Here is a 54,706-nt window from a genome sequence, read left to right on the forward strand (position 1 = left end):
ACTTCGCTTAGTTGTCGAATTATAGGAGAATTGCGTAGGCGTAGCCCGCCTTTGGCATTGCCCCTCCCAACTTTCAACAGAGGAGTAAGGTTGCTGGAAACAGGGAAATCTACATTACTTTCTGATTTAACCTGTGCCGATGCAGGCATAATCACTAAAGCATTTAAGTATCCTGATAGACTCAGTGCCAACCACAACTGAAAACCGCTATACAACCACCAACTTTTCATCATGACTCCTCAAACAGCAGCTTGCTAAACCTAACTTTATTGACACTATTTGCAATGAGGATCATTGAGTAGAGACTAATCATTGCCATCTCTTTCGAGGTGTTACCCCCCTTGCAAAGGCTAGTGTTGTTGTACACACAAGTCGAATTACCCCCCTTAATCCCCCCTTATAAAGGGGGGAGACCGGAAATCTAGTTCTCCTTGCAAAGGGGGGAGACCGGAAATCTGGTTCCCTCCCCTTTATAAGGGGAGGGTTAGGGAGGGGTAACGAGAGGACTGCAATGATCACTAATCATCCGAACTAGATACAAAACCTAGCTTATTGCAAATTATTCTTATTCTTTAATGAGAGTGAGTATAAAGAAAAGTTGGCTGTTGAGTCTATGGCAAAAACGGCATCGTCAGTCCAAAACGGACTTTTTACTGGATAAGCATTCACTCGGCATGATACTGAATCTACGTTTAAAAGCAGACGCAAAGCGCCCTTGCTCACAATAACCGACTTGGTGGGCAACCTCGGCAACGGTGATGTTTCCCTGACGTAATAACTGTTCTGCCCACTCCATGCGCTTATATGTCAGGTAGCGAAATACTGTTGTGCCAAAGAGTTCCTGAAATCCGCGTCGGAGAGTGCGATCGCTAATTCCTACCTGTTGAGCTAATTCCACTAATAAGGGTGGATTTTCTAAATGAGAGTGCAAAATTTCTCTCGCATGATGGATTCTGGCAATGGTTTGTGACTTTAATCTCGGTGATGGTTGCAATCCCTCTTGATGTGCCAAAATTGGGGTTAGTTGCAATGTCATCAATTCCAAAACTTTAGCTTGCAAATACATCCGCTTGGTTACACCGTGGTAAGGACAATTAATGATTTGCTGTACCACTCCTTGGATTGTTGGTGTAATTTCCGGGTAAACTAAAGTTTGCCAATCATCACCTTTTGCTAAAAGACGCAACTGGGGCAAAATTTCTCCATCTGCTGTAGGAAAAAAGGTTTTTAACACATTAGAGGACATCTGAATATCCACACCCACACGTCGTTTTTGAGGAATTTTAAGGGACATTTGATGTTGGATACCACTACCAGAGATACAAGTGTATCCTTCTCCTACCTTTCCTCCGTATTCATCTATTGTACTGCCTGAAAGCAAAACGCCAAATTGCAAGGGGTGTTCGCATTCGGTACATCCTATGCTCACATCATTATGATATTGATAGTCCATAATCGCCAGCGAAATTTCAGGATGTATTTCAATACTGCGAGAACCACCTTTGCCTAATTGCTTAGGCATTTCATAAGTAAATTCAACAGATTCTGAGGTAGCATCACATACAACACTTTGGGCAACCTCATCCCACAGTTTCTCTTCTTGCTGCGCTGTCATAGTAATGGTCATAGCTGGCAATTGATGGTAGAATTAATGCTATTAATTAGCAATAATCTTACAGGAACTAGGGCAAGATGCCATGAGAATTTGGATATTTACCGTTTCAGCAATTCAAGAGTTCGGAGAGCCGCCAGGAGCGATCGCGCACAAGGATAGATTTTTTATTAGTCAAAATGTTGACTTATTACATAAAATATGATATTTTGTGTTGCTATCAATATAAACATCACATATAAAATAAACGTGAATATCTCTCCATCTCTCAAAAAACCGCGTGTCTCATGGCAAGCGGTTTTCTCACTGCTGATATTTGTGTTCATGTACCTACCTATACTGGTACTTGGCTTTTATAGCTTCAATCAATCGCCCTATAGTGCAACTTGGCAAGGATTCACTCTCGATTGGTATGGCAAGTTGTTTAGTGACGATCGCATCTTATCAGCTTTCCAAAACAGCATGATCGTTGCTGGTTTTGCTGTCGGGATTTCAGCAGTGCTGGGAACCTTGATGGCGGTTGGGTTGGCGCGTTACGAATTTCCGCTTAAGAAATTGTATCGCGGTATTGCTTACCTACCGTTAATTATTCCCGATATTGCGATCGCAGTAGCTACCCTGGTATGTCTAGCGGCGTTTGCAATACCTTTAAGTTTGTGGACAATAGTTGCAGCCCATGTGGTGTTTTGTCTGGCCTACGTTGGACTTGTGGTTGCTTCCCGACTGACTAATTTAGATCCTCACTTAGAAGAAGCAGCACTAGATTTAGGCGCTACACCAACGCAAGCATTCATCAAAGTATTGCTACCTCAATTAATGCCTGGGATTGTCGCTGGTTGTCTCTTGGCTTTTGTTCTCAGCTTAGATGATTTTCTCATTGCCAGTTTTACGGCTGGTAGCGGTTCTAACACCCTGCCAATGGAAATTTTTAGCCGCATTAGAACAGGAGTCAAACCTGATATTAATGCTCTCAGTATGATGCTAATTTCAGTATCTGCGATCGTAGCTCTTGTAGCTGAATTAATTCGCGCTTCTGGAGAGAATAAAACTTTCAAATAATACTCATAATTTGCAATAAAAATTATGGGTGATTTGGTTCTTCCTGAACTTTTTTCGGTGAGTAACAACAGCTATCTTGAAGAAGTCATAATTCATAATTCACAAGTAAGGTGCGTTATCCCGTTATCCTAATGCACCATGTTACCCAACCGAATTATAACTCCCAACTCCCAACTCCTAACTCCTAACTCCTAACTCCTAACTCCTAACTCCTAACTCCTAGTTAACATATTTTTATAATTTTTAAGCACATATAAAAAATTCCGTGTTCGCTTCTCTACATGACTGTTTTCAATTAGATAACATTGGGGCTAACTTTGGAGAAGATGCTATTTCCCCCTCATTATGCAAATCTGCCAAAATCCCAATTGCTCAAATCCATTCAACTCTGATAGCAATAGATTTTGCGTGAGTTGCGGACAAAGCAACTTTGGCAAATTTCTCAGAAACCGTTACCGCGTATTAAGACTTTTAGGTGAAGGTGGATTTAGCAGAACCTATGCTACAGAAGATGTAGACAGACTAAACGCCCCTTGCGTCATCAAGCAATTTTTCCCACAATTTCAGGGAACAGGACAACGCACTAAAGCAGCCGAATTTTTCAAAGAAGAGGCTTTTCGGTTATATGAACTGGGAGAAAATCATACCCAAATTCCCAGATTACTAGCTTATTTTGAACAAGGTGCTAGCTTATATCTCGTACAAGAATTTATTCAAGGAAAAACTCTCTTACAAGAAGTTCAGCAACAAATCTATGGTGAAAAACAAATTTGGGAACTTTTAGCTGATTTATTGCCAGTTCTGGAATTCATTCATACTCATAATGTCATTCATCGGGATATCAAACCAGAAAATATTATCCGCCGTGCAAGTGATGAAAAACCCGTATTAATTGACTTTGGCGGTGCTAAACAAGTAACACAAACCAGTTTAGGAAGACAAGCCACAGTAATTTATACCCTTGGTTATGCCCCAACTGAACAAATGGCTGGATTTGCTTGTCACGGCAGTGATTTGTATGCTTTGGGTGTAACTTGCGTGCGTCTTTTAACTCAATGTTTGCCTTTGCAAGATGCTTCTGGACAGATTAATGACCCTATTTATGATGCCATGAATGCTAAGTGGTTGTGGCGCCAACGGTTACAGGAAAAAGGTATTAATATTAGCGACGACTTAGGGAAAATTTTAGATAAATTACTAAAACATCTACCGAGTGAAAGATATCAAACAGCAGTAGAAGTTATCAATGATTTGAAGTTTAGGATATCGAATATTGAACCTGTTGCCCTAAAAATTGTTTCGATGTCTCAACCCAGATTACCACCGCTACCACAAAAAGTAACAGTACCATTACCTCTCTTAGAAACCTATGAATTCGACGTAGTGACAGTAGACACAGGTGGTAGAGAAGTAAATCGCGTGAGTTGTAATGCAAACTTTTTTGCTGAAGAATTGGGTAAGTCTGTCACATTAGAAATGGTATCGATTCCTGGTGGTACTTATATAATGGGTTCACCAGAGTTTGAAGGGGATGCTGACGAACGTCCTCGACATAAAGTTACCGTTGAACCATTTTTTATGGGGAAATTTCCCGTAACTCAAGCACAGTGGAAAGTAGTAGCAGCTTTCCCGAAAGTCAAACAAGCTTTAAATCCCAATCCATCGAAATTCAAAGGTCTAGATAGACCAGTGGAAAATGTATCTTGGTATGAGGCTGTAGAATTTTGTCTGAGGCTATCAGAAAAAACTGGACGCGACTATCGTTTACCGAGTGAAGCTGAATGGGAATATGCTTGTCGGGCTGGAACTACAACCTCCTTCCACTTTGGCGAAACGATTACCTCTGAGTTAGTCAGTTGCACTATCGAACCAAAAAGCAAATTTCGTAAAGAAACAACAAACGTCGGTAGTTTTGAAGTCGCCAACGCCTTTGGATTGTACGATATGCACGGGCTAGTTTGGGAATGGTGCGCTGATTCGTGGCACAACAATTACAACTATGCACCCTTAGATGGAACAGCTTGGGAAGTTGGCGGTGATATTCATCGTCGGGTGCTGCGCGGTGGTTCTTGGAGTTTCAGTGCAGAACTTTGTCGCAGCGGCAGTCGTAGCTGGAATGAGTCAGACGGTGGACTGAGAATTTGTGGCTTTAGAGTAGTATTTTCCGTAGAGGAGATTATTTAGCAATTTAATTCAGAGGCTATATAAATTATGAACGACAGAATTGAAAAAGGTGACATAGTACTTATAAATAAAAGTGGAAAATACCATAAGCAAGTGGGTGAAGTAAGTGAGATTGATTACAATATTTTCTTCGTCAAAATAGTGTTAGTAAAGTTAGGTAATCAAGAAGAAAACTTTGAAGAAAAAGATTTAAAATTACAAACTAAAAAGCCGAGTCTGCAAGAAGTCATGGTATCAATAGACAAAATTATAGAACAAGTTGATCAGATTCCCCACTTGCCGACAACAGAGAAAATAGAGTTACCCAACCGTCTGAAATATCTAAAATTAGATATTCCCAAACTAGATAAACAGTTGATTGAAAAAAACTTTTACAGTATAGATAAAATACTCTCAGCAACAAGAGAAGCAGACTCCTCACCAAGCTTTTGGCAGGAAATAGATCCTAATTTGGAGAAAATAAGCTGGTGGATTAGAACAAGTTTGTGAACCAAGAAGTAAGTCGGCGAGAATAAATCAAATTATAGCAATCCGATTCTCTCGTTCCCAGCCAGAGTCTGGGAATGCCTATTATGGGGGCTGCTGCCTCCTGAATTGCGGCAGAGCCGCTTTTAATGCATTTCCAGCCAGAGGCTGTAAACAAGAATTTTATCTTGTTAGGACTTACGCAATAACTCTCTAAAACCTTATTCCTTTGTGTCCTTTGCGTCCTTTGCGGTTCGTTTTTTCATGATTTTGCATAAGTCCTGCTTGTGTTTTGACTTAAGTTGACACGCATAAGCATTGCTGTGCTCCTACCAACATATTTGTATCATTATATAAAGTGAAACTGTATAAGACAGTGCTTCACCTCTTAACCTAAACTGATCAATAATTAGAGGTCAAACTTATGCTTGAGTAGATCACAATTGTTCGGTTTAAGGCTAAAGAATTGGTATTGGACATAATTAAACGTAACTATATTTTTGTCATCTTCTATCCCTAGTATCTTATGCCTCATAACCTACGCTCTATCCTGAGCAATGATATTTATTTTTACCCACCTATTTAACAACTGTATGGCTGAAATTTTGTTTTTAACTTGATGATTACCTTCTATAAACTTTAAAAAGTATTTTGTTATCTTTTGAAGCTAGTTCTTTAGCGGTAATATCTAAGTTTTGACTTTAATAAAGATCGCTTTTTCAGATAAAATAAACTACAAAGATAAGGAGGAACTATGCGTTTTTATCAGTTTACAGGCATGCTTGGTTGTACAACAGCAGCCTTTATATCAATTGCACCCATACAGGTAGAAGCTGCAACTTTTAAAGTAATATCTGGAGTCACCAGCATTGATCATGACCACGAGGATATTCTTAGAAGTATCGGACTAACCTTGACAGGCACTAATAATACAGTCGCACCAATTCCCAGCAATTATTTAGTTGGCTTCAACATCGACTCAGCCAGCAACTTCACGTTTAGTGACGAGGGCGGTTTTACTCCGCTCTCAGGTACAATTGAGGATACTGGTACTGTTACCTTTAATAAGGAAATTACTGTTGGTGACTTTTCAATTGGTTTGGCTCCGGGACGTACTGTCACAGGTGCCAGCGGATTTGTTTTAAGAGACACATTTTCTTTAAATACAATTTTGTTTGATTTAAGTATTCCGGGGCCTGTGGCATTTGATGGCCAAAATTTAACTATCCCTGATGTTAAATTGTTGATTTCTCCAGAGTTTGCGACTATACTGCAAAAGCCTAACTTGACAGGTTTGTTTGCTGGAACTGCACGAATTGATGCTCAAGTTGCTGCCGTACCCGAACCTGACAGTGTACTAGCAGTTTTGGCAGCGGGTGCGGCTCTATTGGCAACTAGATTTTATAGTCAAAAAATTAAATGCACCTGATATCCTGAAGCATAGCTAAATGCTTATTAACAGATGCAAATGTATTCGCAGCAATCAGCCCACTGGCGGCTACTGCTGGTAAACCAATGCCGGGAAATGTTGAGTCGCCACAGCACATCAGTCCTGGTAGAGGTGTGCCAGGGCCAGGAAACATACTAGTTCCAGCCTGAATTGCTGGGCCGTAGGAACCTTGGTGACGGCGGAGATAACGCTCGTGGGTTAGAGGTGTACCAACAAGCGTGACTTCGCAACGAGAGCGAATATCTGGAATGATCCGCTCTAAAGCTTGCCACATTACTTCTGCACGCGATCGCTTTTGTTCGGCATATTCCTGGTTTCTTCTATCCATTCCCTGCCAGATAGCATACGGCTCATTACCAGGAGTATACACATGAATCACATGCTTACCTGGTGGTGCTAGGGATGGGTCGAGAATTGAAGGGATTGATATCACTACAACATTCTGAGGTGCTGTGATGCCCAATTCCCAGTTATTAACCACAATGTAATGACAGCGCAAATTTGGCTGTAATCCTTGAGCATCAATGCCTAGATGTAGATGCATGAAGCTATCACATTCTGGCGTCGCCTGTCGTTTGCTGCGGTACTGTTTGGGTATTGATTTTTCTGGTAGTAACTTCAGTGTGTCCCAAACCGAAGCATTAGAAATCACTGCCCGACGCGCCCGAATTTCTTGGCGATCGCGCAGACGCACACCCACCGCACGATTACCTTCTACAAGTATTTGCTCCACATGAGCGCCCAGTCTCAGCTTCCCTCCATGACGCTTTAATCCGTGTACGAGGGTGTCAACTAAAGCACCACTACCACCAATCGGATATTCAAGTACTGCATCTGGCCGATACCAGTCCGCAAACATAAATGCTACCTCTGCGGCACTAGTGCCATCTGCTGGCAATCCAGAAAGCAGAAAGCAAAGCAAATTCAGCCAGTTTCGGGTAAACGGGTCTTTGACAACACCATCCATAATCCGGTTGAAGGGGCCTGTCAGCTTGATTATATTCGCAACATGTTTTGTCAGAGATGGGACAAACGGGCCCACAGTTCTAGCTGCACCCAAATCAAAGCGTAATGCAGCTGGTGGTATGGAAGTTGCTGCACTAGCGAATGGTTCCATAACGCGCTGGAGTTCCTGCCATTCGGCTACAGCATCATGACCACGGAATTTCATCAGCACTTCACAAAATTGCTCGGCACCAACCGACGTGTCAAAATCACCTTCTGGTAGACAACAACCCCAAGTATCGTAGGTTACACATGGTAATTCAGAGCCAATTGCATCTAGCACTTGTCGTAAAGGGTTAGCAGAGGGGCTGTAAGACAGTCCAGAATAGAGGGATGGTTCAGAGTCAAACTTGAAACCATTGCGCTCAAAAGCATGGGCGGCACCACCAGCAATGGAGTGACTTTCGCAGACTATCACATCAAAACCATACCGTGCTAAAAGAGCAGCACAACTCAAACCACCAATACCGCTACCAATGACAACTATATCTGTGTTTTGCATATCCCTGATGTTTGCAACAATAAATTAAAACAGTTGTGGAAACTTGGATAATATCATTCGCTCCCCCATCCATAAACCGCTCTAATTGGTTAATATCATCACTAAGGATGGACATAAAACCACCAGTGCTGCGTTCTTTAGATTAAAAATTTGATTCAGACATACTAATGAGAAACTTAAAGTAGTAACTGAGTTTACCCAAGCTCAAGTAAAACTTATTACTCAGCACTAGGGACTAAGAACTAGGGAGTAGGGGCTAGAGAAGGAAGACAAGGAGAAAAATAATAACTCTTAATGACTAATGACTAACACTTCTCTACGAGAGGCTGCGCCAACGGCTTCTCTACGAGACGCTACGCCAACCCTCAGTACAAGTGACTAATGACTAATGACTAATTCACATGGAGAGAGGAATTTGAAAAATCAGCAATTGGGAAATTGGCAAACCACAGTTTTAGGAATTGTGTTAGCAATACTAGTGATTATCGGACTAAATTCCTTTATCATTATCACACCTGGACAAGCAGGAGTGATCAGCATCTTAGGTAAAGCCAGAGATGGCGCTTTATTGGAAGGGATTCACGTAAAACCGCCTTTTATCACCGTGATAGATGTGTATGATTTGACGGTGCAAAAGTTTGAAGTGCCAGCAGAGAGTTCTACTAAGGATTTGCAAAATTTATCTGCGAGATTTGCGATCAACTTTCGCCTCGATCCCATGCAGGTAGTTGAGGTGAGAAGGAAACAAGGAACCTTAGAAAATATTGTATCAAAAATCATTGCACCTCAGACACAAGAAGCATTTAAAATTGCAGCCGCCAGAAGAACAGTAGAAGAAGCAATTACCAAAAGAAGTGAATTGAAAGAAGACTTTGATAATGCGTTAGGCGATCGCTTAGACAAATATGGGATAATTGTGTTAGATACTAGCGTAGTTGACTTAGCGTTCTCACCAGAATTTGCCAAAGCAGTGGAAGAAAAACAAATTGCTGAACAGCGGGCGCAAAGAGCCGTTTATGTAGCACGGGAAGCTGAACAAGAAGCACAAGCAGATGTGAATCGCGCTAAAGGTAAGGCAGAATCTCAAAGACTCTTAGCAGAGACACTCAAAGCCCAAGGAGGACAGTTGGTTCTACAAAAAGAAGCAATTGAAGCTTGGAAGAGTGGCGGCGCTCAGATGCCAAAAGTCCTCGTTATGGGTGGTGACTCAAAAAGCGGCGTCCCCTTCATATTCAACCTTGGCAATGTGCAAAATCAACCTTGATTCGAGTCAAGAGTACTTAGTAAGTTGGGCTAGTCCCGACTCAAACACAACAGCAAAACTAACAAGATAATAATTGGAGTTTATGTCAACCCGCAATCATCAAAATCTCACCGCCGAAGAAGCGAAAAAATTACTGAATAAATTCAACTGCCTAGACATCGGCCCTGTCCTAAAACCATCAGAAAAAGCAGTAATTCGTAGTGCCTTAATTTTACTTACCAACCTTGCTGATTATCAAATTTTAGGAATTTGTGCTGATACAGCAGAAGAAGGAATACTAGCTATGAAGACCTATTCTCTGGCTTTAGGTTATGAACCACCAAACAACTTACTTACACCTGAAGGCCCAGTTTATATCAAATTAAATGGTAAAAATGGCTTGTGTTATCTCGATTCCTATGCTGGACATCATCGTGGTGTATTAGTATCTTGTCAGTCTGATGACGAAGAGGGAATTAACGAGATGTATGGACATCTACCCTTGGATTTATTTGTATAGAATTTGACAAATCTAGGTAGGGTATCTGCCTTGCCTACTCACTAATGAAAAATAATTAATGACTTAAACCTTATGAGTATTCTTACACTGCAATCAGTCAAAAAAGATTTTGGCATCAAGGAAATTTTAAAAGATGCTAGCTTTAGCCTCGATGCTACCGATAAAGTTGGTTTAATTGGTACTAATGGTTCTGGTAAATCAACCATATTAAAAATGATCGCTGGTCTAGAATCGATTGATAGCGGTCAAATTTTGATTAACTCCGGTTCAAAAATTATCTACTTACCACAGCAGCCAGATTTAGATGAAAATCACACAGTTTTAGAGCAAGTTTTTGCCGACAGTGGCGAACACATGGCTTTGGTGCGTGAGTATGAAGAACTTTCCGATAAATTGGTTCACTATCCAGATGATAACCAACTGATGTCTCGCCTTTCTGTGGTGATGCAACGCATGGATGCGAGTGGTGCTTGGGAACTAGAAACTAATGCTAAAATCATCCTCACAAAATTAGGGATTTCTGACTTTGATGCCAAAATAAGCACTTTATCTGGAGGCTATCGCAAGCGTATTGCTTTAGCATCAGCATTGCTATCAGAACCAGATGTTTTGCTCATGGATGAGCCGACAAACCACCTCGATGCTCTTTCTGTAGAATGGTTACAAAGTTATTTAAATCGCTATCGGGGCGCACTTTTTTTAATAACTCACGATCGCTACTTTTTGGATCGCGTTACCAATCGTATCATTGAAATTGACCGAGGCGACATTTACACTTATACAGGCAACTATTCATATTACCTGGAAAAGAAAGCTTTAGCTGAAGAATCTGCCGTAAGTAGTCAACGTAAACATCAAGGCGTGTTGCGGCGCGAGTTGGAATGGCTCAAAAAAGGGCCGAAAGCCAGAAGTACTAAGCAAAAAGCTAGAATTGACCGCGCTCATGCTCTGCGGGATACTGAGTTTAAACAAGTTCAGGGTAAAGTTGATATTTCTACAATTGGTCGTCGTATTGGCAAAAAAGTTATTGAATTAAATAACATTTCTAAAGCTTATGATGGACGCACCCTGATTAATAATTTTACCTATGAATTTAGCCCAGAAGACCGCATTGGCATCATCGGCGCTAATGGTGCAGGTAAATCTACTTTAATGGATATGATTACTGGGCGGGTTAAGCCAGATTCTGGCATTGCGGAAATTGGTACTACAATTCACATTGGTTATTTTGACCAGCATTCTGAAGAATTGCTCACAGCATTGAACGAAAATCAGCGCGTGATTGACTACATCAAAGAAGAAGGAGAATTTGTCAAAATTACCGATGGAACTCAAATTACTGCTTCCCAAATGTTGGAGCGGTTTCTGTTTCCTGGTAATCAACAGTATGCCCCAATTAGTAAACTTTCTGGTGGTGAAAAAAGACGTTTATTTCTGTTGCGGGTTCTGATGGGTGCGCCCAATGTGTTGATTTTAGATGAACCGACGAACGATTTAGATGTTCAGACATTGGCGGTATTAGAAGATTATTTAGAGGATTTTGCAGGGTGTGTAATTGTAGTTTCTCACGATCGCTACTTTCTTGATCGCACCATCGACACAGTATTTTCCTTTGAGGAAGGCGGTAATCTCCGGCTATATCCAGGTAATTACTCGATTTATCTGGACTTTAAGAAGGCTGAAGAGGCACAGCAACAAGCTGCTAATACTAAAGAGAAGCCTAAAAATGCCGAAGTCCAAAATGGTGCGTCTTCACCCAAAGATGTAGAGAATACAAAGCGACGTAGGTTATCCAATTGGGAAAAAAAAGAATTTCAGCAGTTGGAAGGTAAAATTGCCCAGTTAGAGGCTGAGAAGGCAGAAACCGAGAAAACACTAGCGAATGTCTCACCGGGGAATTATAGCCAAGTGCAAAAACTCTACGATCATGTGGAAAAGCTCAAGCACGCGATCGATGTGGCGACTGAACGCTGGTTAGAATTGGCTGAGATGGAGTCTTAATTTCTTAACATGACGTGGATTCGACGAACTCTAAGAGCCTTGAACTAAAGTTCAAGTCTTTAAGACTGATTGGAGAAGGAACTGGTGTTGCTGCTCAAGTGCTGAAATTCAAAGGTATTGCTAAGTTATCAATCTGCTTTTGTACTGACTTGGAAATAGCGATCGCATAATTCTAAAAATTTTTTGTTTTTTAATAAATAAGCAGTGTGTTCTAACCACAAGTGATAATCTTGTGCATAGAGATTATTGGTTTTAGGAACAGATTGATTGCTCATAATCTTCTCCTTTATGGATATATAATTTTAACACTACTAGCTACCTTGCAACTAGATCCAGCGCGGATACAATTGATTTCCGGGTTTAAGCATCGCTCTTTTTTAGTCTTTGTGGTTCATTTAAAATAGGTAGGCGTACACCTACTCAAAAGCCAAGCTACGCCTAGTGGATGCACCAGAAGGTATCGCCTATTTTTTCTTAACTAACTGTCCGTTTCATCGGAATTTCTATCCAGAACTCACAGCCCTTATCAGCTTCAGAAACACACTTGATATTACCACCGTGTTTTTCTACAATAATTTGGTAGCTAATAGATAATCCCAAACCAATACCTTGGCCAGGTTGTTTGGTGGTAAAGAAAGGTTCAAAAATGCGCGATCGCATCATCTCTGGAATCCCACAACCATTGTCAGTAATGCAAATCAGAATAGTATTCCCTTCTATGACTTCTGTACGAATCCAAATTTTAGGATTGTCAATTATTTTTCCACTAGTTGCTGAGTTTTCCAGTGCATCGATCGCATTGTTGAGAATATTCATAAATACCTGATTCATCTGGGCTGCATAGCAGACTACTGGTGGCAATTCACCATATTGCTTAACTACCTCAATAGCAAAAGAATTAGTCTGTGGTTGCAGTCGATGTTGTAAAATTAGCAAGGTACTGTCAATGCCTTCATGAAGGTTAATGGGCTTTATTCCTGCTTCGTCAAGTCGGGAAAAAATTCGTAACGACAAGACTAGTTGAGAGATCCTCTCTGCCCCCATCTTCATTGAAGTCAGAATTTTGGGCAAGTCATCAGCAATAAAATATAAATCTAGTGCAGCTGCTTGCTTTTCAATTTCTCCCGTTAGTTTGGGATACTGTTTCTGATAGAGGTGCAGTAATTTAAATAAATTCTCGGTATGTTCAGTAACATAAGTCATGTTACCGTAAATGAAACTAATCGGGTTATTAATTTCATGTGCAACACCAGCAACTAACTGCCCTAAGCCGGCCATTTTTTCACTTTGAATCAACTGGCTCTGAGTGTTCTGTAATTCTTTCAGAGTCTGGGTCAGCTCTTCTTTTTGACGTTGAGTTTGTTCGAGTAATTCCGCTTGCTGAAGTCCTACTCCTAACTGAGTACCAATCTGCATCAGCAAATCTACCTCATCTTCTTGCCAATCACGGGGTTTGATATTTTGATAAGCTGCTAGTAATCCCCAAAGTTTCTCACCCTGAAAAATCGGCACAATTATATATGACCTAGCATCCATTAGTTGGAGCAGGGCAATATAAGGAATAGAATAATCGGTGCTGTAAATATCCTTAATGATCAGAGTTTTACCATTAGCAAAGTCTCCTGCTTGGGTTTGTTGCAAGTAATTATCTGCGTAGGCATAGCCCGTCGTAGACATCGCAGGTACAATTTCCTTTACTGGTGTCCAACCTGGGGCTAAAGACTCAGCAACAAATTCGCCACTCCCATCAGCCCGGAATCGATAGATTGTCACTCGATCAACTTCCAATAGCCGTCGGACTTCTTCTGTACTGGTAGCAAAGATCGTGTCAATATCAAGAGACTGGCGAATTTTCTCCACCGTTGCGGCTAATGCTTTCTCCCTTTGGGCTGCTTTCCGTTCTCGTTCGGCGGCTTTAGCCAGTTTTTGGGCTTGAATCTGCACCTGTTTCAATGACTCAGCTTGCTGTAATGCTACCCCCAATTGGGTGCTAACTTGGGTAAGGAAGTAAACCTCATCTTTTTGCCAATCACGGCTTTGGGCATTCTGGTATACTGCTAGCAAGCCCCAGAGATTCTGACCGTCATAAATGGCAATGATCACATAAGCTCTTGCTTGATATATCTCTAAGATGTTGATGTAGCAGTCGCTAAAGCCTGCACTGTAAATATCATTACAAACACGATACACTTCACACCGACCGAAGCTACCACCCTTTGTATCTTGTAAGTAGGTATCAGTTACTGGGGGTTTAGCTAAATCTTTGGCGTTACATTCGCTGACGTTTTCATTCAATTCCGACCGCAGCGACTTCTCATCAATGAGGGAGATCCAACCCTCTGCTACTGATTCAAACACGAATTCACCACTCCAATCGGGATTGAAGCGATAAATAGCCACGCGGTCAGCATTTAGCATCTGCCTAAGTTCTGCGGTGCATGTGTGGAAAATGCTTTCCAAGTCTAGGAATTGACGGATTTTCTCAATGGTTATGGCTATGGTTTTCTGCCATACTGCTGTTTTTTCTCTGGCTTTTGCTTGTGCTAGTTGTGCTGATTGTAGTTTTACTTGTTCCAAGTAATCTGCTTGCTGTAAAGCAACTCCTAGATGTTCAGCAATAAGTTGCACAAACTCAATTTCTGATGCTTCCCATTCGCGAGGACTACTACACTGATGAATACACAACAATCCCCATAAATCTTTACCTTTGATCAAGGGGGCAGTTATATTGGCACGTACCTGAAATCTTCCTAGAATTTGGATGTAGCAATTACTGGCATTAACTTGATAAATATTAGCTATTGCTTTAATCCGACCTTGCTGATATTTTTCTGCAAAATCCTCCGCAAAACAGTGGTCGTGCAGTTTTGCTCCTAGTGCCGAACCCCATTCTGCTCCCACATCTTCATAGATAAATTCCCCTTCCCATCCCAATTCGGGATAAAAACGAAACACACTAACCCGATCAGTTTTCAGAAGCTGGCGGACTTCAGTGACTGTAATTTTGAAGATGGTATCTATGTCTAGAGACTCGCGAATGCGGGCAATAACTCCAGACAAGGCTTTTTGTTGCTCATTCTGACGCAGGGAGAATGTCATATCTGAAAGAGATTCTTGCTGCTCTGAATTTGCTTGTGTAGGTTGAATTTTAGAGGCGTTTTCCATTCCCAGTCGGATTTTAAATATTGAGAGTCTTCTATCTCATAATTCCCTTAGACAGTAGAAAAATAACAATTATTTGCTTTAAATCTCATAAAAAACAATGTAGGGACACGATAATATCGTGTCCCTACAAAAACATTTTTCAATCACAAGCAAATTATCGCCGCTTGGGAAGGGCGCTGCGGGTGGTACGTTTCTCTTCATCTCGACGACGGCGATCGCGCCAATCTGCCAGGGTCAAATAACCAATACCACCAGTGACTACTACGAGCAGCACTACGGCAACTAAAGCCAAAATATTCAAGAATGGACTTTCCACCATGCCTCTACAGTCCGTTACGTCCCCAAACTACCATTGCAATTGACCAAGTGAACACAACTAACAGTGATACCCAACCTAGTGTCAAAATCTCCATAGTCCCACTTTTCAAATAATTACAAAAGGTTTCTAACATTTATCATACAGGGATTGGGCAGGCTCAGATTTTTTTTATAACTCACATTGGAAGTTTTGCGTGCGATGTCTACGACGGGCTATTTGACGTCGCAAAGGATACATATCTTTTCTTAGTACGGTAGTACTTTACGTCATAATCAAGACGAATGTAAAAAAATAGCGATCGCGGTTTTCCACTTGATGTTTTGGGAATACTAGGGTAATGGATATATATTTCAAATCCAGCAACCCCTAATATTATGCCGACATTTTTCAACTATCCTTTTCACTCTAACGGTTTTATTCCCCACGGACATTGTTATCTCTGGCAAACTGGATTAGTTTGGCTTCACATTATTTCTGATGCCACGATCGCTTTTGCCTATTATTCTATTCCCTTCCTACTGATTTACTTTATTTACAAGCGCAAAGACGTTCCTTTCAATGGAGTCTTTTTGTTATTTGGTGCTTTTATCATTGCCTGCGGTACTGGACACTTGATGGATATTTGGACGCTTTGGTATCCAGACTATTGGATTGCAGGTGGTTTAAAAGCTTTAACTGCCATTATTTCGATATATACGGCATTTGCGTTATTTTATCTCATGCCTCAAGCTCTGACGCTACCCAGCCCAGCCCAGTTAGAAGTTATCAATGGAGTGCTTTCAACTGAAATTGTCGAGCGTAAGCGCATCGAAAAAGAATTACGCCAAGCACAAGAAGTCACTCAAAACTCTAGCCAAGCCAAGAGTGAATTTCTCGCCAATATGAGCCATGAACTACGCACACCCCTTAATGGCATCCTGGGCTATACACAAATTATCCAACGCACAGAATCTTTGAGTGAAAAAGGACGCAAAGGACTCAGCGTTATTTATCAATGTGGTTCTCATCTTTTAACCTTAATTAATGATGTCTTGGATCTCTCCAAGATAGAAGCCCGGAAGTTGGAATTGTATCCAGTTGATTTCTACTTGCCTGCCTTTATAGATAGCGTCGCTGAAATTTGCCGCATCAGGGCAGAACAAAAAGTCATCGCATTTAACGTCGAACTCGATGCTGATTTACCAATGGGTATTCATGCTGATGAAAAACGCTTACGCCAAGTACTGATTAACTTGCTTAGTAATGCCATGAAGTTTACTCATCAAGGCAGTGTCACCTTCAAAGTTCAGGTCATTGATCAAGAATCAAATGCCAATGAAAAAACTAACTACAAAATTCGCTTTCAGGTAGTAGATACTGGCACAGGTATAATCCCTGAACAAGCCGAGAAAATCTTCCAGCCCTTTGAGCAAGTGGGAAGTCAGAAACGACAATCTGAAGGTACAGGCTTAGGATTAGCAATCAGCCAAAACATTGTTTTGTTGATGGGTAGTCAAATTCAGGTGCAAAGTGAATTTGGCAAAGGTAGCACTTTCTGGTTTGAGGCAAAATTGCCAGAATCTAAAGACTGGGCAAAGGTTTCTAGAGTCGTTGAGCAGGGAACTATTATTGGTTATCAAGGACAAAGGCGCACCATTTTGATTGCGGATGATAAATGGGAAAACCGATCAGTAATTGTAAATTTACTAGAGCCAGTTGGGTTTACTGTTGTAGAAGCTAGTCAGGGCCAGGAAGCATGGGAACAGTCTCTAGCCCACAAACCAGATATGGTTATCACTGACTTAGTGATGCCTATATTGGATGGATTTGAGTTGATTAATCGTTTACGTCAGTCTAGGCCATTTAAAGAGATTCCTATCATCGCTTCGTCAGCAAGTGTGTTTGCAGCCGACCAGCACAAGAGTATTGGTGTAGGTGCAGATGCATTTCTCCCAAAGCCTATAGAAGCTGAAACGCTGCTGGAAATGCTACGACAATTTTTGCACCTGGAATGGATTTTTGACGGAAAGATAGACGCAATCAAAAAAACCTATAAAGATGGTTTGGATCAACAAAAGGAGATGACTTTTCCTAGCAAAGAGGTTTTACAAGAGTTGCTAGAACTGGCACAAGATGGCGATATTCAAAACATTTTAGAGATGGCTGAAAAACTTTCTGCATCTGATGAGCAGCTAAACGTTTTTGTTCAGCAAATCGTCCATCTGGCGAGTAATTTCCAACTCAAAGGTTTGGAAAGTTTTATTAAACAATACATCAATTAATTGGAGTTAAATTTTACTTTTAAATCCATCATGAGCAAACCCCAAAATAAAGGATTTATTTTGATTGTGGATGATAATCCGACAAATTTATCTGTCCTGTGTGCAGCGCTTAACAGTGAGGGTTTTCGTTTCCGTGTTGCAGTCGATGGAGAAAGTGCGATCGCTCAAGCCGAACGCAATCAACCAGAGTTGATTTTGCTGGATGTACAAATGCCGGGTATTGACGGATTTGAAGCTTGTCGTCGCCTCAAAGCCAATCCTGTCACTGAAAAGATTCCGATTATTTTCACCACTGCCTTAGCGGATACGGAAAGCAAAACGAAGGGATTTTCCCTTGGTGCAGTAGACTATATCCCTAAACCGTTTGCACACGAGGAAGTCATTGCAAGAGTGCGCGTGCATTTACAACTCAAACAATTGACTGAATCTTTGGAACAACAAGTTAGCGATCGCACCAAGGCTTTGCAACAAGCCCAAGTTAGACTGGTGCAGCAAGAGAAACTATCAACACTCGGAGAGTTAATCGCTGGTATTGGGCATGAAATCAACAACCCTATCAACTTTATTTCTAGCAATATTCCACCCTTGCAAGAATACATTGCAGCAGTAACTGAGTTGATCTTACTGTATGAACAAGAGTATCCAAACCCAACAGCCAAAATTGCCACTGCTATTAAGGACTTGGATCTAAATTTTGTTCTCGAAGATATGCCAAAAATCTTGAACTCACTCCAGCTAGGAAGTGAACGAATTAGCAACCTTTCTGATTCACTCCGCAACTTCTCTCGCTCGGATAGTGATGCAAAAATATCTGCTGATTTGCACCAAGGACTAGATAGTACACTAATGATTTTACAACACCGTCTCAATGCTAATGGCGATCGTCCCCGTATTGAAGTTATTAAAAATTATGGAATATTACCACAGGTTAGCTGCTATCTAGGACAGATGAATCAAGTATTTATGAACATTCTGGCAAACGCAATTGATGCCCTTGATGAAGTTATAATGCAAGGCCAAATGAGCAATCTAATTCCTCAGATTAAAATTGCAACAGAAATAGATTCTGAACAATTGGTTGTAATTCGGATTGCTGACAATGGGATTGGTATTCCTGAACGGCTTAAAAAACGCTTGTTTGAGCCGTTGTTTACCACAAAAGTCGTTGGAAAAGGCACTGGACTTGGCTTGTCGATAGCATATCAAATAGTTGTAGAAAAACACAAAGGTTTATTAGAAGTGAATTCTCAACCAGGTCTAGGAACCGAGTTTATCATCAAAATTCCCACATGAGAACAATATTTAATTAATTACAAAATTGCTTTAGCATTTATCATACTGGAGAGTGGGGAAAAATTTTCCCAATACCCAATCCCTAATTTCTATATAGAGTGAACGCAACTTTAGATCCTCAATTAATGGCAGAACGCATAGAATCTCTCAAGGCTGGAATAGTTGGAGGTTTATCTGTGTGTTTGGCTTTTGCTATTACTAGTCTGTTAAATACTTTTGTACTCGCAAAGTATTTTCAGACACTCGCAAGTCTGCAAAGTGATGTTAACTGGCAGTGGTTGGTGAGTGGTGGAGTTGCAACTTTTACTGGTTTGCTATTTGGTGTCACCTACCGCTATATCATCCGCTCAGATAAAAATCCTCAACTCAAAGCTGGTGGTGTACTGGCATTTGGCTTGGTGCGGGGATTAACTCAGATAGAACTTGGGTGGAATTCTCATAGCGCAATTTTGCCTTTTTTGATGTTGGCTTTTGAAAGTGTATTGTGGTTTGCGTTTGCTGCGATCGCTCTTGATATGGCTATTCAACTCCGTTGGGTTAAACCTTTTTCATCAATCTAAATTCCCTTTCCCTAAGTTCTTGTTTAGTGAAGTAGAAAAAATGACTATAAAGTTTGTCTTTTCAGCATAGTAGAGGCGTACATCTATTTGTGCGCCCCTACAGGAGGTTGTGGTTCAAATAGATAAAAAAAGCTGTAAGCATCGCGATTTTGTAGTATAAACATTACAATAAAGTTGCAAATACTAATTACCAATTTATATTACCTAATATGCAAACTAAAATATCCCATTATTATCTGATAGTCGATCTGGAGGCTACGTGCTGTGACAGTAAGACTATTCCCCGTCACGAAATGGAAATCATCGAAATTGGTGCGGTGATGCTCAATCGAGCAACGTGGGAAATTGATTCCGAGTTTCAGCAATTCATTCAACCTGTGAGACATCCGCAACTGACAGGTTTTTGCACCGAATTGACTAGTATTCGCCAGCAATATGTTGACGAAGCACCAAAATTTATCGAGGCAATTTCTCGCTTCAAAGAATGGATTTATTCATTTCCCAATCATATTTTTTGTTCTTGGGGCAATTACGACAAAAAGCAATTTATTCAAGATTGCGCGTTTCATAATTTCCCTTATCCTTTTATTTCAGAACACATAAATATCAAAGAGGAATTTTCAGAATATCTTGGCGTGTCTAAAAAATTTGGCATGGCACAGGCTCTCAATGAGTTGGGGATAGAATTAAAAGGAACACATCATCGCGGCATTGATGATTCCCGCAACATTGCAGCTATCTACAGACAGATTAAAACTAAAAAACTAAGCTGAATGGAAAAGTTGCCCGTTCCCGACACTAAGTTTGATGTGTAAATAAGTTTGGAGTTAGGGCTTTAGTCCTTTGAGAATTATTATCCTTAGCCAAAGGGATTTTTGGAGAAACCTTTTTTATTACTGGGTGAGTATTCAGAGCAATTCATCGCTTCTTTGGTAAGAACAATAGAAGGGTTTACGGCACATTTTAGATAATGATTATGGGAATAAAAGCGACAGTTTTTACAGGGGAGTTTATCTAACTCTTTGATGGAAAAAACCATTTTATCATCTAAAAATACCCGCGCTTTTCGCAATATTAGGAAAAAACCTATCCAACCAATTATAAAGCCAATAGGAAATAAAGATATCGCTAGATCAGGGAAAGTTAATTCATGCGTTTGTGCTTGCTCTTTTTTTGCTTCACTCAGGATTACTTGATGTAAATTACTATTGGCTGCTACAGTTTTTTGCAACATTTGATCATGATACATACTATTTACGTTTTGCTATATGCCTTTACTATATTAATTTTTGATAGGGTATAGTAGGCGATCGCTGCCCCAAAAAGATAACGCTAAAAGTCAAGTCAAAAAACGTGGTATTCTCTGGAAACAGAAGGGTATTGTGTGATTTTAAGGAAAGGAGTGTGGACTTGAGATTACCGATTTTCGTTTCGCTTGTAATATCGTTAACAGCATTAGTCGATTCTGCGCTAGCCAAAACTCCAAAGACTCCACAACAGTGGAATCACAAAACAACACAATTGGCCGCAGTACCGCAAATAACTTGGAGCGATAATGCCTCAAATCTACGTGGACAGTTAAACCAAGATTTCGCATTCATTTGCCCGCCGAATGGTTATATTTACAATGTATGGGGCACTGACGTTTATACCGACGATTCCTCAATTTGTAATGCGGCTGTACATGCCGGACTAATCACAACTAGAAATGGCGGACAAGTGACAATTAGAATTCTTCCAGGAGCAGGGTCTTACAATGGGACGACTCGTAATGGAGTGAACAGCCTAAACTACGGTAGTTGGGGAGGAAGTTTTATTTTCCTTGGTTCAACACGATCACCAGGATCACTGCAAAATATTCAATTAGGATGGAATGGCACAGCCTCAAATCTACGTGGACAGTTAAACCAAGATTTCATATTCATTTGCCCGCCGAATGGTTATATTTACAATGTATGGGGCACTGACGTTTATACCGACGATTCCTCAATTTGCAATGCGGCTGTACATGCCGGACTAATCACAACTAGAAATGGCGGACAAGTGACAATTAGAATTCGTCCAGGAGCAGGGTCTTACAATGGGACGACTCGTAATGGAGTGAACAGCCTAAACTACGGTAGTTGGGGAGGAAGTTTTATTTTTGTTAGATGATGACTATCAGTAGTTCACTAGAAAATTCTTGTGGCAGACAACGGCTTTGCCTTGGAACATAAAAATCAAGTTGTTGAGTAGTTCCTGAATAAGTGCCAGCGAATTTACACTATTACTAATACCATTTTCAACAATTTTTATAACAAGTAAATCGGCTCTAGGGGTGTACAACTGTACGCCTTTATACATTTATCTGTAGCAGGTATTTTATCAAATAGGATCAAAAATTCAAAATTATGAAAAACCTATTTTTAAATTTTGCATTCCCTCCCTTGGGGTTTACAGTACCAACTTGAGATTTTGGATTGAAGGAATATAGGACTTACGCAAAATTGTCTCAAAAACCTGATTTGTCGTAGCGGTAATTCATGAATTACCGCTACTTCAGAACTTTTTTGCGTAAGTCCTGGAATAATCTAAAATCCAAAATTGTTTGACTGAGTACAAATTCAAGCAAGGGCAGCTAGAGCAAGAAATATGATAGGGTTAGAAGGAAAGAATGTCTTAATTACAGGTGCAACGTCAGGTATCGGTCAGGCGATCGCAATCAGATTTGCCTAACAAGGGTGCAACATCGCCATCAATTACCGCAAAGACCCTAAAGCTGCGACAGACACAGAAGAGATGGCATTGCAAAAAGCCTGCGAAAATATCGAAAACTGTGGTGTGAAGTCGCTACTGGTTCAGGGAGATGTCTCCCAAGAATCAGACATTGTTGAGATGGTCAAACCGTCGTTAAGGAATTTGGTAGTGTAGATATTCTAGGTAACAATGCTGGCATTCAAACAGAAAGTCCATCCCACGAAGTTACGACAGCAGACTTTGATCGAGTAATTGCAGTCAATCTCCGGGGTGTGTATCTCTGCGCCCGTGAAACTATTAAACACCTCCTGTCTCTTAATCGTTCGGGGATGATTATTAATATTTCCAGCGTTCACGAAATTATTCCTCGACCGATGTATATCATACATCACCGGACAAACGTTGTTTGTAGATGGTGGATTGACTCTGTATGCTGACTTCTCACAAACCTGGTCAATTTGAGGTAAGGCTTGCATACTTTCCACAATTGAGCCGATACATACCATTAGTGGAATTAAACGCCTATGACTAGCGCGATCGATAATAACAGTCTGCTGTCAGCAGAAGCCTGGAAACTGTTGGAAAAGTCGATAATTTATTACCAGGGAAAACCCATTGGGACTATAGCCGCCCACGATATGGAGTCAGATGCACTCAATTATGACCAATGCTTTCTCCGGGATTTTGTTCCTTCTGCCTTAGTGTTTCTCATGCACGGCAAACCAGAGATTGTCCGCAACTTCTTAGTAGAAACACTGAAATTACAAAGTCATGAAAAGCAGATCGACTGCTTTGAACCAGGAGCGGGATTAATGCCTGCAAGTTTTAAGGTACATTCTAATGGGAATGAGGAATTTTTGGTCGCTGATTTTGGTGAGCAGGCGATCGCTCGCGTTCCCCCAATTGATTCCTGTATGTGGTGGATTCTCCTGCTACGAGCTTATGAAAAAGCTACAGGCGATTTGTCCCTAGCGCGTCAGGCAGATTTTCAAGCAGGAATCAAACTAATTTTGGATCTTTGCCTGGTACATCGGTTTTCCATGTACCCAACAATGTTAGTTCCCGATGGCGCGTTTATGATTGACCGTCGCATGGGAGTCTACGAACATCCTCTAGAAATTCAGGTGTTATTCTATGCGTCCTTGAGGGCAGCTAGTGAATTGCTTTTACCAGATGGAGATGGCGATAGCTACCTCGGTAAAGTCAATAGGCGATTAGGATCTTTGAAATATCATATCCGCAACTATTATTGGCTAGACCTGAAGCGATTGGGGGAAATCTATCGTTACAAAGGTAACGAATTTGGTAAAGAAATTGTTAATAAATTCAACATCCACTCAGAATCAATCCCCAGTTGGTTAACCGACTGGTTGCCCGAAACTGGAGGATATTTAGCAGGAAATCTGGGGCCGGGACGGATAGATTTTCGCTTTTTTGCTCTGGGAAATCTGATGTCAATCTTAGCTTCCTTAGCCAGCGACACAGAATCTCAAAGCATCATGAATTTATTTGCCCAGCGTTGGCAAGACTTGATCGGCTATATGCCTGTTAAAATCTGCTTTCCAGCCTTGGAAGGTTTAGAGTGGAGAATTGTTACAGGCTGTGACTCTAAGAACAGCGCTTGGTCTTATCATAACGGTGGTAACTGGCCAGTTTTACTGTGGTTATTTGCTGCTGCGGCACAGAAAACAGGTCGAACAGAACTTGCCCAAGCTGCGATCGCTATTGCCGAAAGGCGTTTATTTAAGGATAAATTCCCGGAATACTACGATGGCAACAATGGTCGTTTAATTGGCAAAGAAGCCAGAATTTATCAAACTTGGAGCATTGCCGGATTGCTTGCTGCTAAACAGTTCGTGGAAAATCCAGAGTACTTGGAATTAATCAGCTTTGCAGAGGGTCTTGAAGGCCCAGGCTGTAGCCTATAGGTACTGAATTGCCCCGCAAGGCTCTAAAGAGAAGATGATTTAGCGGTGTAATTATACAGGGTGTCTTTGCCAACTAGTACAGCTTGGCGTAAGTCCAGCTACCATCTCAATTAACAAGACTTGGGGCAGACAAGTTGTTCAGAGCAACTGGTTAAAGGTAGGCAAACTTACGCCTGTACTAGCTACACTGACACAACATCATAAGGGGAAAAACTCTTAGTAAGTAGAAGTTAATAAATACCTAAGTTATCCTATATAAAATCCTGATCAACAGATCGCGGCTCGCACAGCCTCTTCTCTACCAGAAGCTGTGCCAACGAGTTACCGGGCGTCTAAATTCCCTTCTCAAACACCCGATAACTGATACACTATATAGTAAGAGGTATCTGAAGTGTCATACTTAGTAATATCATCAGATAGTCTTTGCATCCTTAACACGTTTTAACGTGTATAAAACATGAAAACTGCTTCAGATTTAATTCCAGAATTTGAAAAACTATTCAGACAAAAATTACAACTAAATAATTGTAAACTCAGAAAGAAAAGACAAGAGAATAATTATGAAATTATTACTCCAGCGAAAGACATATTTTTGATGTATTGGTCTGAATTCCCAGAAATTAACTTAATATATCAGGCTGTAGGGGTACGCACTCAGCAGACTGGAGTTTATGAGCGAGCTATCCGCTCCCACATTAGTTTTTGTCTGAGTAGTATTAAGGAAAATCCTCACTCGGAATCACCATTACTAGTGAACTAACTAATACTCAGATAACACAGACAATACTTACCCAAACAGTGCTGAGTGCCCAGGAAGAAGTGGTGAGTAAAAAAGTAAAACTAGACCAACCAGGCATCAACTTGGTTTAGAGCAAGTGCCTTGAGGGATGGAAAAGAAATCCCTATTTATTTCGAGCCTTAAGTGCGATAACTCAGTACTGATTCACCGTTCGCCCTTGGCGTCTCATGCCACTTGCTACAATGGGGGGAACCTCAGCAACGCAGTGGCTTCCCTTTCCCAAAGGGAGACGCTAGCGCCTGCCGTAGGATGCCCGAAGGGCTGTAGGGAGAAGTTCAGATAGCCCCCAAACCTTATCTCCGACTTCTCACTGAGTGAAAAGATTAATTAAGTATTACTTATTACTCAGTACGGGCTAAACCATAGCTATCCGCTAACAGCACTCCTGAATAAACTCTCGCCAGTTTTTGTCATATAACTGACGAGAGTGGATCACCGAAAATCTGTTGCTCAAGAGATAAAAATGGAATCGGAAAAAAATCAAGATCAAGATCAGCTAGATTATAAAATCTTGTTAGCCAATGCAAAGCAAGCTTTAAAAGTTGAATATCATAAATCAGCTGCTTTAGCATCCCAACTGCAAGCCATAAAAACTCAGTTGGAGCAAGTTCAGGCTGAAAACAAAACTCTGAGGGAGAGTGCTTATGAAGATGTAATTAAGCACTTTGAGGCGCGTACTCAAGCAGCAAAAGCACTAGCACTAAAAACAGAAGTGCGTCAAAAGTTCCTTGAAGCCAATGGTTACAAGGATGATCAGAGCTTCGATACTCTATAGACATCTCCGAAAATAATCAAAGCCTTTGTATAGCTAGGCTTTAGGACGTAAATGCCATCATCAAGAATTAGCTAGAATGTACACAAAATAAGGCTTTGAGATATTTGTTGTTGATAATTAGGCAAAAATATATAGTTATATGCGTTAATTTTAAAGAGATGAGATAGCGGATGTTTCTGCTGCTAATATTAGCGCTCCAATTCGGAACCTTACTAATCCACAAATTGTCAAGATTACTTGTTCATATTTGGGGGCATATAACCTAATCTATCTGGAACGACTCGAAATATTTTCAACGAACAGATTCTGTGTTCAACAAATATTCGTTTAGATGAAAACTCTTTATTTTCCTCTTTTTGCTCAACTGTTAAATCTTTATTTTTTGGTTTTTTAATGGGGGTATCAATTAAATTTCCGCATTTTGGATTAATTGTTGTAACTGTTCATACTCCAAACCAATTAACCGCTTTGTTTCTTGAGGATTCTCTTTAATATAATTCAGTATGTTGCTCATTTTTCTGTGTCAAAAAAGGTCTTTGATGTTCTTTTAACACAAAATGTTACTATTTTGGAGATGTCTAATGAAATTGCTAGTATTTCAGTAAATAAACTTTTTGATAATCCATCTGTCGCAATCGTTTTTTACAGCATAATTCAAGTATTTGAACCACATCTGTCGTAAGGGCACAGCATTGCTGTGCCCCTACCGCGTGGTCTGTTTACCTGAAAATAGCTGTAAATTGGTATTATTCCCAAAATAATACCAATAACCGCACCTTTACAGACGGACACCACTACCGTTAGAAAGATTAAAACCTCTTAACCTTTCGTTACATTAGAGACATCGAGAAGGACGAAAGCAAACCTCTCGAAGTTGAAATCAAAGGTGAACGACATGAATGGCACAATTCGCGTTGGTAATCTCTTCGGAATTCCCTTCTATATCCATCCGTCATGGTTTTTAGTTTTAGGTTTAGTAACTTGGAGCTATAGCAGTGGACTGGCGGCACAATTCCCCCAATTATCTGCGGGATTAGCTTTGCTACTAGGATTGATGAGTGCGTTGATGTTATTTGCCTCTGTCGTCGCCCATGAATTAGGCCACAGTTTTGTTGCGATGGGTCAAGGTATTGATGTTAAATCCATCACACTGTTTATATTCGGCGGTTTGGCTAGCTTAGAAAAAGAGTCGAAAACCCCAGGTGAGGCTTTCTGGGTAGCGATCGCTGGGCCAATGGTAAGCTTACTACTATGTGGTATCGTTACAGCTATTGGCGTTACAACTACTGCATCAGGCCCGTTAGCGGCAATTCTTGGTGTCCTAGCTTCTGTTAACTTGGCATTAGCCCTGTTTAACCTGATTCCTGGCTTGCCCTTAGATGGCGGAAATATACTGAAAGCCATTGTTTGGAAAATTACAGGCAATCCTTATAAAGGCGTTACCTTTGCTAGTCGAGTTGGGCAAATCTTTGGTTGGGTAGCAATTCTTTCTGGTATAGTTCCCCTACTATTATTTGGCAGCTTCGGTAACTTCTGGAACTTGTTAGTTGGCTTCTTCTTGTTGCAAAATGCTGGGAATGCGGCTCAATTTGCCAGAGTGCAAGAGAAACTCACAGGTTTGACTGCCGAAGATGCTGTAACTCAAGATAGCCCGATTGTATCTGCGAATCTTACTCTGAGAGAGTTTGCCGATGAGCGAGTCATAAGCGGGCAAAACTGGCATCGGTTCCTGGTGACTGATGATGATGGACAATTAGTAGGTGCGATCGCAGTTGATAATTTACGAAGCGTTCCAACAGCACTGTGGCCAGAAACTCAAGTCAGAGAAGTCATGCGACCAATTACTGAATCAACCACAGTCCAATCAGATCAGCCTCTGCTGGAAGTCATGCAGTTACTCGAACAACAAAAACTATCTGTACTTCCCGTAATTCGTGAGAATGGCGTTCTAGTTGGAATCTTAGAAAAAACTGCAATTATCCAACTACTGCAAAGCCGAACTCAACCGAACCCTGCATAGTTTATTGACATTCTCCCACCACAGTGTAGCTTGGTGGGAGATTCTTGTTCCACACTAAACAAGAGTAACTAGACGTAAAAGCCAATAGCTTAAAGGATTTTAAACAAGATTACCCCGTTAATAAACGATGGTGCGATCTCTAAAGTTCGATAATTTAAATAAATCAAGTATCATATTCTTATATTGTTAGTCAACGCCTGATCTCTCAGTCACACTAGACATAGAGGATGATATATGAATTCGACAAATCCTCCTGAAAACGTGATTAATTGTTTGCAGACTATTTTGGATGCCACTGCTGCGGGAAATTACTAACTTTTTCTTACGGTAGGTGATTTAGAGTACAGAAGAGATATTACCAAAGAAATATTTGACCAAGTTAGCTCCCCGCTAATTCCACGCATGTCTGAGGGTTATACAACTACTTATTTCGGTCATCTCAAACAAGGAGAAACTCAGACCTATTTGTGGAAGCTGAGTTTTGCTGATGATGGACATGAATTTATAGTACGTGTGGGGATGAAGGGAGACAAAGTTAATCTGATATGGATTACTTAAAATATACCAAATCTGCTGTGATAGCACGTTGCCAAGTTAATTCTTTTGTAGTTTCATCCCAATGCCAGCGTAATAAGTTAGCGGATTGACTCTTAATAATTCCTGGTAAACCAATTGCTTTTCTAGGTGCATTAGTAGCTAAAGCGATCGCACTTTCTACATCACAAATTCCCCACTTCACCAAATTCTGCACTCCCACCAACAAGGGTAAAGTAGTCCCCGACAAAGTGCCATCAGCCAGTCGTGCCGTACCGTTTTTGACTTCAATTTCCCGACTATCCCAAGGATACACGCCATCGGGTAGCCCCAAAGGTGCAAGAGCATCGCTAACAAGAAACAGCCCTTTTTCTTGATAGCTAGCGCGAAGTAAAATTTGCAGCATTGTGGGCGAAACGTGTTTACCATCAGTAATAAAACCACACATCACATCAGGATTAGTAATTCCTGCCCCTAATAATCCTGGTTCGCGGTGATGTAATGCTGGCATGGCGTTGAAAGCATGAGTTACCATCGTTGCACCCTCCTCAAAAGCACGTTGCGCTTGGGCGGATGTTGCTTGAGAATGCCCTAAACTGACAATAATCCCCAGAGAACGCAAATATGGAATTACTTCACCATTGAAATCTAACTCCGGTGCTAAGGTGATAACTTTCACAACATGAGCATAATTACCCAAAACTCGCCTTACCTCGTCAATTGTTAAGGGTAACAAGTACTCTGCTGGGTGTGCGCCGCGCTTTTGAAAATTCAAAAATGGGCCTTCTAGATGTACTCCCAGAATCTTGGCACCTGCTTGTTGACTGGGGATAACCTCAGCAATAATAGCAAGCGATCGCTGAATCTTTTCTACTGAAGTTGTCACAAGTGTCGGTAAAAATCCATCTACCCCGAAATCCCACAAAAATTGTGATATCTTCACCAGCAAGTGAGCATTTTCAGCCGTCAAATCAGGAAATGCCAATCCCAAAGCACCGTTAATTTGTAAATCAACGCCACCCAATGAAATCCAGTCGCCATCAACATTTATTACGGATGCACGGCTGTGTACCCCTACTGTACCCATTGGCAAGATTTGCTCAATTATGCCTTCTTGGGCAACCAAGAGCATCTGCAAATCTTTGTAACCTGGTACTCTAGCATTGATAATATTTACAGGATTTTGTGTTGCTTGGGTCATCACACTGGCGAGAAGATAGCTAAATCTGATTTTAGATGCAACCAAGACCAATGAATCAATATAAAGCAACGCCAATAGATGAGATGATGATCGGCATTACACAGCTTTCATATCTTGCTCAAACAATTTTGAATTTTGAATTTTGAATTATTATGACTCCCCTAGTTGGTATTATTATGGGCAGCGATTCTGATTTGCCCACCATGAAAGATGCGATCGCAGTTTGTGAAGAATTTGGCGTTGAGAGCGAAGTGGCGATCGTTTCTGCTCATCGTACTCCAGAACGCATGGTGCAATATGCTCAACTTGCACACCAACGTGGTATTAAGGTGATTATTGCTGGTGCGGGTGGTGCTGCCCATCTGCCTGGAATGGTAGCCTCTTTAACTCCACTTCCTGTCATCGGTGTTCCTGTACCTACTCGTAACTTACAAGGTGTTGATTCTTTGTATTCTATTTTACAAATGCCTGCGGGTATTCCTGTAGCAACAGTGGCGATCGGTAATTCCAAAAATGCTGGGCTTTTAGCAGTACAAATCCTCGCAACTCAGCAACCAGAATTGCTAGAAAGAGTGCAACAATATCGCCAAACCCTATCTGAATCAGTAATTGCAAAGCAAGCAAAACTAGAAAAACTAGGCTATGAGCAATATTTACAGCAGATGTTTTAAATAAATTTAAACACCAGAGTAGGAGAGCAGCAAGTCTTTCCCCAATGCCCAATACCCAATGCCCCATAACAAATGCCCCATAACAAATGACTAACCAAACTATTCGCATTGTTGCCCGTGTTATTGCTTTGCCTAACAAAGTAGAAGAATTAAAAGCTGTACTGTTGGAACTCATAGAGCCAACTCGTCAGGAAGCAGGTGCGATCAAGTATGAATTTTTGCAAAACCAGTACGATCCAACAGACTTTACTTTTGTAGAGCAGTGGACTTCTGATGAAGCCCTGAATACTCATCTAGATTCACCCCATTTCCAAGCAGTAGCAGCCAAACTTGAAGGTTTAGTAACTGCTACACCAGATATCCGCCGTTACCATCTTTTGGCATAATCACATATTGCTAAATAGAGTTTGCTGAAAAAGTAATAAAAAAAGTAAGAGAAGGGTTGACTAGTTATTCAAACAAGGTCAAAAATAAGCTTTTGTTGTCTACAAATCGTAAAATGATAACTTTCAGTTATGTCAGACTGTAAAAAAGTTCTATTTTTGAAAAATAGACATAAAAAAGCACAAAACAACCGTGACAGGTGAGTAGAGAGATTCATCACTAAAAAAGTAATAGCAATTGTAGTTTGAGAAGTATGAGGCAGTTTCGCCATCACTCGATTGAGGCTAAATCTTCTTTTAGCTTGTCCGAATTTTCCCTCAATACAATTATGAATTCTCTCGGAATCCAAATGTGATGAAGCTAAAGATATTTCAAAAGCTTTAACCGCATTTAAACTAATTGCTAAAAATATTGTATCTAGCCCTTTAATAAATAATTTATCCATCACTCTTCCCAATTTATCGTCATTGAGATATTCCGGCTTGACTCCTACTCCAATCAAATGCTCACAAGCTATCTCTTCAAAAAATTTGGGAAACATATATAAAAGTTGAGAAACAAATCCCAACCCATTTAAAATCATCGCTTTTACTACCTGCCCAGCACTCACTTACTCGGAGAGTTCTGACCCTAATAAACTATTAATTATTTATACCAGACTAATTGCATCTACCATCCCTGCCACTATCCCCAAGTGGTCTATCTTTTGAATATCTTTGATCCTCACCATAAACACCCTCCTTGAAAATCATATTTGGGAAAATTTTAAACTTAATTTCAGTTAATTTTGTCTTCTTATTCAATACCCACCTATGCCATCATCTCAAATTACAAACATACGTTGAGAGAGGCTCTACCAGAGCCTCTCTCAACACTTTCCCGGAATGATTATCATTTTTACTGAGTTTTTTTGGCTGATCTATTCACACCCAAGTTAATGCGATAAATTCTTATTTACCTTTGTTCAGTCTGACGAGGAGTAGTTTTTTTGTACTAAAAAGATCCCTTGCCTTGGTATGTGACAGTTGTGGGTGCGGAATCAAGGATTGAACCAAAGGCATAATCTTGACCAAAAATCAACTATTTATTCACATCCAGCAACCGCGAAGTTTCTAACCGACTCATCCACTTCTCTAAATAAACTCGATTACCTTTTTCCTCATTTGGATCTTTAGTATCCAAAGGATAAGGCATCAGTCCCAAAATCGTTGCTGTTGTCACGCAAAACATCGATTTTTGGAAGCTGATGCAAATTTGTACCCGCAAATCATCTTCACCCCGAAGACTGCGACGATAAATTTCGTGCAAATACTCTGGAAGATAATGACGCATATCCTGCATTAACAAGGTGGGAGGAATACCCGCGCCGCCAATGGGCAAAGGATCTGCATACAATGCGCCATATTGAAATCGGGTTTGATCTGGGGGAATTTGATATCCTTGGGCGTTGTATGAAACTGTACCGTGGAAAGGAGTTCCTCGGAAGAATACTGCCTCTACATAAGGTATTGCTGTATCTGCTAAGAAAGTCAAACCAACGCTTTTGGGAATGATTTCATAGACCTCACCTCGAATTTTGACGGCGTAGGTAATTGGGTTTGACGCATTTGCGACTAACGCTGTTTTAATGTGGTCTACAACTTGGGGGATGGATTTGATTTCGCCTTGGTCGTAGCGGTCTGATAAGCTGAGGAACATATCAGCCATTACTCGCCAGAATTGACCTAAACCGGTGTAGTAAGCAGAGACGCGCAAGTGTTCTGTTAAGAAATCTGGAAACAGTTGGTTAATACCTGGAATTAAGGGATTATTTTTAAATTTTGCAGCGATAACGGCTTGCGCTCTTTCTTTAAATTCTTTTGTATCTAAATACGTATCTAGTCCGCCGCCACCGTGCCACATCATGGCTTTCAGGCAATACTCGGCATATTCAAAATTAATTCGATTATGCCACCAGTGACGGAGTAATTTCTGAAAATAAACCTCTCCATTAAAGTATTTAAAAAATGGAAAAAATACTAAAAATTGATGCTCGGCAATATAGTTAAGATTTGTTGAGTAGGCATCTAAAACTACGCCATAGCTTTTCAGAATGCCAACAACTTCCAGGACATTTTCTGGATTATCGGGGAGTAATCCTTCTCCTTTTTGCAAACGTTCAATATAGTTAGCTAAGGGATTGTGAGTGGCTTTCTTTTTAATAGTTACCATTGCCGTCTCTCCAAAAAGTTTAGGGATTGGGGCATTAGGCATTGGGCATTGGGAAAACTCTTCCCTAATCCCTAATCCTCAGCCCTGATTGCCTTATCCAAGGACACCGTTGCTACTACGTTTTGAGTATTCACCATTGCTGTAATTGTTGGTTCAGTCCAGCGTACTAACCAACCAGGTTGAATGCCGAAAATGACAATCAGCACAGCTAAAATTGCAGCTGGGGCGCGATCGCTCCAATACACACGCGGTAAGTTGGTAACTGATGCAGACAGGCGACCAAAAAAGGCGCGGTTAACGAGAATTAAGAAGTAAACAGCTGTTAAACCTGTACCAATCATGCACAGCAGGGTTTGTACTGGAAAAACTGGAAAACTCCCCCGATAAACTACGAATTCGGAAATAAACCCGATCATTCCCGGTATACCAGCACTGGCCATGACTCCGACAATCATCAAGCTACCGATTACTGGCATACCCCGTTCTGGGTTTAGCAATCCTTGGATGACTTCTAAATCACGGCTTCCGGCTTTTTTATACACAACCCCCACCAGTAAAAACAGCATTGCTGAAATCAAGCCGTGGCTAATCATTTGCATCACAGCACCCAACACACTTAAAGGTGTAGCCGCCGCCGCAGCTAAAAGCACGTAACCCATGTGCCCAATGGAACTGTACGCCACCATTTTTTTCATATCGGTTTGAGCGATCGCGCAGGATGAACCATACAGCACACTTATCACTGCCCAAGTCGCTAACCAAGGAGCCACATAAGCCCAAGCTTCTGGTAACAAGTTCATACCAAATCGCAGTAAGCCGTAAGTTCCCAACTTCAACAGTACCCCAGCCAACAGCACGGAAATCGGTGTGGAAGCTTCAACGTGAGCATCTGGCAACCAAGTATGGAAGGGAACTAAGGGAATTTTAATCCCAAAACCGACCAAAATCCCCCCTAGCAGTAAAAGCTGTGTCGCTAAAGGTAAAGTCGTAGCGTTCAAGGTTGCTAGTGCAAAGTTAGAGGAACCACTCAGCCAAACCATGCCGAGAAAACTTGCTAAAATCAGGATTCCCGAAACTGCTGTATAAATGAGAAATTTTGTTGCAGCATAACCCCGTCTTGCGCCACCCCAAATGGCTATCAATAGATATAGCGGAATCAGTTCCAATTCGTAAAACAGGAAAAATAGCAGTAAATCCTGTGCCATAAAGGCTCCTGTTACCCCAACACTTAATAATAGTATTAAAGAGTAATAAAATTTCGGACGCTGTAGGGATTCATCGCTGCTGTAGATAGCAATGCAAGTCAATAGTCCATTCATAACCAGCAATGGCAAAGATAAACCATCTATCCCAAGGTTATAGTTCAAGCCTAAAACCTCTACCCAAGGGAGAGACTCGGCAAACTGTTGAGTGATTTCCCCTGGATGGAACTGAATTGCTAATACGATTGTCCACAAGAAAGCGATACTGGCAAAGAGCAAAGCCACCCCACGGGCAAATTTCCCACTGATGCCAGAGGGCGAGAAACCAATTAAAGCTGCGCCGATTAACGGCACTAAAATTAAAACACTAAGCATAGATAGAAGGGGGATAGGTGACAGGGAATGGGGGATGTGAAAGAGGCAGAGTAATAATAACTCCTGTAGAGACGCGATTAATCGCGTCTCTACTCCTAATTCCTGTACAGACGCGATTAATCGCGTTTCTTTAACTCGTTTAAAAAGGCAATTTATCTAGTAAACCCGATGACCAGCTGATGAAAAAACCCAGGACGCTGACAACTGCTAGGATGGTCAACATATAGCCCTGAGATTGACCAGAAATGCTGTACTTTAAAGTTTGTCCGCCGAGAATTGTCGCAAACCCAACCAAGTTTACGAAACCGTCAACCAAGTAGCGATCGCTCCAAGCAGAAACCTTAGATAGCAGTGCTACTGGACTCACCACCGTTACAAGATAAACTCGGTCAATATAAAAATCATAACCTAACAAGTCTTGCAGAAATCTCCACGCCAAGATTCTGGATCTTGACCAAGCTTTGTGCAGATAAACTGTACACCCTAAACCTACTCCCACCACGGTAGAAGCAAACAACGCGAACGCCACATACCAATTAATACTTTCCCAATCGGGTAGCAAGTACCATTGCTGTAGCATCAGAGGTACAAGCAGAGTCAGCACTGTGAGAATCACCATTGGCAAGGCCATCTGCCAACCAACTTCTGGGGTGCGACGGGTTTTTTGTTGCGGTTTCCCCCAAAAGACTAATCTAAATACTCTGGTCAAGTTCAATGCTGTCAAGCCATTGACCAATAATAAAACCCCAATCACCCAAGGGCTAATATTCACGAAGCCGTCAGCCCATGCTAGCATTGCCCAGAAGCTTCCCAATGGTAGCAGTGTTACCATCCCCGCTGAACCGACAACAAAGGCAGTGGTGGTGGCTGGCATCCGTGACCACAGACCGCCCATTTCTGTTAAGTCTTGGCTTTGGGTAGTCAAGATTACTGAACCAGAACTCATGAATAATAATGCTTTAGCGATCGCATGAGTTAACAGCAACATCAAGGCCACACCCCCTTGCTGCAAACCCACCGCCAAAAACACTAAGCCCATGTATGCACTGGTGGAATGAGATAGCGATCGCTTAATGTCAATTTGAGCTATGGATACTAATGTTGCGCCAATTGCTGTCACCGTGCCCATGACTACCAAGGTATTCAAGGCAACTGGCGACAGTGCTAACAATGGTTGCAGTTTATACAAAAGATAAGCACCACCAGCTACTACTAGTGAGTTTCGCATTACCGAGGCGGGGTTGGGACCTTCCATGGCCTCATCTAACCACAGGTGCAGTGGAAATTGGGCGCATTTACCAGCAGGCCCAGCAATTAACGCCAACCCCAGCAATGTTGATGTCATTGGGCTTAAATTAGCTGTTTGCGCCCACTCATATAAATCCGAAAAGTTCAAACTGCCGGCTAAGGTGGAAAGCGTCACCACAGCCATCAGCAGCAACAAGTCTCCCACCCGTTTAGTCCAAAACGCATCTCGCGCTGCTGTCACTACTAGTGGTTGAGCATACCAGAACCCCACCAGCAAGTAAGTCGAAAGCGTCAGGAGTTCCAAAAGCGCATAGCTAAGAAACAAAGAATCACTGATTGCTAGACCACTCAGCGCTGCTTCAAAAAATCCCAGCAGCGCAAAAAAACGCGCCAACGACCAGTCTTTTTCCATGTAACCCAGAGCGTAAACTTGTGCCAGTAAGCTTAGCCCCGTAATTAAAACTGTTGCCCCAATACTGATTGCTGAGAGTTCCAAGGCAATAGATAAGTCTAAATCGGCAGCTTTGAACCAGGTAACTAGTAACTTTTCTGGTTCTCTATCCCAGATATTTTTAAATACAAACAGGCTATGGGCAAAAGCTAAAACAGTCGTCAACAAGTTTATATATGCCGCAGGTCTTGGCCCTGTTCGCTGAATGATTCCTATTCCCCACGGCAAGGTCAAAATTGCGCCCAATAAGCTATAAAAAGGCACAAACAAACTTGTTGAAAATAGAAATTGATCCATTTAAATTTCCCTTTACTACTCAGCCTTAATTTTAAAAAAAGCTTTCAAACAGTTATGATTTATTTAATAAAATTAATTTTCCAAAACACCGATGTTTTTTTTGCTATTGTTTCAACTAAATTGCCGGAAGTACTTTTACTTAACTTTACCCTATTAAATATAAGTAAAATATAACTTTACATAAGCAAAAGCATTTACTTGTCTTAACATCACCGACCTTTTTACATTTGTATTTCTACTTTGACCAAAGTACTTTATACGATATATTTGAAAAAATTATATATTTTTCACCTAGTCCTTGTACATAGAGTAAATTTTGAGGAAAGATAGAGACAGCAAAACATACAGCCTCTGCTTGTCCCTCACCAGATGGGATTAGCCTGAGTTATGAATGTCGTTTTGTAAATGCAATAAAGAAATTATAAGGCATAAGTGGCTAGCTCTAGGAATTAGTCAACTTTAATTGCCCAGAAGACCATATAAACTTTTGTTAAGTTTTTTAAAACTTTCTTATCATAAACTATTATAGTATTTTATATTGCCAGGGATGCCAAGCTTTCCTATGCTTAATTTGGAAGTGTTTTCTTAGCTCTAAGATAAAGCTCTCCCCGTCAAAAATTTCAAACAACAGTACTGATTAGATTCATTTTGTAGGAGTTCTGCGATGCCAATTGCAGTTGGGATGATTGAAACGAAGGGCTTTCCAGCAGTAGTAGAAGCTGCTGATGCGATGGTGAAAGCCGCCCGTGTCACTTTAGTAGGCTATGAAAAAATTGGTAGCGCTCGTGTCACCGTGATCGTTAGGGGAGATGTATCGGAAGTGCAAGCTTCTGTAGCAGCTGGGGTTGAAGCGGCGAAAAGAGTTAATGGTGGTGAAGTGTTATCCACTCACATCATTGCTCGTCCTCACGAAAACCTGGAATACGTCTTGCCGATACGTTACACAGAAGCTGTGGAACAGTTCCGTACTTAAAAGCTGTTTAAACAAAGTAATTAACACTTTTACCTGATTAAGCATCACTTTTGTCCAGGGCTAAAAACTTTGAAATAGGGATTAAAACTAATGTCAATTGCAGTAGGAATGGTTGAAACGCTAGGCTTTCCAGCAGTAGTAGAAGCTGCTGATGCAATGGTGAAAGCTGCCCGTGTCACTTTAGTAGGCTATGAAAAAATCGGTAGTGGTCGGGTGACGGTGATTGTCCGGGGTGATGTTTCGGAAGTGCAAGCTTCCGTGGCCGCAGGTGTTGAATCTGTAAAGCGGGTTTTCGGCGGACAAGTGCTGTCTACTCACATCATTGCTCGTCCTCACGAGAACTTAGAATATGTTCTGCCAATTCGTTATACCGAAGACGTAGAGCAGTTCCGCGAAAATGTGAATGCAATTCGTCCTTTCGGTAGAAGACCGTAATTTGTAATGCAAGTTGCCAAAGTTCGCGGCACAGTAGTTAGCACCCAAAAAGATCCAAGTCTCAGGGGTGTCAAACTACTGTTGTTACAATTAGTGGATGAAGACGGAAACATCCTGCCACAATATGAGGTAGCAGCAGATAGTGTGGGAGCAGGAGTGGATGAGTGGGTACTTGTCAGTCGTGGCAGTGCTGCTCGTCAAGTTCTTGGAAATGAACAACGTCCATTAGATGCAGTAGTGGTGGCGATCATAGATACCATTCACGTTGAAGATCGCCTCATTTACAGCAAAAAAGAGCAATATCGATAGTCAACAGTTAAAGAAGTTATGAGTTAATAGTGAGGAGTGAGGAGTGAGGAGTTAAGAGTGAGAGTTAAGAGTTAAAACTCATAATTCATAACTTAAAGAGATAGTCAACAGTTAGAGAAGTGAGGAGTGAAAACTCATAACTCATAACTCATAACTCATAACTCATAACTCATAACTCATAACTTAATACAGGAGGAATCTCGCGATGGCAGTCCGCAACACGGCGGCACCCCCAACCCCGTGGTCGAGGAATTTAGCTGAAGCCCAAATCCATGAAACTGCCTTTGTACATCCGTTCTCCAATGTGATTGGGGATGTACGAATAGGTGCAAATGTAATCGTTGCTCCGGGAACTACGATTAGAGCAGATGAAGGCACACCTTTTTATATTGGTGAAAACACTAATATTCAAGATGGTGTTGTGATTCATGGGTTAGAGCAAGGTCGAGTAATTGGCGATGACCAAAATAAATACTCGGTGTGGGTTGGCGAAAATGCTTGCATTACCCATATGGCTCTAATTCATGGGCCAGCTTATGTCGGGGATAATTCCTTCATTGGCTTTCGCTCTACGGTGTTTAATGCCAGGGTGGGTGCAGGTTGCATCGTGATGCTGCACGCTTTAATTCAAGACGTAGAAATTCCCCCAGGTAAATATGTACCTTCGGGAGCGATAATTACTAGCCAGCAGCAAGCTGACCGCTTGCCAGATGTGCAAGATCAGGATAAGGAATTTGCTCATCATGTGGTTGGGATTAATCAAGCATTGCGAGCTGGTTATCTCTGTGCTGCGGATAGCAAATGTATAGCACCCATTCGGGATGAGAACGCTAAATCTTATACAGGTAATGGTATTACTGTCTTAGAGTTGGAAAGGAGTAGTGAAGTGTCGAGCAATAGCTTGGGTGCAGAAACAATAGAGCAGTTGCGCTATCTATTGGAGCAAGGGTATAAGATTGGTACGGAACATGTAGACCAAAGACGGTTCCGCACGGGTTCTTGGACTAGTTGCCAACCAATTGAACCGAGATCTCTCGGTGAAGCGATCGCAGCATTAGAAAGCTGTGTAAGTGAGCATAGCGGTGAGTATATCCGACTGTTTGGCATTGACAAAGGTAGACGGCGGGTGCTAGAAACCATCATCCAACGCCCGGATGGTGATGCTAAACCAGCTACCAGCTTTAAAGCTCCTGCTAGTCGTGGCAATAGCAGTTACAGCAGCAGTAATGGTAATGGTAACGCCTCTAGCAGTGGCAAAGTCAATGGCGAAACTCTAGAGCAAATCCGCCAACTTTTGGCAGGTGGTTACAAAATTGGCATGGAACACGTAGATGAACGCCGCTTCCGAACTGGTTCCTGGACTAGTTGTAAGCCAATAGAAGCAACTTCCACAAATCAAGTCATCTCCGCCTTGGAAGAATGTATATCAAGCCATCAAGGCGAGTATGTGCGTTTAATCGGCATTGATCCTAAAGCCAAACGGCGGGTATTAGAGACGATTATCCAACGTCCAAATGGTCAAGTAGGCTCCTCTGGCAGTCAGAAATCATTTACTAGTAATGCACAATCGGCAACAGCTACGAGTAGTCACTTAAGTACTGAAGTAGTAGACCAACTCCGGCAATTATTGAGTAGTGGGTATAAAATTAGCATTGAGCATGTAGATGAGCGCCGCTTCCGGACTGGTTCCTGGACTAGTACTGGTCAAATTCAAGCCTCCTCAGAAAGAGAAGCGATCGTAGCTTTAGAAAATCACCTCGGCGAATATCCAGGTGAATATGTGCGCTTAATTGGTATTGATCCCAAAGCGAAGCGTCGGGTATTGGAAACGATTATCCAACGTCCAAATGGTCAAGTAGCCTCCTCTGGCAGTCAGAAATCATTTACTAGCAATGCACCCTCTGCTACAGCTACACCAACAGCTACCAGTACCCGCTTGAGTACTGAAGTAGTAGACCAACTCCGGCAATTATTAGCTGGCGGCTCTAAAATTAGCATTGAGCATGTAGATGAGCGCCGCTTCCGTACAGGTTCCTGGACTAGTACCGGTCAAATTCAAGCCTCCTCAGAAAGAGAAGCGATCGCAGCCCTAGAAAAGCAACTCGGCGAATATCCAGGTGAATATGTGCGCTTAATTGGTGTTGACCCCAAAGCGAAGCGTCGGGTATTGGAAACGATTATTCAACGACCTTAAGGAGTTAGGAGTTAGGAGAGACGCGATTAATCGCGTCTGTACAGGAGTTAGGAGTTAAAAAAGATTGTTAATTCATAACTCTAAACTTAAAATTTATAACTCCTAACTTTTAACTAACTCCTGACTCGTCACTTTTAACTTTTAACTCTCTATTTTCTGACTTCCGAGGTTAAAATTTCCATGTCTGTGCCGCTACTGCACCTCAGCAATAACTTTGATTCTTACATTAGTGGTGAGGTGAGTATTCATCCAAGTGCGGTACTTGCACCTGGGGTAATACTGCAAGCGGCTGCAAACAGCAAGATTATCATTGGGCCAGGGGTCTGTATTGGTATGGGAGCAATTCTCCAAGTCCATGAAGGAACCCTAGAGGTAGAAGCAGGTGCAAACCTGGGAGCCGGTTTTTTGATGGTTGGCAAGGGCAAAATTGGAGCAAATGCTTGCATTGGTTCGGCGACAACACTTTTTAACTATTCAGTTGAACCTGGACAAGTAGTACCATCTGGTTCGATTTTAGGAGACACCAGTCGGCAGATTTTCCAAACAAAGCAACTGGAACCATCCACAAATAACCCAGCTTCTACAAGTCCACCACCGCAGAAGGAAGAGGAAAATGGCTTAGGTGGAGTTAAAGAAAAGGTAATTTCCTCAACTAACTTTTCAGCTGCGGCTTTTGTAGATTTCAAACAAAACAAGTCGATTTCTTATTTTAAATCTCCCGCCACTCCAGAAAAACAGTCTCCTCCCGTGGAAGAACCGCCTAATGATCCTGACTCCAGTTTGGGGGAAGCCGCCCAAGAGTCTACAGAACATGACTCAGACTCCAGTCAGATAGCCACAGAATCGCCTAACGGTTTTGGGACTCAAATCTATGGGCAAGGGAGCATTAGCAGACTGTTGACTACATTGTTTCCTCATAGACAATCCTTGAGCAACCCAAACTCTGACGATTAGTCCGAGTAAGTGTTAATTGTAAGTTGTCGGCTTTTTCCGTATCTTGGGGAATTCACATGGAAACATATAATCAACGGTCTATCAATACCGTCCAGGGAGCGCATCGTCAAGAAACCTACGAGGATACTGCTTTGGGTTTAGTTTCTACCCGCAGCTTTCCAGCGATAGTTGGTACGGCGGATATGATGCTGAAATCGGCGGGAGTTCACCTAGTTGGGTATGAAAAAATTGGTAGCGGTCATTGTACTGCGATCGTCCGGGGTGGAATTGCTGACGTGCGTCTGGCAGTAGAATCAGGTGTGCAAACGGCTGAACAGTTTGGTCAGTTGATTTCTAGTTTGGTGATTCCTCGACCTTATCCCAACCTAGATATAGTGCTTCCCATCACAACCCGTTTGACTAAATTGATGGAGGAGGGCAATTACAGCCGGCTGAGTAATCAAGCAATTGGTTTGGTAGAAACGCGAGGATTTCCAGCGATGGTAGGAGCGTGTGATGCCATGCTCAAAGCTGCTGATGTTCATTTGGCAGCTTATGAAAAAATTGGTGCGGGTTTGTGTACAGCCATTATTCGCGGTTCCGTAGCAAATGTGGCGGTAGCAGTGGAAGCAGGAATGTTTGAGGCAGAACGCATTGGGGAATTGAATGCAGTGATGGTAATTCCTCGACCACTAGATGAAATGGAGCTAACTTTGCCATTAGCAAGTTGCTGGATAGAAAAACACCAACCGTTAAACTTGCCTGTGAATATTAAAGAACAAGTTGCCGAAATCGAGATACTAAGATTACCAGATTTAACCAAGCTAACTACAAAAGTTACAGAAGAATTATGGAATGATGAATGATGAATGATGAATTTTGGAAAATCCTCATCCAGCATTCATCGGGAGATGGAAGGCATCTTACGCTCTTATTGTTCTGATAATAGCTTGTTCAATCCATAAGTAAAATACCTTTATTTGAATATAAATAATAGAGTTTTGTCTATAATAGAACTCATAGCTTTCTGTGAGCATTGTTAAGTAGTTAGACAAAATTAATTATAGCAACGGACAGGAAGCTTAGGACAACAATCAATTCACAATGTACGCTTGTTGAAGGCGTCTATCGCCGAATTGTCCTAACGGCTTTGTCCACTGCTATACATGATTTTCTGCAAATTCTCTCAGAATTTTTTCAAGGGATGCAACAAAAGTTTTCCAATCTTTGTAAGCATCTATAGCCATCCATTCATACTTAATAAACCGCCACAAAATTTCAATTAAATTCAAATGAGGGGAATAAGTAGGTAATTCAAAAATAGTAATCTATAGTTAAAGCGACTTCATAGCCAGTGATGGCAATTTCCATACATATTGCTGGCTTTGTCACCCAAGGGGAATTGCTGAATTAGATCGCTAAATTCAACAATAACTGCTGCTAAATATTCCGCTTCATCTGTTTTCGCTTCCCCAAGTCTATTTTTCCCCCAACGGCGCAATATTTCTGCTAAGCTGTTATGCTTTTAATTTGCACAAACAGCGTTTCCCTTATTTTTTATCCTTCTTCCCCATTTAATAATAAGCTCTCCATCATTTAAGAGTTTATTTAAGGTAGATTTTAGTTCACATACTGATTGAAACAGTCGATGAGCTATATATTCTTTACAGGAATGCCAAACTAATTCAATCAAATTAAAATCAGGGCTATAAGCAGAGAGATATTCAAGAACAATATTCGGTAAATTATTTTCAATTTTGGCACATATATCTTTACGTTTATGGTAGCTAGCATTATCTAAAAATATAATTATTTTTGGTCCACAAAGATGAAAGTCTTCTTGACTATTTCCTAAATCCAGCCATTCTTTTAATACAAATTTGTGCAGTTGTTTGAGTTGCTCGTAAAAGGTTTCTGAATTTCCTTTTTCAATAAAGTAACATACCCGCTTTTTATCAGAAAGTCTTAAACCTCCCATAATATTTACCCGACCTCTACTACGTTTACCAGTAACTTTTTTTGTTTTTCCTTTTTTCCCCCAAGTTTTCCTTCTTAACACCCGCAAACTAAAACCACTTTCATCCCAAAACCATATCTGAAAAAGGCTTGGGTGTTCTTTTGCTATTGATAAATAACTGAGAAACTTTTCTTGAAATTCTTTTCTCTTCTCTGGCTTTTGTCTGTCCTCTAGACTATACAATGCCTGTGAGGTAAGCATACTTTTTTCGTTTTAAGATTTCCTCACTTGAGAACCACTTAATTTTACTCCTGTTTCTTTCTCTAAGTATGTTGATAATCTTTCTGCCGTCCATCTTCCAAATTCATAACCTAATTCACTTGGTTCTTTATCTACTGTTTCTAATAACTTATCTATATAAACCTGGCTAACTTTTCTATATTCTCTTTTTCTTCTTCCGTCTTCTAAGCTTTCTATCGTATCTGGATCTCTATGCACACACCAATATGCTACTGTTCGGCGAGAGCAACCAATCAATGACGCTATTTCTTCTTGCGTCCTACCATGATTCATCAATAACAGTATCAAAACTCGCTCTCTCATCTCAAAACGATCGCTCTGCTTTAAGAACTGTTGTAGACGCTGTTTTTGTTCTAAGCTCAGAAAGCCTTTAGCAGGGATAGCACCTTGTAACTAAAGTTATATTCTTCTCTATTATATGCAAATTGTAGGCGCAACAGCTTAATATGTCTGTATCTCCTCCTCACTGAGAGATTGCAAATCACTTTATTATCTAGATTCAACGCTTCCCCTAGTTGCATTGCCAAACACGGCGGGCTACGCCAACACATTTGTGATTTCGGCGATCGCATATTATAGATTTGGCGTTCGCAATTGTGATTTCGGCGATGCCTGGGTTGGGCTAGGCCAACGCATTTATCGATTTTGTGACTGCAATTGCGATTTTAGCAAGCGCAAAGTTCTGTTTTTCAATTAACATGCTATTCTCATCGCCATTGATTTAACCAACGTATTTGCTCAGGCCAGTCTTCTGCTTGAGTTCCTGATAGCAAGCGATCCAATGCTTGAATGAGGTCAGACAAATTCCAACTATTTTGTGCCGCTAGAATAATGCCTCTGTGCTGCGGATACTGAATAACCAAGGACAAGAAATCTTTGATGTTGAAGGTAAAAATACACCGTCCGTTATCTGTGGCTTTCAACAGTTGCATTTCATCGCTAGCATCTTCTGGCATCCATTCATTGGGAGTGCGAGTCACACATGACCACGAGCAACTAGAGCCGTATGCAATGCTTTAATGGAGGTGTCTGCATCTAAATGCAGCAGGAGTTTAGACACGAGCAGTTTCAATCGCTTGTTCTGTAGCGATCGCTTCATCAATCTCAGTACGATGGGCAGTGTAAAAACCCAGTGCGTCATTGATCTGAGCTTCAGTAATACCATACTGTTGGACAATTTGCTCGCAAGACCAGCCCCACTGATGAGCAGCAATCGCTAGAGTTTGCACTCGAATTCCTGTACCACTAACAACGGGAACTTTTTGGCCACTGCTTCCAATGCGATAGCTAATCAAGGGAAAGGAGGGGTCGTTCAGTTGATGGCGAAGGGAGGCAACTTTTTCTGCTACTGCCCACAAAATAAATTGATCGAGGGAAATTCCTTGGCTAGTTGCCCATTTCTCTATCTCTTGCTGTAGTTGAACAGGTAAATTGACCAAGTAGGAAGGCATTTGCTGAAGCTCAATGAATTGACTTTTTCATTACTTGCTTTATTCTAAGCGAGCGCCCCGTAGCAGTTTCAATTTATCGTTTGTGATTTAGGCGATGCCTGGGTTGGGCTACTCCAACGCATTTATCGATTTGGAGAATGCAATTGTAATTTTAGCGATGCCTGAGTTGGACTACGCCAACGCAATTATAGATTTTGCGAGCGCATTTATTGATTTGGCGTTTATATTTGTTATTTTGGCGTTCGTGTTTGTGATTTCGGTAATCGCGTTTATAGATTTTGCGATGCCTGGGTTGGGCTACGCCAACGCATTTGTTATTTCGGGGTTCGCATTTATTGATTTTGTGATTACTGTTGCTGATTGTACTTATTCTCAAACAACAAATCGATATGAAAAATGAGTAAAAATACAGGCAAAGTCGTAATTATTTCGTTGAACTTTTAATGAAATAAATCCACAAAACTACCCATCTCAGGCAAAAGGATATTCCACTATGTTGAAAAAGGAATTATTAAAAAAGGATATCTCATGTCTTTAAGAACTCGTGGTTCTGCTGCTGTTGACAAAGCCCAACTTCGTCTCGCCTTGCTTAAATCCATTGATGAAAGTCTGGATTTAGGACATGGGTTAACCATTGAAGCCTACAACCACCTAATCAACACTACCCGTACTGTACTAGAAACTCATAATACGCTAGTGTCCAATCTGGAAGAATCGCGTAAAACAATCACCCAGATGGATAAAGCCCTCTCCGAAATGTCTGAACGAATGCTAAGTGGAGTTGCAACTGTCTACGGCAGAAAGACTATAGAGTATTCCAAGGCTGGCGGCTCTAATCGAAAACGAAGTAAACAATCTAGTTCAAAAGTTACTCCACTTGTAGCGCTTCTTGCCACTGAACCTACTCAAGCTGCAATTGCCAATGGGTCAACTAACGGTAATGGCACAACTCTTTTGCTGCAATAATCCACCTGACTTGAAAATGGGAGTAGGGCTATTAAATCAGTCAACAGTAAACAGTCAGAGTGATTTAGTGAATTATTTAGTAAATCTATCTCAGTCTAATTGAGAAAATTAAGCGATCAGCTATATCTTGGTTACTGTGGCGGATGAGATTGAGATATAGCGGTTCTCAATTGCATGGAATACAGACCTAACCCCCAGCCCCTTCCCTTGTCGGGAAGGGGAGTAATATTCAAAGCCTCTCTCCTTTTAGGAGAGAGGAATGGAAGTGAGGTCAAAGTGTATTGCTTCCATTCGAGAAGCGCTATAAGCGGCAATCAACTTAGCATTGATGCTGTGAGTTGTCACCGTACAACAGAAAAGGAAAAAACCGCGAAACATTATGTTTCACGGCTTTCGGTGTGGTGTGAGGAGTTTAACTATATATGATCATAAAGTAACAGCCCAACAACAACGCACTCGTAACAATTTTGGTAACAGACTTTTTTTAACAACCTTAGAGCAAAGCACCACCACAACTAGAACCACACCCAGCAGTGCAACCATAGCAATAAGCAGCAGTTTGTATCTCACTAATCAGGTCTAAACTGCCAGCTTCTAAGAGTTTGCTAACTGTCAAGTTTTCACCATTGTGATTTTTCGCAGGCAAATTCATCATTTGGTTAAAATCACAATCATATACATTGCCTAGATAGTCAATTGAAAGTTCATCACGACACATTAAATGTTCAACTGTGCTGGGATTAAAATGCGACTCTAAAAACTGCAAATAGCTGGTGTACAGTTTTTTCCGTTCTAAATACATTTTGGTTCTACCAACAGGGAGGTTGGTAATGGTGAAGAGGTTGTTAAACACAATATTAAAATGTTCTTGCAAGAACATTTTGTAATCTCGTTCTAGGTTGGTCTGTTCGGGAGCTAAGGAAAATTTTTCACCTGTGGGTAACTGGGGATTAAATACCAAGTCCAAAGTTAAATTTGGCTCTTTAGCATAGCCTAGTTGGTTAAGCCATTGCAAAGCTTTGACTGAACTATCAAAAACACCAGCACCGCGCATTTTATCAACATTATCTGCTAAGTAGCAGGGTAGGGAAGCCACAACTCTTACTTGGTGTTTAGCAAAGTATTCTGGTAAATCAGCAAATCCATCTTCAAAATAAATGGTCAAATTAGAACGGACAATCACTTGTTTACCAGTTGCTCTTGCTGCTTCTAGCAGTGGCTTAAATCCATAATTCATTTCTGGTGCGCCACCAGTCAAATCCACAATTTTAATTTCGGGAAATTTATGGATTAGCGAAATCAATTGTTCGCAAATTTCAGGAGAAAGTTCTTCTGTACGTTTTGGACTAGCTTCGACATGACAGTGTGTACAGGCAAGGTTACAACGCTTACCTAGATTTATTTGTAAAACAGTAATTCCTTTTTTTGTCAAAGGTGAACTGAGTTTGTTTTTAAACGGTGTGACTGCTGTATCTAGTGTAATTATTGATTTAGTTTGCATTAGTTACTACTCCTTAAAGAGGGTATAAATATATTCAAATTTTATAACCTTGCAATAATCTGTAGGTTATTCCACTAATAATTGCAGCAGTAGGTAAGGTTAAAATCCACGATAGTAGTATCTGATAACAAACACGCATATTAGTTTTTTTACCAATTAATCCTACTCCAAAAATAGAACCAACTGAAACATAAGTGGTGGAAACTGGAAGCCCAAACCGACTAGCTGCAATGACCAGAAATCCAGTTACTATATTTGCTGATAAGCCTTGAGTATGATTCATTGAAGTAATTTTTGTACTCATGGTAACAGCAACTTTTTGGGAGTTGATTAAACCGCCAAGTGCCATTGCGATCGCTATCGTAATCATTCCTCCCTGAATCGAAAAATACTCAATAATCAAAATGAGTGAAACAATCTTGGGAGTGTCATTTAATCCTCTAGCAAAACTGATAATTCCGGCGCTGATAAAATGGCAATTATCAATCATTTTCTGATTGACTGGTAGATGCCATTTTGAATTGATATAGCTAGATAAACTGTAAATTCCTGCTCCCAAGAGAATAGCAATAATTGGACTGAGTAATAGAGGCAAAATAAAGGAAGTTCCCAAAGCTGCAAAATTAACTTTGAGTCCGATCGCAACTAATCCAGCACCAACAATAGCACCTGTTAAACTGTGAGTTGTGGAAATGGGAAACCCCATGAGGGCGGCTATAAGCACAGTTAAACCAGCCGCGCTCGCTACTGCTATATGAAACTGTGGGGTGTTAGCGATCGCATCAGGTACTAGTCCTTTTCCAGAGAAGTTTTTAATTAGTGTACTTGCCAAAAAAGTTGCAGTTACTGCACCAGCAAAAGTTGTAAAAGTTGCCCACAAAATCACTGTTTGATAGCTGCTTGTTCGGCTACCAAACAGCGTTGCTACACCTTGAAAATTGTCATTTGCACCATTGGAGTATGCTAAAAAAAGCGTAGCGATAAATAGACTAATTAACAACATTTTGGGGTTAATAGAGAAGAAATGAAAAGGAGTCAGAAGTCAGAATTCAGGAGCGGAGCCGGAGCAGGGCGAAAGCTCCGGTCAGAATACCCCAGCAGTCAAGTCAGGGGTTTCAAGCAAGGAATACTTTTCTTCTCCTGCACGACTGAAATCGGGCGCAGAAGATGCACGATTCATCCACTTTTTCGTTCAGAATTCAATTCTGAATTCTGGCGACTGGCGCCTTTATTCTTCTTCGGTAAGAATCCAGAATCCAGTATTAAGAATGCAATTAGTGAAATATTCAAATTGTGCATTCATTCCCAGTCGCACAAAATTATTCTGAATTATGAACGGTAGTTGCTCTACTTGAGGAGATCCCAAGACCGCACTACCTCCTCCTGACACCTGAATTCTTTCTTAAGAAATTAACAGCAACCACCACCGCTATAGTGCCAGGTTGAATTGGTAACAATTATTTCTGCTGGCTTGATAGCAGCAAGTTTAGCAGCAGTCTTATCACACACTGCTGCGGGAATACCTCGCTGAAGTAGATGACCTGCTGAATCGTCAAAGAAGGGTTCCAAACCAGCATAAATTGCTGTTTTACCAGTGAAAATGCAAGCACCATCTTCTGGAATAGCAACTTTAAACGAGACAGAATCCAGGCTTTCTAAAAGTAGGTGTTCTTCTAAATTATAAGTTTGGCTATCTAGGAGACGATAAGGACGACGGGCGCGAATTTCAACTTGACCAAAGCCAGCATTTGTGATCCGTTCAGTATACTCTTGATATGTGAGTGCGCCTGATAAACACATGGCTCTCAGTCGTTCATCTTGTTGAAGATGTGCTGGAATTTGACTAGTGGCAATTGGATCGCTCATCTGCAAGCGTCCGCCTGGTTTTAATACCCGATAGGCTTCTTTTAAAGCACGGGTTAAATCTTCTGGTTCAAAGATGTTGAAAAGACAATTTTGCGCCACGATATCGACGCTAGCATCAGCAACGGCTAAGTTAAAAGCATCCCCTTCACGGATTTCTACAAAGCTGGTGTCAAACCAGGAATTTTCTTGAGCAGCAATTTTCAAATTGCGTGCGGCGGCTTCCCGCATGGCTGCAACTGGTTCAACGGCAATTACAGCACTTGCATAGCGAGAAAAATAAGCGAATTGCAACGCTTCTAAGCCGCCGCCAACACCGACATACAGCACAGTCGGTTGCTTTCCTAGTTCTGTGGGGTGAACAGTGGTGCCACAACCATAGTTCATTTGCTGCATTAGCAAAGGAATTTTCAATCCTGGTAGTTGCAGGGGTGTACTTTGCACACAACAAAGTCCAACTTGCGGTGTTTGGGCAACTTCACGGTAGAATTGCGCTGCTGTTTCTAGATAGGTCATGCCATTTTAGATTTTAGATAATCATAGTTTTGTGCATCCTAGTATAATTAAAGCTCTGAGTTGGATGAGTTTTGGCTGAGATTGCCAAAAACCCCAAATCTTCATAAAACATAAAAATTTGGTGTTTTAGCGTTATTTGACACTAGAAGGGGGGCAGGGTCTTTCCCTAATGCTCAATGCCCAATGCCCAATGCCCAATGCCCAATGCCCAATGCCCAATGCCCAAATTCAATCACGCAATGTATAACCAACACCGCTCACAGTTTGAATGAGGCATTTTTCGTTATTGGCTTCAAGTTTCAGGCGCAGGTAGTGAATGTAAGCTTCAATGATGTTGGCATCGCCCATCAAGTTGTAACCCCAGACTTCCTCTAAAATGCGATCGCAGGTAATTACCTGTCGCGGATTGGCCAATAAATATTCTAGTAAATCAAATTCTTTAGCAGTTAACTCAATTAACCGATGATCTCGGTATACTTGGCGCGTGCGACGATTTAAACTCAGGTCTTCAAATTCTAAAACATCTGCGCCATCTGCTTGCTGGCTTCTTCGCAGGTGAACGCCGACTCTGGCTAATAATTCATCAATGCTGAAGGGTTTAACGAGGTAATCATCAGCACCAGCGTCTAAGCCTACAATGCGATCGCTCACTTCATCTTTGACGGTTAATAAGATTATCGGCACTTTATCACCAATACTTCGCAGGCGGCGGCAAATTTCCAATCCCGACAAACCTGGCAACATCCAGTTTAAAATTACTAAATCTAGATGTAACTCACGCGCTGCGGTGAGGGCAGTTAATCCATCGTAGGCAATACTGACTTGATAGCCTTGATAATTCAATTCTAATTCGACAAATCGTGCCAGTTTGACTTCATCTTCAACCAGTAAGATGTGCGTCATGATGATGTTAATGATTTCAGCAGGATATGGTAAGCAACAATACGGTCTGGAAACACTTTAGCGAGGTGCCAGCTACTGAATAGCCAAACATCTAATTAGGTGTATGTTAGCTTAGTATAAACCCTGAATAAGTAACAACCGTAAGTCTGCAATTACCGATCGCTGGTTGATCAAAGAACGATCCAACTGGCTATTAGCAATAGGCTGTGACATCTTCACCGCATTCATCGGCAAGATAACAAAGCGCTTTAAAACGCAAACCAACCACTTCCTCGTATAGGGGATTTAATTTACACATCGGAGGAATGTGAAATAGCTTTCTACCAAACAGCGTGATGTCTCGCTCAAAGGGACACTGAGCAGGAATAGCTTTGCACAGGAAATGAGCCAATTTAGAGTTATGAATTTTTATCGTTTCCAACCACTCGCGGACTGGGTGCAGTAGATCATTGTGTAAGGGGACTTGAATAAAGCTTGTCATAATTGTTTACCTTGATAATTTCTAACTAGATTGAGTTTCTTGTATTTGAACCTCTATAAATACATACGGTTAGATTCTATAGTTTTATGCACTGATTGCTCATTTTTTGGTTCTCTACAGAGATAGAATGAGTCTCTAGGCACACTGTTAACTTAACTACACATTTAATTGCTATAGTTACCGATAATTTGTCAAGGCGAACATATCTTTTGTGCCAAACTGCATTTTCGTAGGGATTCGAGTCAATCCATTGGTGTCAACTTAAGGTGAAAGCTTGTCTAGAGCAAACTTTTAGAGATTGTCTCGTGTCTGGTTCCCAGTCTCTCTCTGACTCTTAATGCCTAATTGTGGGGGCTGCTGCCTCTTGACTTGCAGCTCTGGCGCAATGAGGTGCATTTAGAACGATGAGGCGTTCGTTGAGCATCGCTGGTAACGGCGGTACTTTTTGCCACATACTCCCCCATAAAACTATTTACCAGAGTTAGCTTCAGCAACTTGATACGCTTGTAGCAGCCTAGCATGATCGAGAGTAAATCCTACTTGCATCGCTATCTGGGTAAATAAATCAATCTCAGGCTGTTGCCAATCACGGGGTTCAGAACACTGATGTGCAATTAACAAACCAAATAGCTGCTCATCTTTGATAATTGGTGCGACTAAATTTGCTTTCACAGCAAAGGATTCGAGCAAGTTAATGTGACAATCAGCCAAACCCGACTTATAAATGTTGTTGATTGCGACAACGCGGCCAGACTGGTACTTTTCTACATAGCCTTGAGTGAAACAGGGGTCGTGGATTTTAGACCGCAAAACTTTGGGATAACCTGGAACCACTGATTCGGCAATTATAATTCCAAACCAATTAGCGTAAAAGCTATAAACCAGAACTCGGTCAGTACTCAGTGCTTTGCGAACTTCTTCCACAGTGATTTTGATGACATCCTCTTCGTTAAGCGATTGGCGAATCTTGCGGATAATATCCACTAGTAACTGACTTCGCATACCTTCAGCTTCGATTCGTTGCAGCAGCCTTGCATGGTCGAGAGCAAATCCCACTTGCATCGCTATCTGGCCAAATAAATCAATTTCAGATTGTTGCCAATTACGGGGTTTGGAGCATTGATGTGCAATTAATAAGCCAAATAGCTGTTCATCTTTAATAATGGGGGCTACTAAATTTGCTTTGACAGCAAAAGATTCGAGTAAGCTAATGTGACAATCAGCCAAACCGACTTCATAAATGTTGTTTATTGCTAGAACGCGACCAGACTGATATTCTTCTACATAGCCTTGACCAAAACATGGGTCTTGGATTTCAGCTTGTAAAATTTTTGGGTAGGTGAGAACAACTGATTCGGCAATCACAATTCCAGACCAATTGGCGTTAAAGCTATAAACCATCACTCGGTCAGTACTCAGTACTTTCCGAACCTCTTCTACAGTGATTTTGAGGACATCCTCTTCGTTGAGCGATTGGCGAATGCTGCCGATAGTATCCGCCAGCAACCGACTTTGCACACCTTCAGCATCGATTCGTTGCAGTAGCCTTGCATGGTCGAGAGCAAATCCCACTTGCATTGCTATCTGAGCAAATAAATCAATCTCAGGCTGTTGCCAATCACGCGGTCTGGAGCATTGATGTGCAATTAATAAGCCAAATAGCTGTTGATCTTTGATGATGGGTGCGACCAAATTTGCTTTCACAGCAAAAGATTCGAGCAGGCTAATGTGACAATCAGCCAAATCGGCTTGGTAAATGTTGTTTGTAGCTTGAACGCGACCAGACTGATACTTTTCTACATAACCCTGACCGAAGCATGGGTCTCGAATTTCGGATCGCAAAACTTTGGGATAACCTGGAACCACTGATTCGGCAATTATAATTCCAGACCAATTAGCGCTAAAGCTATAAACCAGCACTCGATCAGTACTCAGTATTTTACGAACCTCTTCCACGGTCGTTTTGATGACATCCTCTTCGTTGAGCGATTGGCGAATGCTGTGGGTAATTTCTATAAATACCTGAGCTTTATCTGCCTTCGTATCTACCTGTTCTAGAAGCTTGGCGTAGTCAAGGGCAAATCCTACTTGCATGGCTATCTGAGCGAACAAATCAATCTCAGACTGCTGCCAAAAGCGAAGTCTAGAACACTGATGGGCAATCAATAAACCAAATAGCTGTTTGCCTTTGAGAATCGGTGCTACTAAATTAGATTTGACAGCAAATTGCTCCAGCAACTCAATATCACCATCACTAAGATCGGTTTGATGGATATTATCAATAGCACGGGTGCAACCATTCTGGTATTTTTCTATATACTCTGCCTCGAATCCAGGGTCAGAGACTGTAACCCCTAATATTTTCGGTAAACCAGGTGCTACTGATTCGGCGATAAAGGTTCCATTCGAGTTGGAGTTGAAGCAAAAGATGGTTACGCGATCAATGCTTAAAGCTTTACGAATTTCTTCTGAGGTAGTTTTGAGAACATCTTCTTTGTTGAATGATTCTCGAACCCATCGGGTAATTTTTATCAATAGTTGGGAGTAATCAGCTTCGGCTTCTTTCTCCTGTACCAAAACTGAAAGCAACTCTGTGAATAAGTTGATGTTTCTCTCTAACATCACTAATTCATCTTCGCTAGCGATGAAAACTTGAGTAAATTCACTGTCTGGACGTAGCTGATTTTTGATACTATTAGAAATTGCCGCAGCCTTGCTGACTCGACTAATAGCTCGATTTGCCACAAAAACCGCGATCGCACCTGCTAAAATTGCTGTTACCCCCATACCATTTAACAAGACTGACAGTTGGCTCTGTAGAGCAAGTTCAGTTTCTGTTGAGCTTTTTGCACTCTCAAGTCTTACTTGCGGAATTTGTTTGGTAATTAAATTAATCCCATAGAAGTAAGTAGCTGTTCCAATTGCAACCACAGGAAGGACACTGATGCTGAGTGCCCAAACTATTGCTTTAGTCTTTAAACTCCATTTTTGTTGCCACAGCCTTTGTTGACGATTTCGCCTTGCTTGGTTTTGAGAATAAGACTGATTCATAAATGAAACCTCGATTGCTGCAATTGAGAATCAAGTAAATAACCTCACCACCAAATTCTACACAAAACTTATTGAACAATGTCTGGCTTTCAGAAGTCTTTTGAGGCTCTAACTAACGTTCTCCGTTATGCCCCATAAAGCTTTTGTTGCCTTTGACCTCAAAAAAATCAGGTCTGATTAACGGGCTTGTTAACAATCAAATAGCGATCGCTTTGTTTGAATATCTTAATTTTCTCATCAGGTGTTGCGGTTTTGTGACATTACCCCGACCTAAAGGTACGGGGCTTCCAAAAATTACTTCAAGGTCTTCCTAGTTGCTCCCTTACGGGTTTTCGACTTTGACCTAGACTGAGATATCTCAACATAGGCATAACCGTCTGCATAGGCGTTTTGGATTCCCGA

48 protein-coding genes and 7 pseudogenes (1 of these 55 running past the window's edge) are annotated in these 54,706 nt (G+C 41.2%); 29 read left to right on the plus strand and 26 right to left on the minus strand.

What is annotated here, in order from left to right; all coding sequences use genetic code 11:
• On the minus strand, window positions 1-233 hold the 5' portion of the coding sequence (locus V7K36_RS02385) for a TonB-dependent receptor domain-containing protein (RefSeq protein WP_335112872.1). Its footprint begins 1,840 nt before the window's first position; the window shows 233 of its 2,073 coding nt (coding positions 1-233); it begins with the start codon at window positions 231-233; its stop codon lies off the left edge, out of view.
• 398 nt (window positions 234-631) lie between these two features.
• Entirely contained in the window at window positions 632-1,627 is a 996-nt protein-coding gene (locus tag V7K36_RS02390) for a helix-turn-helix transcriptional regulator (RefSeq protein ID WP_335112874.1), read from the minus strand.
• A 234-nt stretch (window positions 1,628-1,861) separates the two neighbouring features.
• On the opposite strand from V7K36_RS02390, the gene V7K36_RS02395 reads away from it, so the two are divergent.
• The 4 genes from V7K36_RS02395 (at window position 1,862) to V7K36_RS02410 (ending at window position 6,749) form a co-directional block, all read left to right on the plus strand.
• A complete protein-coding gene (locus V7K36_RS02395) occupies window positions 1,862-2,671 on the plus strand; it encodes an ABC transporter permease (RefSeq protein WP_335112876.1) in 810 nt (269 codons plus the stop codon).
• 345 nt (window positions 2,672-3,016) lie between these two features.
• Window positions 3,017-4,855 carry a bifunctional serine/threonine-protein kinase/formylglycine-generating enzyme family protein gene (locus tag V7K36_RS02400; RefSeq protein ID WP_335112878.1) on the plus strand — a complete coding sequence of 613 codons (1,839 nt, stop codon included), beginning with the start codon at window positions 3,017-3,019 and terminating at the stop codon, window positions 4,853-4,855.
• Between the two features lie 27 nt (window positions 4,856-4,882).
• The gene (locus tag V7K36_RS02405) at window positions 4,883-5,344 is read left to right on the plus strand and encodes a hypothetical protein (protein ID WP_335112880.1); all 462 of its coding nucleotides are present in this window, start codon (window positions 4,883-4,885) and stop codon (window positions 5,342-5,344) included.
• Window positions 5,345-6,074: 730 nt separating this feature from the next.
• Window positions 6,075-6,749: a hypothetical protein gene (locus V7K36_RS02410; RefSeq protein WP_335112882.1), complete on the plus strand. Its 675-nt coding sequence runs from the start codon at window positions 6,075-6,077 to the stop codon at window positions 6,747-6,749.
• Here the strand turns inward: V7K36_RS02410 and V7K36_RS02415 are convergent.
• On the minus strand, window positions 6,736-8,277 hold the full coding sequence (locus tag V7K36_RS02415) for a phytoene desaturase family protein (RefSeq protein ID WP_335112884.1): 1,542 nt from the start codon (window positions 8,275-8,277) through the stop codon (window positions 6,736-6,738). The genes V7K36_RS02410 and V7K36_RS02415 overlap by 14 nt on opposite strands.
• Window positions 8,278-8,692: 415 nt before the next feature.
• Between V7K36_RS02415 and V7K36_RS02420 the strand changes: the two genes are divergently transcribed.
• The 3 genes from V7K36_RS02420 to V7K36_RS02430 all read left to right on the plus strand — a co-directional run bounded on the left by V7K36_RS02420 (window position 8,693) and on the right by V7K36_RS02430 (window position 12,041).
• Complete coding sequence (locus V7K36_RS02420; protein WP_334828165.1) at window positions 8,693-9,541, plus strand: prohibitin family protein; 849 nt, start codon at window positions 8,693-8,695, stop codon at window positions 9,539-9,541.
• 82 nt (window positions 9,542-9,623) lie between these two features.
• A complete protein-coding gene (locus tag V7K36_RS02425) occupies window positions 9,624-10,040 on the plus strand; it encodes a DUF1824 family protein (protein WP_335112886.1) in 417 nt (138 codons plus the stop codon).
• Between the two features lie 72 nt (window positions 10,041-10,112).
• Window positions 10,113-12,041, plus strand: a complete 1,929-nt coding sequence (locus tag V7K36_RS02430; protein WP_335112888.1) for an ABC-F family ATP-binding cassette domain-containing protein — start codon at window positions 10,113-10,115, stop codon at window positions 12,039-12,041.
• 128 nt (window positions 12,042-12,169) lie between these two features.
• Here V7K36_RS02430 and V7K36_RS02435 read toward each other — a convergent pair whose 3' ends face one another.
• The 4 genes from V7K36_RS02435 to petN all read right to left on the minus strand — a co-directional run bounded on the left by V7K36_RS02435 (window position 12,170) and on the right by petN (window position 15,619).
• The gene (locus V7K36_RS02435) at window positions 12,170-12,316 is read right to left on the minus strand and encodes a hypothetical protein (RefSeq protein ID WP_335112890.1); all 147 of its coding nucleotides are present in this window, start codon (window positions 12,314-12,316) and stop codon (window positions 12,170-12,172) included.
• A gap of 199 nt (window positions 12,317-12,515) precedes the next feature.
• The gene (locus V7K36_RS02440) at window positions 12,516-15,206 is read right to left on the minus strand and encodes a GAF domain-containing protein (protein ID WP_335112892.1); all 2,691 of its coding nucleotides are present in this window, start codon (window positions 15,204-15,206) and stop codon (window positions 12,516-12,518) included.
• Window positions 15,207-15,360: 154 nt separating this feature from the next.
• Entirely contained in the window at window positions 15,361-15,525 is a 165-nt protein-coding gene (locus V7K36_RS02445) for a hypothetical protein (protein ID WP_334828180.1), read from the minus strand.
• Window positions 15,526-15,529: 4 nt separating this feature from the next.
• Window positions 15,530-15,619, minus strand: coding sequence for a cytochrome b6-f complex subunit PetN (gene petN, locus V7K36_RS02450; protein ID WP_012408302.1), 90 nt, complete (start codon window positions 15,617-15,619; stop codon window positions 15,530-15,532).
• A 280-nt stretch (window positions 15,620-15,899) separates the two neighbouring features.
• Between petN and V7K36_RS02455 the strand changes: the two genes are divergently transcribed.
• From V7K36_RS02455 to V7K36_RS02470, 4 genes are all read left to right on the plus strand, one after another.
• Window positions 15,900-17,786: an ATP-binding protein gene (locus tag V7K36_RS02455; RefSeq protein WP_335112894.1), complete on the plus strand. Its 1,887-nt coding sequence runs from the start codon at window positions 15,900-15,902 to the stop codon at window positions 17,784-17,786.
• A gap of 30 nt (window positions 17,787-17,816) precedes the next feature.
• Window positions 17,817-19,079: a sensor histidine kinase gene (locus tag V7K36_RS02460; RefSeq protein WP_335112896.1), complete on the plus strand. Its 1,263-nt coding sequence runs from the start codon at window positions 17,817-17,819 to the stop codon at window positions 19,077-19,079.
• Window positions 19,080-19,204: 125 nt separating this feature from the next.
• Window positions 19,205-19,639 (plus strand): hypothetical protein, encoded by a 435-nt coding sequence (locus V7K36_RS02465; protein ID WP_335112951.1) that lies wholly within the window; start codon window positions 19,205-19,207, stop codon window positions 19,637-19,639.
• Between the two features lie 209 nt (window positions 19,640-19,848).
• Window positions 19,849-20,412 carry a 3'-5' exonuclease gene (locus tag V7K36_RS02470; RefSeq protein WP_334828026.1) on the plus strand — a complete coding sequence of 188 codons (564 nt, stop codon included), beginning with the start codon at window positions 19,849-19,851 and terminating at the stop codon, window positions 20,410-20,412.
• Window positions 20,413-20,498: 86 nt separating this feature from the next.
• On the opposite strand, the gene V7K36_RS02475 is transcribed toward V7K36_RS02470, so the two are convergent.
• Window positions 20,499-20,888, minus strand: a complete 390-nt coding sequence (locus tag V7K36_RS02475) for a hypothetical protein (protein WP_335112898.1) — start codon at window positions 20,886-20,888, stop codon at window positions 20,499-20,501.
• Window positions 20,889-21,043: 155 nt separating this feature from the next.
• Between V7K36_RS02475 and V7K36_RS02480 the strand changes: the two genes are divergently transcribed.
• The 5 genes and pseudogenes from V7K36_RS02480 (at window position 21,044) to V7K36_RS02500 (ending at window position 25,877) form a co-directional block, all read left to right on the plus strand.
• Window positions 21,044-21,793 carry an LCCL domain-containing protein gene (locus V7K36_RS02480; RefSeq protein WP_335112900.1) on the plus strand — a complete coding sequence of 250 codons (750 nt, stop codon included), beginning with the start codon at window positions 21,044-21,046 and terminating at the stop codon, window positions 21,791-21,793.
• Between the two features lie 477 nt (window positions 21,794-22,270).
• Window positions 22,271-22,837 (plus strand): annotated as a pseudogene (locus V7K36_RS02485) (SDR family NAD(P)-dependent oxidoreductase).
• 62 nt (window positions 22,838-22,899) lie between these two features.
• Window positions 22,900-24,303 (plus strand): glycoside hydrolase 100 family protein, encoded by a 1,404-nt coding sequence (locus V7K36_RS02490; RefSeq protein WP_335112902.1) that lies wholly within the window; start codon window positions 22,900-22,902, stop codon window positions 24,301-24,303.
• A 457-nt stretch (window positions 24,304-24,760) separates the two neighbouring features.
• Complete coding sequence (locus V7K36_RS02495) at window positions 24,761-25,063, plus strand: hypothetical protein (RefSeq protein WP_334828019.1); 303 nt, start codon at window positions 24,761-24,763, stop codon at window positions 25,061-25,063.
• Window positions 25,064-25,565: 502 nt separating this feature from the next.
• A complete protein-coding gene (locus V7K36_RS02500; RefSeq protein WP_335112904.1) occupies window positions 25,566-25,877 on the plus strand; it encodes a hypothetical protein in 312 nt (103 codons plus the stop codon).
• A gap of 233 nt (window positions 25,878-26,110) precedes the next feature.
• Here V7K36_RS02500 and V7K36_RS02505 read toward each other — a convergent pair whose 3' ends face one another.
• Window positions 26,111-26,308, minus strand: coding sequence for a transposase family protein (locus tag V7K36_RS02505; RefSeq protein ID WP_335112953.1), 198 nt, complete (start codon window positions 26,306-26,308; stop codon window positions 26,111-26,113).
• 464 nt (window positions 26,309-26,772) lie between these two features.
• Between V7K36_RS02505 and V7K36_RS02510 the strand changes: the two genes are divergently transcribed.
• Together V7K36_RS02510 and V7K36_RS02515 are read left to right on the plus strand one after the other, a co-directional pair.
• Window positions 26,773-27,897: a site-2 protease family protein gene (locus V7K36_RS02510; protein WP_335112955.1), complete on the plus strand. Its 1,125-nt coding sequence runs from the start codon at window positions 26,773-26,775 to the stop codon at window positions 27,895-27,897.
• A 402-nt stretch (window positions 27,898-28,299) separates the two neighbouring features.
• On the plus strand, window positions 28,300-28,455 hold the full coding sequence (locus V7K36_RS02515; RefSeq protein WP_335112906.1) for a hypothetical protein: 156 nt from the start codon (window positions 28,300-28,302) through the stop codon (window positions 28,453-28,455).
• Here V7K36_RS02515 and nagA read toward each other — a convergent pair.
• Complete coding sequence (gene nagA / locus V7K36_RS02520) at window positions 28,448-29,632, minus strand: N-acetylglucosamine-6-phosphate deacetylase (RefSeq protein ID WP_335112957.1); 1,185 nt, start codon at window positions 29,630-29,632, stop codon at window positions 28,448-28,450. The two genes, V7K36_RS02515 and nagA, sit on opposite strands and share 8 nt — an antisense overlap.
• 152 nt (window positions 29,633-29,784) lie before the next feature.
• Between nagA and purE the strand changes: the two genes are divergently transcribed.
• Together purE and V7K36_RS02530 are read left to right on the plus strand one after the other, a co-directional pair.
• A complete protein-coding gene (gene purE, locus V7K36_RS02525; RefSeq protein ID WP_334828015.1) occupies window positions 29,785-30,303 on the plus strand; it encodes a 5-(carboxyamino)imidazole ribonucleotide mutase in 519 nt (172 codons plus the stop codon).
• A gap of 86 nt (window positions 30,304-30,389) precedes the next feature.
• Entirely contained in the window at window positions 30,390-30,689 is a 300-nt protein-coding gene (locus V7K36_RS02530; RefSeq protein ID WP_335112908.1) for a putative quinol monooxygenase, read from the plus strand.
• A gap of 68 nt (window positions 30,690-30,757) precedes the next feature.
• On the opposite strand, the pseudogene V7K36_RS02535 reads toward V7K36_RS02530, so the two are convergent.
• The 5 genes and pseudogenes from V7K36_RS02535 to V7K36_RS02555 all read right to left on the minus strand — a co-directional run.
• Window positions 30,758-31,033 (minus strand): annotated as a pseudogene (locus tag V7K36_RS02535) (transposase); the annotation flags it as partial.
• Window positions 31,016-31,417, minus strand: a pseudogene (locus V7K36_RS33940) (DUF4277 domain-containing protein); the annotation flags it as partial. The pseudogenes V7K36_RS33940 and V7K36_RS02535, both read right to left, overlap by 18 nt.
• 350 nt (window positions 31,418-31,767) lie before the next feature.
• On the minus strand, window positions 31,768-32,898 hold the full coding sequence (locus V7K36_RS02545; protein WP_335112910.1) for a CO2 hydration protein: 1,131 nt from the start codon (window positions 32,896-32,898) through the stop codon (window positions 31,768-31,770).
• A 71-nt stretch (window positions 32,899-32,969) separates the two neighbouring features.
• Window positions 32,970-34,475 (minus strand): NADH-quinone oxidoreductase subunit M, encoded by a 1,506-nt coding sequence (locus V7K36_RS02550; protein WP_335112912.1) that lies wholly within the window; start codon window positions 34,473-34,475, stop codon window positions 32,970-32,972.
• 139 nt (window positions 34,476-34,614) lie between these two features.
• Window positions 34,615-36,471 carry an NAD(P)H-quinone oxidoreductase subunit F gene (locus tag V7K36_RS02555; RefSeq protein WP_335112914.1) on the minus strand — a complete coding sequence of 619 codons (1,857 nt, stop codon included), beginning with the start codon at window positions 36,469-36,471 and terminating at the stop codon, window positions 34,615-34,617.
• Window positions 36,472-37,135: 664 nt separating this feature from the next.
• Here V7K36_RS02555 and V7K36_RS02560 point away from each other — a divergent pair.
• The 7 genes and pseudogenes from V7K36_RS02560 (at window position 37,136) to V7K36_RS02585 (ending at window position 42,181) form a co-directional block, all read left to right on the plus strand.
• Window positions 37,136-37,444 carry a carbon dioxide-concentrating mechanism protein CcmK gene (locus tag V7K36_RS02560; protein ID WP_190891121.1) on the plus strand — a complete coding sequence of 103 codons (309 nt, stop codon included), beginning with the start codon at window positions 37,136-37,138 and terminating at the stop codon, window positions 37,442-37,444.
• 90 nt (window positions 37,445-37,534) lie between these two features.
• Window positions 37,535-37,879: a carbon dioxide-concentrating mechanism protein CcmK gene (locus V7K36_RS02565; protein ID WP_196515968.1), complete on the plus strand. Its 345-nt coding sequence runs from the start codon at window positions 37,535-37,537 to the stop codon at window positions 37,877-37,879.
• A gap of 6 nt (window positions 37,880-37,885) precedes the next feature.
• Window positions 37,886-38,188 carry a EutN/CcmL family microcompartment protein gene (locus V7K36_RS02570; protein WP_334832380.1) on the plus strand — a complete coding sequence of 101 codons (303 nt, stop codon included), beginning with the start codon at window positions 37,886-37,888 and terminating at the stop codon, window positions 38,186-38,188.
• 205 nt (window positions 38,189-38,393) lie between these two features.
• Window positions 38,394-40,034, plus strand: a pseudogene (locus tag V7K36_RS02575) (ribulose bisphosphate carboxylase small subunit); the annotation flags it as partial.
• Between the two features lie 102 nt (window positions 40,035-40,136).
• Window positions 40,137-40,382: pseudogene (locus tag V7K36_RS33945) on the plus strand (ribulose bisphosphate carboxylase small subunit); the annotation flags it as partial.
• A 180-nt stretch (window positions 40,383-40,562) separates the two neighbouring features.
• Window positions 40,563-41,336, plus strand: a complete 774-nt coding sequence (locus tag V7K36_RS02580) for a transferase (RefSeq protein ID WP_335112917.1) — start codon at window positions 40,563-40,565, stop codon at window positions 41,334-41,336.
• A gap of 56 nt (window positions 41,337-41,392) precedes the next feature.
• Entirely contained in the window at window positions 41,393-42,181 is a 789-nt protein-coding gene (locus tag V7K36_RS02585; protein ID WP_334832384.1) for a BMC domain-containing protein, read from the plus strand.
• A gap of 294 nt (window positions 42,182-42,475) precedes the next feature.
• Here the strand turns inward: V7K36_RS02585 and V7K36_RS02590 are convergent.
• The 5 genes and pseudogenes from V7K36_RS02590 to V7K36_RS02610 all read right to left on the minus strand — a co-directional run.
• Window positions 42,476-42,643 (minus strand): annotated as a pseudogene (locus tag V7K36_RS02590) (transposase); the annotation flags it as partial.
• Between the two features lie 17 nt (window positions 42,644-42,660).
• Window positions 42,661-42,816, minus strand: a complete 156-nt coding sequence (locus V7K36_RS02595) for a hypothetical protein (RefSeq protein WP_335112919.1) — start codon at window positions 42,814-42,816, stop codon at window positions 42,661-42,663.
• A 24-nt stretch (window positions 42,817-42,840) separates the two neighbouring features.
• A pseudogene (locus tag V7K36_RS02600) lies at window positions 42,841-43,953 on the minus strand (IS630 family transposase).
• 326 nt (window positions 43,954-44,279) lie between these two features.
• Complete coding sequence (locus V7K36_RS02605) at window positions 44,280-44,552, minus strand: DUF5615 family PIN-like protein (RefSeq protein ID WP_335112921.1); 273 nt, start codon at window positions 44,550-44,552, stop codon at window positions 44,280-44,282.
• A gap of 72 nt (window positions 44,553-44,624) precedes the next feature.
• Window positions 44,625-45,023, minus strand: coding sequence for a DUF433 domain-containing protein (locus tag V7K36_RS02610; RefSeq protein WP_335112923.1), 399 nt, complete (start codon window positions 45,021-45,023; stop codon window positions 44,625-44,627).
• Window positions 45,024-45,153: 130 nt separating this feature from the next.
• Here V7K36_RS02610 and V7K36_RS02615 point away from each other — a divergent pair, with 130 nt between their 5' ends.
• Together V7K36_RS02615 and V7K36_RS02620 are read left to right on the plus strand one after the other, a co-directional pair.
• Window positions 45,154-45,423 (plus strand): hypothetical protein, encoded by a 270-nt coding sequence (locus V7K36_RS02615; RefSeq protein ID WP_335112925.1) that lies wholly within the window; start codon window positions 45,154-45,156, stop codon window positions 45,421-45,423.
• A 128-nt stretch (window positions 45,424-45,551) separates the two neighbouring features.
• Window positions 45,552-45,989: a hypothetical protein gene (locus V7K36_RS02620; protein ID WP_335112927.1), complete on the plus strand. Its 438-nt coding sequence runs from the start codon at window positions 45,552-45,554 to the stop codon at window positions 45,987-45,989.
• Between the two features lie 493 nt (window positions 45,990-46,482).
• Here the strand turns inward: V7K36_RS02620 and arsS are convergent, their stop codons facing one another.
• From arsS to V7K36_RS02650, 6 genes are all read right to left on the minus strand, one after another.
• Window positions 46,483-47,490: an arsenosugar biosynthesis radical SAM (seleno)protein ArsS gene (gene arsS, locus V7K36_RS02625; protein ID WP_335112929.1), complete on the minus strand. Its 1,008-nt coding sequence runs from the start codon at window positions 47,488-47,490 to the stop codon at window positions 46,483-46,485.
• 34 nt (window positions 47,491-47,524) lie between these two features.
• The gene (locus tag V7K36_RS02630; RefSeq protein WP_335112931.1) at window positions 47,525-48,493 is read right to left on the minus strand and encodes an inorganic phosphate transporter; all 969 of its coding nucleotides are present in this window, start codon (window positions 48,491-48,493) and stop codon (window positions 47,525-47,527) included.
• A gap of 407 nt (window positions 48,494-48,900) precedes the next feature.
• Window positions 48,901-49,869, minus strand: a complete 969-nt coding sequence (gene arsM / locus V7K36_RS02635; protein WP_335112933.1) for an arsenosugar biosynthesis arsenite methyltransferase ArsM — start codon at window positions 49,867-49,869, stop codon at window positions 48,901-48,903.
• Window positions 49,870-50,097: 228 nt separating this feature from the next.
• Window positions 50,098-50,772, minus strand: coding sequence for a response regulator transcription factor (locus tag V7K36_RS02640; protein ID WP_335112935.1), 675 nt, complete (start codon window positions 50,770-50,772; stop codon window positions 50,098-50,100).
• A gap of 193 nt (window positions 50,773-50,965) precedes the next feature.
• Window positions 50,966-51,253 (minus strand): Mo-dependent nitrogenase C-terminal domain-containing protein, encoded by a 288-nt coding sequence (locus tag V7K36_RS02645; protein ID WP_335112937.1) that lies wholly within the window; start codon window positions 51,251-51,253, stop codon window positions 50,966-50,968.
• 468 nt (window positions 51,254-51,721) lie between these two features.
• A complete protein-coding gene (locus V7K36_RS02650) occupies window positions 51,722-54,304 on the minus strand; it encodes a GAF domain-containing protein (RefSeq protein ID WP_335112939.1) in 2,583 nt (860 codons plus the stop codon).
• Window positions 54,305-54,706: the final 402 nt, after the last annotated feature.

Source organism: Nostoc sp., from assembly GCF_036919555.1.
Lineage (GTDB): Bacteria > Cyanobacteriota > Cyanobacteriia > Cyanobacteriales > Nostocaceae > Nostoc.

Bases quoted from the DNA above. Each gene is read 5' to 3' on its own strand.
- V7K36_RS02430 (WP_335112888.1), top strand. From the start codon at position 10,113: ATGAGTATTCTTACACTGCAATCAGTCAAAAAAGATTTTGGCATCAAG.
- V7K36_RS02550 (WP_335112912.1), bottom strand. From the start codon at position 34,475: ATGCTTAGTGTTTTAATTTTAGTGCCGTTAATCGGCGCAGCTTTAATT.
- V7K36_RS02490 (WP_335112902.1), top strand. From the start codon at position 22,900: ATGACTAGCGCGATCGATAATAACAGTCTGCTGTCAGCAGAAGCCTGG.
- V7K36_RS02620 (WP_335112927.1), top strand. From the start codon at position 45,552: ATGTCTTTAAGAACTCGTGGTTCTGCTGCTGTTGACAAAGCCCAACTT.
- arsM (WP_335112933.1), bottom strand. From the start codon at position 49,869: ATGACCTATCTAGAAACAGCAGCGCAATTCTACCGTGAAGTTGCCCAA.
- V7K36_RS02455 (WP_335112894.1), top strand. From the start codon at position 15,900: ATGCCGACATTTTTCAACTATCCTTTTCACTCTAACGGTTTTATTCCC.
- V7K36_RS02435 (WP_335112890.1), bottom strand. From the start codon at position 12,316: ATGAGCAATCAATCTGTTCCTAAAACCAATAATCTCTATGCACAAGAT.
- V7K36_RS02650 (WP_335112939.1), bottom strand. From the start codon at position 54,304: ATGAATCAGTCTTATTCTCAAAACCAAGCAAGGCGAAATCGTCAACAA.
- V7K36_RS02410 (WP_335112882.1), top strand. From the start codon at position 6,075: ATGCGTTTTTATCAGTTTACAGGCATGCTTGGTTGTACAACAGCAGCC.
- V7K36_RS02630 (WP_335112931.1), bottom strand. From the start codon at position 48,493: ATGTTGTTAATTAGTCTATTTATCGCTACGCTTTTTTTAGCATACTCC.
- V7K36_RS02415 (WP_335112884.1), bottom strand. From the start codon at position 8,277: ATGCAAAACACAGATATAGTTGTCATTGGTAGCGGTATTGGTGGTTTG.
- V7K36_RS02515 (WP_335112906.1), top strand. From the start codon at position 28,300: ATGTCTGAGGGTTATACAACTACTTATTTCGGTCATCTCAAACAAGGA.
- nagA (WP_335112957.1), bottom strand. From the start codon at position 29,632: ATGACCCAAGCAACACAAAATCCTGTAAATATTATCAATGCTAGAGTA.
- arsS (WP_335112929.1), bottom strand. From the start codon at position 47,490: ATGCAAACTAAATCAATAATTACACTAGATACAGCAGTCACACCGTTT.
- V7K36_RS02610 (WP_335112923.1), bottom strand. From the start codon at position 45,023: ATGCCTTCCTACTTGGTCAATTTACCTGTTCAACTACAGCAAGAGATA.
- V7K36_RS02405 (WP_335112880.1), top strand. From the start codon at position 4,883: ATGAACGACAGAATTGAAAAAGGTGACATAGTACTTATAAATAAAAGT.
- V7K36_RS02440 (WP_335112892.1), bottom strand. From the start codon at position 15,206: ATGGAAAACGCCTCTAAAATTCAACCTACACAAGCAAATTCAGAGCAG.
- purE (WP_334828015.1), top strand. From the start codon at position 29,785: ATGACTCCCCTAGTTGGTATTATTATGGGCAGCGATTCTGATTTGCCC.
- V7K36_RS02495 (WP_334828019.1), top strand. From the start codon at position 24,761: ATGAAAACTGCTTCAGATTTAATTCCAGAATTTGAAAAACTATTCAGA.
- V7K36_RS02530 (WP_335112908.1), top strand. From the start codon at position 30,390: ATGACTAACCAAACTATTCGCATTGTTGCCCGTGTTATTGCTTTGCCT.
- V7K36_RS02390 (WP_335112874.1), bottom strand. From the start codon at position 1,627: ATGACCATTACTATGACAGCGCAGCAAGAAGAGAAACTGTGGGATGAG.
- V7K36_RS02465 (WP_335112951.1), top strand. From the start codon at position 19,205: ATGGCAGAACGCATAGAATCTCTCAAGGCTGGAATAGTTGGAGGTTTA.
- V7K36_RS02400 (WP_335112878.1), top strand. From the start codon at position 3,017: ATGCAAATCTGCCAAAATCCCAATTGCTCAAATCCATTCAACTCTGAT.
- V7K36_RS02560 (WP_190891121.1), top strand. From the start codon at position 37,136: ATGCCAATTGCAGTTGGGATGATTGAAACGAAGGGCTTTCCAGCAGTA.
- V7K36_RS02510 (WP_335112955.1), top strand. From the start codon at position 26,773: ATGAATGGCACAATTCGCGTTGGTAATCTCTTCGGAATTCCCTTCTAT.
- V7K36_RS02645 (WP_335112937.1), bottom strand. From the start codon at position 51,253: ATGACAAGCTTTATTCAAGTCCCCTTACACAATGATCTACTGCACCCA.
- V7K36_RS02460 (WP_335112896.1), top strand. From the start codon at position 17,817: ATGAGCAAACCCCAAAATAAAGGATTTATTTTGATTGTGGATGATAAT.
- V7K36_RS02585 (WP_334832384.1), top strand. From the start codon at position 41,393: ATGGAAACATATAATCAACGGTCTATCAATACCGTCCAGGGAGCGCAT.
- V7K36_RS02470 (WP_334828026.1), top strand. From the start codon at position 19,849: ATGCAAACTAAAATATCCCATTATTATCTGATAGTCGATCTGGAGGCT.
- V7K36_RS02545 (WP_335112910.1), bottom strand. From the start codon at position 32,898: ATGGTAACTATTAAAAAGAAAGCCACTCACAATCCCTTAGCTAACTAT.
- V7K36_RS02640 (WP_335112935.1), bottom strand. From the start codon at position 50,772: ATGACGCACATCTTACTGGTTGAAGATGAAGTCAAACTGGCACGATTT.
- petN (WP_012408302.1), bottom strand. From the start codon at position 15,619: ATGGAGATTTTGACACTAGGTTGGGTATCACTGTTAGTTGTGTTCACT.
- V7K36_RS02565 (WP_196515968.1), top strand. From the start codon at position 37,535: ATGTCAATTGCAGTAGGAATGGTTGAAACGCTAGGCTTTCCAGCAGTA.
- V7K36_RS02425 (WP_335112886.1), top strand. From the start codon at position 9,624: ATGTCAACCCGCAATCATCAAAATCTCACCGCCGAAGAAGCGAAAAAA.
- V7K36_RS02445 (WP_334828180.1), bottom strand. From the start codon at position 15,525: ATGGTGGAAAGTCCATTCTTGAATATTTTGGCTTTAGTTGCCGTAGTG.
- V7K36_RS02580 (WP_335112917.1), top strand. From the start codon at position 40,563: ATGTCTGTGCCGCTACTGCACCTCAGCAATAACTTTGATTCTTACATT.
- V7K36_RS02555 (WP_335112914.1), bottom strand. From the start codon at position 36,471: ATGGATCAATTTCTATTTTCAACAAGTTTGTTTGTGCCTTTTTATAGC.
- V7K36_RS02570 (WP_334832380.1), top strand. From the start codon at position 37,886: ATGCAAGTTGCCAAAGTTCGCGGCACAGTAGTTAGCACCCAAAAAGAT.
- V7K36_RS02500 (WP_335112904.1), top strand. From the start codon at position 25,566: ATGGAATCGGAAAAAAATCAAGATCAAGATCAGCTAGATTATAAAATC.
- V7K36_RS02475 (WP_335112898.1), bottom strand. From the start codon at position 20,888: ATGTATCATGATCAAATGTTGCAAAAAACTGTAGCAGCCAATAGTAAT.